The organism is Nostoc sphaeroides, assembly GCF_003443655.1.
Taxonomy (GTDB): domain Bacteria; phylum Cyanobacteriota; class Cyanobacteriia; order Cyanobacteriales; family Nostocaceae; genus Nostoc; species Nostoc sphaeroides.
The window spans coordinates 2,479,699-2,537,369 of the sequence record NZ_CP031941.1 but is presented as its reverse complement, the minus strand read 5'-3'; the positions used below and the strand labels follow the sequence as shown (position 1 = coordinate 2,537,369).

Here is a 57,671-nt window from a genome sequence, read left to right as displayed (position 1 = left end):
ATCAAGAAGTAAAAGCACGGCGGAAAACAGATGATTTCTGTGCAGTCTTAAGCCGCTACGATTTAGGCGAAATGGCAGAGGCTGGCCCTAGTGGTTGCGATTCTGATAAGTGTATGTTTCCCGATCAGCAACCAAGCTCATAAGGCGAAATGACTATCAATTTAGAGTAGGGCTATTTCGTTCTAAACATAAACCGCCCAGAACTAAAGTTCAGAGGCTTTTAGCTTAAGTCCACGCTTAGTGGACTAAAAGCCTTTCCTTAGTCGTCTTTAGACGAATGAGTGCTATTAGCCTCAGAATAAATTCTGAGGCGGGCTAGATGAGAATGAAATAGCCCTGTATATAATCTTTGGCAAAAGGATTTCGCCAATGAAAGCTTACGAAATTCAAAGCAACGCCGGGATTGATGCCCTCGCATTAGTCGATCGCTCTGAACCAAAACCGACTGCGGGACAAGTTCTCATTCAAGTCAAAGCAACATCCCTAAATTACCGCGATCTGCTTGTCATTGAAGGTTCTTACGGTTCTGGACAGAAATATCCCTTAATTCCCCTGTCTGACGGTGCGGGGGAAGTCGTAGCGGTAGGGGAAGGTGTGACACGGGTTAAAATAGGCGATCGCGTCGCTGGTATTTTCTTTCAAGACTGGATTTATGGCTCTTTAACCAAAGAGAAAATGAAATTCGATCTCGGAGGTGGTATTGATGGAATGCTGGCTGAGTATGTCCTATTACACCAAGATGGTTTAGTAATATTACCTGACCACCTATCCTATATTGAAGGCGCAACTCTACCTTGTGCAGCAGTCACAGCTTGGCATGGACTGGTAACAAAAGGCAATATTGGCGCAGGTGATAGTGTTTTATTACTCGGTACTGGAGGAGTTTCAATTTTTGCTCTCCAGTTTGCTAAAATACATGGTGCGAGAGTGATTATTACTTCCAGCAGTGATGAGAAATTGGCACTAGCTAAACAGCTTGGTGCTGACGAAACAATCAACTATAAAACAACACCAGATTGGGAAAAGCAAGCTTACCAATTGACTAATCGCACAGGTGTAGATCATGTAGTTGAGGTAGGCGGTGCAGGCACTCTGCCAAAATCACTGCAAGCACTCCGCATTGGAGGACGTATTAGCTTGATTGGCGTATTGTCAAGTAGAGGAAGTGAGATTGACCCCATGCCAATACTCTTTAAGAGTTTAACAGTTCAGGGTATTTATGTTGGCAGTCGGGAAATGTTTGAGGCGATGAATCAGGCGATGCAACAACATAAAATCAAACCGATTATTGATCGAGTTTTCCCCTTTACTAAAGCACGAGAAGCTTATCACTATCTCAAAAGTGCGGCTCACTTCGGTAAAGTCGTAATTCGTAATTCGTAATTTTAATAAGTATATCAAAGCCCTATTTATACGTTGATTGAAGACATATAGGCAGCGTTGAAAACCCTTGTAGAGACTGGGTTATAAATTTACGGACAAGTCTACTGGGCTTCATGCCCAGTAATCGAGCCAGAAAATTTTTTTGAGTTATGTGTGCGAAGTTGAGCCGTCCTAAATTCAGATCCCCATTCAGGTTATGTGGAAAAGTTAACGATTTACCTAATCCCCTAACCTCCTTCCCGATGCTCTAAGCGGGAAATTCAAAGTCTCTCGGGCTATGAGACTCGGAATTTATTCCGAGGCGGGATAGAAACGTAGTGCGAGATTTATTAATTAAAGATATGGCTGCGACAAAACTTGTGTGTACACCGTAGCTCCGACTCAAAGAGGGATAGCGTTAAACTTTAGTTCAAGGCAGGGAGAGATCAAACTCACGTTAATTTTATTTTTTCTTAATTGTGCTACCAGCAAAAACCTTTTGAAAACGGAGGGATATAAAATATACTAAGAGTAAATACAGAGAAAACTGAAATAGTTCTCTGTATTTACTCATTTTTTTCATATATTGGGGTGTATTATGGAATATCTTGCTTATTCTCAGATGTTTATTGCTCAAGAAGAGGCATCTCGAAACACCAAATATAATCCGTCTAAATCTCAATTAGATACCAAAAAACCTCTTACATCTTCTCATATAGTTATTACGAAAGAAGAGACATCTGGAATCACCAAAGCTAAATTCAATTGGAAAAAACTTCTTAAATCTTCAGCTTGGTTAGCTTTAGCTGGTGTTGGTGTATTACTTATTGCCGCTGCTCAAATCCAAATAAGTTCAGCTGCATTTGTCAAGACTAACGGCAGTTGTTTGCGTATCCGTACAGGCCCAAGCACTAACTATTCATATATAGATTGCGTACCAAATGGAACAACACTTCCAGCCATTGAAAGGTATGAAAACGGTTTTGCTAGACTTTCTACGGGTAGATACGTTTTTGCTCGATGGGTTGGTGATAGACCTAACAATCCTCCTGTAACTAGACCTGGTGGTGTTGGCGGTTCGGTGATTCTTACCCCTGGTTCTAGAGGTCAGCTTGTAAGAGATGTTCAGACAGCTTTAGGTAATCTCAGAGTCGATGGAATTTACGGTCAAGAAACTGTTAGCCGAGTCCGAAGTTTTCAGGCAAGTAAAGGTTTACTTGTAGATGGTACGGTGGGGCCAGAAACACGAGCAGCTTTAGGTATTTAACCAGAAGTCGCCCTTTTAAAATCTCGTTTCTAGTTTCTACTATAGGACTTACACCAATTCACGAAAATCCTGATAATATAGATTTCTCGTAGGGGCAAGGCGCAATGCCCATTGGTGTCAACTTAACGTGAAAAGTAGCTTAACTGTTGGCTTGACTCACCCGCCTTGAACTAAAGTTCAAGGCTAATAGCTAAAGTCTACTGAAGTAGACTAAAGATTATTGGGTATATTTCAGTCATCTTTAGATGACTTGAGCTATTAGCAAGGAGCTTCAGTTCCTTGTGGGACACGGCTTTTACGTTAAGTTAACGCCTATGGGCATTGCGCCATGCCCCAAAAGAGCGTATTTGTATCATTATTAAAGTGAAATGGTATTACACAAAATTAGACGCTGTAGGGGCAATTCATGAATTGCCCTTACCTGCGTTGTTTGCGTAATTCCTGTACTATTTTCTTGTGGGATGCAGAGAAATCTAAGCTAAAGAAGTCTTAGAGGATGTTTGAAAAGTCCTTCAGCGTGTGTTTCACTACCCTGGCTACCGAGAAACTGCTACGAGAGAATAGGAGTTTTGGGATTTGAGATCCCACCCCTGAGTCGCACTTGAGGCTCAAGCCGACCCTTTTCAAACATCCTCTTAGATTCAAAAAAAAGAAAAATCGGCAGAAAAGCCGATTTTATGCACCTTAAAAAACAGAAATTTTGCATTTTGTTTAATCTAAATTCCTAAGTTGATGTTTCTGATGAAACACCCAGGTAATTTTGTACAATCTGCAAAATGCGCTCTGCTGCATGACCATCCCCAAAGGGATTAATTGCATTTGCCATTGCTTCATAAGCATCTGGATCACTGAGTAACTCAGCAGCATTTGCAAAAATATTCTCACTCGTAGTGCCTACAAGTTTGGCTGTACCGGCTGCAACAGCCTCTGGTCTTTCTGTGGTATCTCTTAAAACTAGTACTGGTTTTCCCAAGCTGGGGGCTTCTTCTTGCAAGCCACCAGAGTCAGTTAGCAAAAGATGCGATCGCCCAATTGCACCCACCAATTCCCCATAATCTAGAGGATCTGTCAAGAAAATTCGGGGATGATTGCCTAAAAGTTCTTGTAACGGAACTCGCACTGTGGGATTGCGGTGTAATGGTAATAGCAAAGCTGTATCAGGAAACTTGTCTAAGATTTGTAAAAAGCCTTGAGCGATCGCTAACAGAGGTTCTCCCCAATTCTCCCGACGATGAACTGTTGCTAACAGAACGCGGTATGAATCCCAGTCTAAACCTGGTACATTACAAACTGCTTGGGTTGCAGCTACATTCAACAATGCATCAATTACCGTGTTACCCGTCATGTGAATTTCACCCAAAACACCAGAACGGTGCAAATTTTCCACAGCCCAAGGAGTCGGCGCAAAGTGCAACTGAGTAATTTGAGAAATCAACCGCCGATTAGCTTCTTCTGGGTAAGGATTTAAGATATCATCAGTTCTTAAACCTGCTTCTACATGACCGATAGGAATTTTTTGATAAAAAGCTGCCAAAGCTGCGGCAAAAGCCGTGGTAGTGTCTCCCTGCACCACCACTAAATCTGGTTTTTTCTCCTTAAATAATGCTTCTAACCCTTGTAAACTACGGCAGGTAATATCATTTAGAGATTGCTGAACCTGCATAATTTCCAAGTCATAATTTGCCTTAATGTTGAACAGTTGCATAACTTGCTCAACCATCTCTCTATGCTGTCCAGTTAGAATTACTTGCGACTCAAAACTTGAAGACTTTTGGAAAACCTGAATCACAGGAGCTAGTTTAATCGCTTCTGGACGAGTACCCAAAATAATGCAAACACGTTTTTGATTAGTCATTAGTCATTAGTCATCTGTCATTTGCCAATGGTTATAGTCAATGCTCTATGGTCAATAGTCAATAGTTAGCAGTCAATCATCACATAAACCATAAATATAAAAGCATAAATCACACAATAAGCATAAAAAAACCCGGCTTAATCGGGAAGATGCACTGTTTATCGAATTTATCTTAGGACTTACGCAAAATATCTCTCAAACTCTCATTTCTCTGTGCCCGGTTATTGAGCGAAGTCGAAATACTGCGCCTGGAGCGGTTCGTTATTCCGTAACTCATGCGTAAGTCCTATATCTGTAATGACTATATCTTGATATCATAAGTTAAATCACAAACAGCATGAAAAAACCCGGCTTAACCGGGCAGACGCACTGTTTGTCATATTCACCTGTAATGACTAGATTTTAATCTCACAAGTTAAAGGGCAAGCAGCGTAAACAGTAGTCTGCATTTGGTCTGCCTCTCCATGCAGCCAGCTTAACCATTTAACTTCACTGGGATGAACTCCTTTAACAGTTAGTACACCCGCAGCCAATACAACTGCCATGACATTAAACATTATTAAAGCGCCTGCTACAAGCAAAACAGCACTAACAGGCATCACAGATTGTAAGATGATCGACAACAGACATCCGACCGTAGCCATCAAGACAACTAGTGGAAAACCGACAACCAACAAACATACTGCTAATGTAAAAGTCCATATTAAAAAGCTTTTAATCATCAACAAGGAGTAGGTCTTTCCTTGATTAGAGCTTTGAGCAGAAACCATGACTTTTCCTCCCAAAAATACACAACGAATTTTAATTTTCAGTCCTATCTCGCTTTTGGCGAGTGAACTAATTTTGTTTCTCAGTGAAATTCAGTATATAAAAACTAATTGGGAAAATGAGCATTTATTTACTAAACTTTACAGTTAATTTTTTATAATTATGAATTAGAAATCAACGTTTATATCTATGTCAAACAACTTGTTTTCTGCATCTGCCTTCAGATATATAAGCTAAAAGGTATAAGCTTTTAACCTTGATCCCCAAGATATTAATCCTATTCTACTTAACATTTCTTATAAAAATCAGTATTGGTTCTCATAATTCATAGATGGGCTGAACAAATGATCTGCTAGTGTTTGTGCTGTTAATTGCTGGCAATTCGTGTCCATGCGTGAGATAAATTTCTCATCTAAGGACTGAGAATATTTATGTTTTGCTTTAAGTATTATAAATTACTGAATAATCTCTGTATTTTCTCTGAAGGAGTTTGAGTCATTATCTGTGTTAAACCAGTGTAGATAGGTTAAATACTTTATCTAAATAATCTGACTAGTGGAATTTCAGGAAAAAAAGATACAAATTGATGTGGATAAAGTGGATTGAACATGGTTCTAAAGTTTCAATCGCCTCCCATCACCACTAAAGCTGGCACTCAAGCACTCTCCAAAAGTCATCAAAGTAAGTGACTTGACTTCTCGTTAATTCAACTTTTTAACTGCCAAATGTGAAGATATATGACACAATCACAGTCTCCATCAAATTCTAACTCTGCTGCTCCCCGTAACCTGCCACCAATGCCACCGCCACCACCCCCAACCTCTAGTACGCCCCGGCAGATGACACAAACACTGGATATGTCAATGGATAGGACTACCAACGTTTCTGTTGCAGGTCATCGTCCGGTTAGTCCACCGCCAATACCTACTTCAGTTCTCCCTAAAAACAGCAGTGCGGGGCCTACTTTAGAGAAGTTAATCAGGCAAGCTTACGATGAGGGATATTCTGACTTGCACTTAGGTGTAGGTGAAGTACCGCGCTTCCGCACCCGAGGAGAAATTCAATCATGGGATTATCCAGAAACAGATAAACAAGCTTTTATGAATTGGTTGCGGGAGGTGATGAGTGAGGCGGAAATTCAGCGCTTTGAAGAACACTTAGAATTTGACGGAGCAACTCAATATGACTTTGCTCGCGTGCGGATTAATGTTTTTGGCACTCTTAGAGGGCCTGCGATGGTGTTGCGCTTGATTCCTCTGAAAATCTTAACTATGGAACAGTTGAGATTACCCCCAGTTTTTCGGGATATTTGCCATCATCACAAAGGTTTAATTTTAGTGACAGGGCCCACTGGTTCTGGTAAGTCCACCACAATGGCGGCGATGGTTGACTACATCAATAAGGAGATGGCCAAGCATATCATCACCATTGAAGACCCGATAGAATTTATCCATCAAAGCCGCAAGTCTTTAGTCAAACAACGAGAAGTGGGAATGCATACCCGGAAATTTGACAACGCTTTGAAAGCAGCTTTGCGGGAAGATCCAGATTTGATTCTGGTGGGGGAAATGCGGGATAAGGAAACAGTTAACACCGCCCTAAAAGCCGCTCAGACTGGTCACTTAGTTATGGGAACCCTGCACACCAATAGCGCTGTCAAAACCATTGAGCGGATTCTCAATCTCTACTCTGGTGATGAACAGGATGCAATGCGGGTGGCAATTTCTGAGTCTTTGGTGGCAGTAATTGCTCAAGGTTTGTGCCGCACAACTGACGGGAAGCGGGCTGCTTTCCACGATGTGCTGATAAATACTGAAGCGATTAAAGAATGGATCAAAGACGGTAAGTATGATGAAATTGGCGAGTTGATGAAACAAGCTAGCTTTGACGGCATGGTTACGATGAATCAGTCGTTGCTCAATCTCTATCAAGACGGTCGCATCACTGAAGAAACTGCTTTGGAAATGTCGCCAACTCCTAACGAAATGGCACAGTTTCTCAGAGGTCGAGTTTAAGATTGGGCATGGGGCATTGGGCATGGAGAAGAGACTTGTTCAATATTCCCCCTTATCCCCCTCATCTCCCGGTTGGTGAGCGAAGTCGAACCACATCTCCCTCATCCCCCTCATCCCCCAATACCGTTCAGTTAAGCCCAAAAATCTTGGTAAAGACGCGAAATTTCGCGTCTCTACAGGTTTAAAATCAGTACCAAAAATCCTTAACTGAACTGTATTGCCTCATCCCCACTCCCAAATATCTTTGTCATCCTGGTTGAGGTTATAGGTAAGGTAAAAGGTAAAAGAGAGAATTTTTTACTTTTAGCTTCTTAACCTCTGTGAATAATTTGACGACAAACAAACTATCTACACCCCAGTTGTTTAAAGGTATTGCCCTATTTACACCTGGAGGAGATTTAATTTACTGCATCGACCCTAGCAAGCAAGGTCGATGGCATTTGCATTTGTGTTCAGCTTTGCAAGAAATCTTAGATTTACCAGAGCCACCGCACTTTTTAGTGCCTTGTTATACTGCAACTATTGACCACTGGTTAGATCCACGCACTCAACAAGTGCGTACTTTTGCTGAAGCTTATCCGGCTGTCATTAGACATCAAGCTTTGCTTAATGCCATTTTTGGCACAGGGGAGTTAGTATGGCAAGCTGCTCCTTGGCAAGAGGGGTTGTGCGATCGCATGGTCTTAACAACTTATCGTTCCTCATTCCCGCAGCTTTGGGAAGATCACGATTTAATTGTCCGTCTAGACCTTTCTGAACCTGTGCCAAAATACCACCAACCAGTAATAGTACAAAAAAAGGAAGCTATTACACAAGGCTATGTTCTGCGATTGTTTGTTGCTGGACATAGCAGTACCACCGAACGCATTCTGCAAAATTTACACGAATTGTTAGAGCGATCGCTGGGACATCCTTATACTCTGAAAGTGATTGATGTTTTAACTCATCCAGAACAAGCAGAACTCAATCAGGTTTCTGCAACTCCTACCCTTGTCAAAGTTTGGCCGCACCCAATTCGGCGAATCGTTGGAGAGTTGGATCATGTAGAAAAGATTTTACAAATGTTAGCTGCTAAGGAAAAATTTTAAGTTTTATAACGAATTGAGGCTTAAAAGTGAAATGCAGAGGTTTCATAGGTAGCTAAAATTATCCAAAGTGAGTTCTTTGGTTCTTTGGAGAGCTAGAGGCATAAACTGAACTTTTGCGATCGCATCACAATTGCTCATGGCTACAGCAATATACAGATAATTATGGACTGACTTAGCAAATTGATCAACTCAAGCGATCGCTTGCAGTACATTCACATATTTGATGGTAACTTTATGGCGATTTTGTTAAATTATCAAATCGGTCAGAACGCATCTGAGTGCCATTTCGCCAAACTTCCACTTTTTCAGGGCTGACTAAATAATAAAAACTACCATTATCTGCTCGATATCTGCCTTTGGCAATATTTAAAGCTGCTATTTTTATAGGCTTGCTAGGGTCTTGTTTCAACTGGCCAATATAAAATAACTGACCATTTTCTTCACAGACTTTTACACGAATACTTGCAGTCTCACCCTCAATCATGGTAACTCCATTGCATTTAATATCAGTGCTAACAGGTGCAAAACCTATTGAAATTGGCTGTGGTGAAACTTGCTTTGCTTCTGGGGGTGCTGGGACTGGATGCTTCTGGTTATCCACTTGGTGAATTCTAGAAGGAGAATTAACACTTGCAGTTAAGGATGTTAACACCCGAAGGGGATCAACTGCTATTCGACCATTTGGATGAACTTCAAAGTGTAGATGAGGCGCTGTACTATTGCCTGTAGATCCCATCTGGGCAATAATTTGACCTTGAATAACCTGTTGACCCTTGTTCACCAACAAACGGCGATTGTGACCATAAACAGTAGTACTGCCATCAAGATGTTTAATAGTTATAGCATTGCCTAATCCCCAATTATCCCAACCTGCTTTGATGACTGTACCAGATGCAGCAGTAACAATAGGAGTTCCAGATGCCCCTGCAATATCAATTCCTTCATGTTGATATTTGCGGAAGCCTTGAGAAATAAACCCTTGAGTCGGCCAGATTAAGTTAGAAGCAGGGATAGGATGCCCAATTGGAGAATCGTCTGCCAACTGTGTTAGGGCAGATGTAGTTGTACTTAATACGGCGGTTAAGGATATTAACGCAATTAGTCCATAAGTGCGATATCGATAAAGGGTAACTTTTTTCATAAATTGAAAGTTTATTCAAACAATAATTCAGATAGTTTCTGATTATTTGCTGTTTCAAGCTGACTCAATAAATATCAGGAAATTTAGCAGATATAACACCTTAGCGCTACAAGTGTAATCTTTTCTCCGTATGCCAGCCACCGACGCATCGAACGGTGGCATACGTTATTGTGATTCTTCCCTTCTGGCTCAGGACTTAGTGTAATTATCAATTACTTTGGCTAAGTCTGGCACTGCTTCTTCTACGTGCTTTTTGGCTGAACCGCGAAGTTTTTCATAGGTTCCTCGCACTATTTGGCGCTTGGCGTTCTTGACTCTAGCATCGGTGACACCGAGGAGCGCGTCTGCCGTCTGAGAGCGATTTGCATTCAGGTATTCAATTGGATCGCCTTTTTGTAAGCCTTGACTCCAGATGGGATCAAGTGCTGTGAAGCACTGTGGTAAAATCTGCTCAACAACATAAGGGATATACCCTGGCTTAACCCCTTTCAGGGCAGCGAAGGCAGTTTTCAAAGCGATGCCACTCATGCCTGACTTGGATGCAAGCTGTCCTTCTATCATGTTGCAACAGTCATCTATGACCATAGCCTTTTTGGTCGGGTTCAAAAGTCCTTCACTCAGTCCCATTTCACTTTTCCTTATCTAAGTACTTAATTTCTATTCGACTAATTTTTTTAGCAAGCAGGAAATTACAGAAAATCGTATCAGAGTTAGAGGATGTTATGGACATCAGGAATATAACTGAATGGTACTAAGTTAAGATACAGCCCTTGCCCTTCTTGACCAGAGGCGGAGCCTCTCTCCTGGGATGCTAAGGTGTACACACAAGTCCGCAGCCATATCTTTATTAATAAATCTCACACTGCGTTTCTATCCCGCCTCGGAATGAATTCCGAGTCTCATAGCCCAAGTCCACTAAGCGTGGACTCAATTCAATGATTAGACCTCTTGCAAAAGTCCCTAACACCCCAATACTGCTCGGATAAGCAGGGGAGGCAGGGGAAGCTCTTGAGGCAGGGGAGGCAAAAACTCAACGCCAGCCTCCATTTCTCCCCCAGCTATTGAACAGCTTGCCTCAACCAAGAAATTCCTTAACCGAGCAGTATTGCCTAACACCCCAGGTCAATATTTAGTCTAAATCAACTGAAAAAGGCGGTAATGAGTCTAAATTTCTAATTAGTTTTGCCATTACTCTGAAAATTTAACGATTGCTCATCATTGACCCAAATAGCTTGCTGAGGCACAGAAATGGAAATTCCGGCCTGGTCTAGGGAAACTTTCAGGCGGCGGCGAAACTCTCGTGCGACATCCCATTGTTTGAGGGGCTGTGTTTTAATCCAGACACGAATAATCAAACCGCGATCGCCAAATTGATCTATTCCCAAAACTTGTGGTGTTTCCAGAATTTGACGCTCCCATTGCGGATCTTTATCCATCTCAAAGCCAATACTTTCAATCAACTTCAAAGCCTTTTCAATATCGGCTTGGTAGGCGATGGGGATCGTTAAATCGGCTCGTGACCAACGGCTAGAAAGATTGGCAACAACTTTAATTTCACTATTGGGAATCGTAATCAAGCGTCCTTCGGAATCCCGCAGTTGGGTCATCCGCAGATTCAGATTTTCTACTAAGCCTCCCACGTCTCCCACAGTAATAACATCGCCTAAAGCGTACTGGTCTTCTAAAATGATCAAGAAACCATTAATCGCATCTTTAATTAAGTTTTGCGAAGCCAGAGACACTGCAACACCAACTAAACTCGCACCCGCTAGCAAAGGAACGATATCTATCCCCAATGACACCAGCGCTAGCAAGAAGCCTACTCCTACGCAGATACCAGTAGCGATGCTTTTAGTCACGCCGGAAAATGTAGAAACTCGCAGTTGCAGCCGTTCAGAACTTTCTGGAGTCAATAAAGCACCACTGCTAATCAGAGTAGTGGTGAAGCGGTCAATTAGGGCATAGATGAGACGGATTGCTACATAAGTTCCCAGGAAGACAACACCTAATCGCAAAGGAAATTGGGCAGCTGTGATAATCCCTACCTGAAATGGTCGTGTGTAGGGAAATAGACCCAAAATAAAGAAACTTCCACCTCCCCAAATTCCGGCTTGAGTTAGCTGAAACAATCGTCTTTTGACTTCTTGAATATGTCGATGTTGCTGTTGATTGAGTTGGGTTGTAATTGGTTGGGCTGCTGAAATTGGGGAGTTTAGGGGGCCTCTGGGGGGTTGGGAGGCAAAGGAGTATAATGCATGGTTTTTGGAACGCCTTTGCCAGCTATATACCCCGCAACTCATCACAATCATTGTCAGTCCAATACCCGCAGCAATTTTGCCTTGGTCGATTAAAAATTGAGCTTGTCTTTCTTGCTTTGCTTGTTGCAAGTCTTCTTGTAAGGATTCTTTGACTTGATTTGCCGATGTCGATATATCTACCTCTCGCAATCCAGCATCCTCAGAAGTGACGGTCATTAGGTATTGGTCGTTGACATAAATTACTGGTAATTGGTTTACTTCCCGAATATCTACCTTGACTGGTGTTTTTGCTGGTGCTTGAAAGTAATTTTGGGCAATTTTCTCCAACTTCTTTTGGATATCTTCTGAACGCTCAGGAAAGTTGCTTCTTGATGCGGCTATCTGAAATAACCGACGACCATCTAAATAAATCCAGCCTGTAACAAGCCGATTATTTGCTTCATTACTCACACTGCTGGGAGATGGTAGCAGCTGCGGTAACAAAGGAATCTGGGCTGTGGCTTTTGGCACAGATACAACAGCTATGGCTATTGAACTAGCGATGCCTACGGCGGTCACTGAGCGCAGCCGAAGTGCGGGCAAAGCCAACGCCAAAAATTGAAAGCGCACTCAAACACCTCCTTGAGTAAAATCTATATAATCACTACTTCAACTATCCTGCGTAATTACTTTGGGTAGATGTACCTATCTAAAGTTGAAGTTTTGCTTTAAGATGATGAAATTTTGATGTTTTTTTGTTATCGTTCTATCTCTAGACAGATGACGACCTACTTAAAATCAGCAAGTAAAGGTTAAAAGGTTTTACTTTTTCCAAAGATAAAACAAAAAGGAAGAACCTGGGGATGAAGTTGACATTATACTGATGAAACGTCAAGCTAGTTTTGAGGACTATTGACTAGTGATTTGCTTTCATAATAAGCAAAAATCAGCAGTGGTAGAATAACCTAGTAGAGTGCGTAAATTTTACGTAACTTTTTTTTTATTTTTTGAGGAAACTTTTGATGACCGCAACTTCTCCCCGATTAAAGCACGAGGTTAAAGACCTCGGCCTAGCTGCCTTGGGTAGACAGCGCATTGAATGGGCTGGACGCGAAATGCCAGTTTTGCGGCAGATCCGCGATCGCTTTGCTATCGAGAAACCCTTCGCTGGTTTACGCCTTGTAGCTTGCGCCCACATTACAACAGAAACAGCACACTTGGCGATCGCTCTGAAAGCCGGTGGTGCAGATGCGCTTTTAATTGCTAGCAATCCCTTATCAACGCAAGATGACGTAGCCGCTAGCCTCGTCTTGGATCATGAAATTCCCGTCTTTGCTCAAAAAGGCGAAGATAACGAAACTTATAACCGCCACGTTCAAATAGCTTTAGATCATCGCCCCAACATCATTGTTGATGACGGTAGCGATGTGGTTGCAACTTTGGTACAACAACGCCAACACCAAATCGCTGATTTGATTGGTAGCACCGAAGAAACCACCACTGGGATTGTGCGGTTACGCGCCATGTTTAGAGAAGGCGTACTCACCTTCCCCGCAGTCAACGTCAACGACGCTGATACCAAGCACTTCTTTGATAATCGCTATGGTACTGGGCAATCAACCCTAGATGGCATTATCCGCGCCACCAATATTTTGTTGGCTGGTAAAAACATTGTCGTCGTCGGTTATGGCTGGTGTGGTAAAGGTACAGCCCTCCGCGCCCGTGGGATGGGTGCTAACGTCATCGTCACCGAAATCGACCCCATCAAGGCAATTGAAGCCGTAATGGATGGCTTCCGCGTCCTGCCAATGGCAGAAGCTGCACCTCAAGGTGATATATTTATCACTGTCACTGGTAATAAGCACGTCGTTCGTGGTGAACACTTCGATGTCATGAAAGACGGTGCGATCGTTTGTAACTCCGGTCACTTTGATTTAGAACTTGATTTGAAATACTTGGCTGGACAAGCTAAGGAAATCAAAGAAGTTCGTCCTTTCACCGAAGAATACAAGTTGAAAAATGGTAAATCAGTAGTCGTTCTCGGACAAGGACGCTTGATTAACCTAGCTGCGGCTGAAGGACACCCCAGCGCAGTTATGGATATGAGTTTTGCCAACCAAGCTTTGGCTTGTGAATTCCTGGTGAAGAATAAAGGTAAGTTAGCTCCTGGTTTGCATTCAATTCCTGTTGAAGTCGATCAAGAAATTGCTCGTTTGAAGTTGCAAGCTATTGGTATCACGATTGATAGCCTAACACCCGATCAAATTGAGTACATCAATTCTTGGACAAGTGGAACTTAATACATTGATTAATTGATTTTTTGGGGGGATAAGCAAAAAGCTTATCCCTTTTTTTGTGTTTCTCTCGCAGAGATGCAGAGGCAGAGAGAGAGCATATAATAGGATAGAGGGCAATACAGTTCAGATAAAACCAAAACACTTGTAGAGACGGCGATTTATCGCGTCTTTTATTCAAAGTGTATTAGAACGGTATGCAATCAAATTATTTGTTTTTCATGTTCAGAAACAGGAGATAGTATTATAGCGTTTCCCGGCAAGCGTGACGTACACTCGTAGGGGCACGGCAGTGCCGTGCCCCTACACCTTGCGATATAATTTTGTACCTCATTTGGGAGCATCCCAATTTTGTCAAAAGCTACAGGACTGACACAAAAACCCTGTACAAACCTCTTTCCTTGGCGCTCTTGGCGTCCTTGGCGGTTCGTTATTTCATTATTGTTCTAAGCCAAAATCCCGTATAAAAATAAACTTGCACATTTGGGATGCTCCCCCTCATTTGAATGGGAACCGCTATAACTACTTTTACCAAGGACTACCAATCATTGTAAACGGAGCCCAATAAAACGGATGGGATAGATTACCAACGACATTCTTCTGCAAATAGTCAGCTATTTCAGGAGAAAGCTCAATATTATTATTGGTAGCAATTAATTTGTTATTCTCTATTTTAACTTTGCCTTGAATCATTGCTATTTGTGCCTGTCGCAATGCTTCTGCTTTAATTGGTACTATTTTTAATTGACTGTAAAAATCTGTCATTAACCCCAAAGTTCCAGCATCAGAAACATACCACAAACTAGCAACAGCAGATTTCACACCAGTTTGTATAGCTAACCCAGCAAAACCTAATTCCGCATTTTCATCTCCAAAAGCTGACTTACAAGCACTTAACACTAACAATTCTACAGGTGGCTGACTCCAGCCTAATTCACGCACTTGATTTAAACGTAATTTCTGATCATACAACTGAATATAGGATTGATTATCTGTGCCAGAAACAAAATCTACGTGAGTCGCCAAATGTATTATGCTAAAAGGATTTTGCTGACGTTTGCTTTTGAGATTATTTAAGGTAAAATTCTTTTCTAAGAGAGATGTACCCTGCCATATTTGGGCAATGGTAGCAACTTCTAAAGGCACAGCCAGTAATGGTTCTTGTTTTTGTTCTTGAGTGAACTTGCTGGCTCCCATTGCCAAAACTCGTGATTTTTTCAAAGAAGCGTAGCTAGTATCAGTCAAACTAAAACTAGGTAACACCGCCAAACTATATTTTTCAATCAAAAACTGTTTCCCATCATGTAGTGCCGCCATCGGGATTGAGCGTAAACCTTCATCCAGAATAAATGCAATATTTGTAATTCCTTGCTTTTGTAGCTCTGCTTCTTGAGGAGCAATTAACCATTTGTATAATTGCTGTGCAGAGGTTAAATAATTGCTAGTACCAGCTTGATTAACATCAGAAATTGTATCGTAAAATTGTTGTGCTACCTGCCTCACTTTAGCTCTAGTTACACCAGTAATTGGTTCAAGAATGGCTTTGCCTTCACCAGTTAAAATCACTAAATCAAGTGTATCTTTATCTCTTGTTGAGCTATCATTACTAGGACTAAATTTAACATAGAAAACAGCTGTTTTGGTATCTGTTTGTTTCTGAATTTGATTGAGTGTGGCTTGTACTTCAGCCACACTCTTAATAGAAGTTGAATTTTCTTGTCCCAGATATTGCTCAAACTTGCGTGTAAGCTGTTCATCTCTAGCTGCAATGATGTTATCTAATGGTACTTGAGGCGTATTATTAATATTGACTATTACTGGATTAGGCTGTGGTACGCTTTTGGAGGTATCAGTATCAGCATCAGGTAATTGTTCGTTAGTGATGATTTGAATATCTTCTTGCCTGTAACTATCTGGTAGAGAAAGATCAGGCGAAATTCTGTTAAAAGGGTTACTAGTAATTGCGCCTGCTGTACCGTTTATAAAAGGATTGCCGACTACAAAACTTCTGATATTGTTGCCACCATGACTAATCCTGATATTCCCAGAACCAAAGCCGCCTGATGTAGAGATGCTGGGAAAAGTGCCGTTTTGATCGAAAAATACACCAGTAGCTCTAAAAAAGTTTTTTGTGCTTACATTTACATCACCACCAAAAGAGCCGCCTTGGGCATTAATATAACTAACTTCGATATCATTATCAGAACTGAGGCTGACTGAACCACCCTCGCCAGCAAAAGAACTGGTATTCACACCTCCTAGCACTAATATCCCTCCAGGAGCTGCTACCGTGATATCCCCACCTTTATCAGAATCAGAGAAATTCGAGTCTAAAGTACCTGTGATAATTACACCATTTGTACTGTTGAGGTTAATCGCTCCCCCTTGAGTGAAAATTTCATTCGTCAAAATATCGCCACCTGCTTGTAAGTTGATAGAAGCATTATCACGGCCTTCAATTGGGCCGAACGCATCAATTCTTCCTTGATCAGCATTAGCTTGAATAGTGACAGGATCAGAGAAAATAAGTGGACTAAAAGTTGTAGTTAACCCACTACCATCTGTGCGACCGATGGTGATGGAATTAAAACCATCAGCTAAAGCGCCAATATCAGATATTGTCAGGTCTAAAGTATCTACTCCACTATCATCGGAGTTGTTAATTGTAATGTTTTGGCTGGGAGTTTTTGGTTGTAATGCTAAATTACCTGTACCAGTCACAGAATCAAACACTGTTCTTCGTCGTAAATCAATTTCATCTGCAATTAAATTTAGATTATTACTACCAGTTGCCAAACTACCGTTAATCTCAATAGTTGCAGTGCCAGCATCTAAAGTAGTGTTACCTAGAAGTTCTGTATTGCCATTCAGGTTGATATCATTATTGTTCGTGCTGATATCTGTAATATTGATCTGGTTGGCTGAGAGAGTAATTGAGGCATTATCTGTGCCTGTAAGTGTGCCAGATATAATAGAACCGTTCAAAGATAGAATTTCCATTGGATCTTTGAAGGAGACACCAGCAGCAATATTTACTGTACCAGTACCATCATTACGTCCAATGGTAATTAAACTAAAGCCATCTTGTAAGGCTGTCAGTTCACTGGTAGTCAAGTCAAAAGTGCTTATGTCACTATCGCTAGTTTGTCCCAGATTAATGTTACGGCTAGGTGTCGATGGTTGTAGTACTAATTCGCCGCTACCTGTGACGGAATTATTACCACCATTAAAGTCTATTTCATTTGCTGTCAGCGTTAGGTTGTTTGCGCCTGCTGCCAAGGTATTATTAACAGCGATCGCACCTGTATTTGCAGTGAAGGTTTTGCTACTATCACCTGTTAAGGTGACGGGACTATTAAATTGAATATTGCCTGTGGTGGTAATGTTATTAGCAACGTTGGTGTTGGCGGCAGTGGCGGTTAAGCTAGTTAATGCGGTTGTGCCACCCACAACACCACCCAAGGTAATATTGCCTGTACCAGCGTTGACGTTTAAGTTACTTGCACCATCAACTGTACTCGTTAAGTCAATATTATTATTATTGGAGTTGAAGGTTTTCGTGTCATCACCTGTTAAGGTGACGGGACTATCAAATTGAATATTGCCTGTGGTGGTAATGTTATTAGCAACGTTGGTGTTGGCGGCAGTGGCGGTTAAGCCAGTTAATGCGGTTGTGCCACCCACAGCACCACCCAAGGTAATGTCATTAGCACTGAGAGTTAAATTCCTGGCTCCATTTATGGTGGAAATAGGTACAAAATTAATGCTGCCACTGCCTGCGTTGATACTGGTGTCAGCAGACAGGTTGACGTTGCCGTTAAGGGTGATGTTGTTATTGTTGCTACTAATTGTGCCTTGGGTATTGAGTTGACCATTGGGTGATTGAATCGTGATTGGATCTAAGAAGCTCAAGCCAGGAGCGAAATTAACACTTCCACTCCCATCATTACGTCCAATGGTAATTAAACTAAAGCCATCTTGTAAGGCTGTCAATTCACTGGTGGTCAAGTCAAAAGTGCTTGTATCACTATCGCTAGCTTGCCCCAGATTAATGTTACGACTAGCTGTCGATGGTTGTAATACTAATTCGCCGCTACCTGTGACGGAGTTATTACCACCATTAAAGTCTATTTCATTTGCTGTCAGCGTTAGGTTGTTAGCGCCTGCTGCCAAGGTATTATTAACAGCGATCGCACCTGTATTTGCATTGAAGATTTTCGTGTCAGCACCTGTTAAGGTGACGGGACTATTAAATTGAATATTGCCTGTGGTAGTAATGTTATTAGCAATGTTGGTGTTGGCGGCAGTGGTGGTTAAGCTAGTTAATGCGGTTGTGCCACCCACAGCACCACTCAAAGTAATATTGCCTGTACCAGCGTTGACGTTTAAGTTACTTGCACCATCAACTGTACTCGTTAAGTCAATATTATTATTATTGGAGTTGAAGATTTTCGTGTCAGCACCTGTTAAGGTGATGGGACTATCAAATTGAATATTGCCTGTGGTAGTAATGTTATTAGCAACGTTAGTGTTGTCGGCAGTGGCGGTTAAGCCAGTTAATGGGGTTGTGCCACCCACAGCACCACCCAAGGTAATGTCACTAGCACTGAGAGTTAAATTACTGGCTCCATTTATGGTGTAAATAGGTACACTAATGCTGCCACTGCCTGCGTTGATAGTGGTGTCAGCAGTCAGGTTGATATTACCGTTGAGGGTAATATTACCACTGCTAGCACTACCAGAAGAATTGATACTGCTACCAGTGTTAATACTGCCGCCTGTTGTGGTGAGGGTAATTGCACCTCCACTATTGCTGTCCGTGGCTGAAGAATTTAGATTACCTGTATTGATGTTACCTGGAGCTTCTAAAGTAATTGGGCCGGACTGGCCTGCTACTGTTGATGAAGTATTGATATTACCAACTGTAATACTTCCAGTTGGTAAGGGACTTGCTGGCAGTGTGAAAGCAGTTGTCTCTTGAGTTGAAGGAAAATTAACAGTAGTAACTCCAGACAAACCAGCCCGTAAAATCACAGCGTTACTCGTTGTCAGGGCTGTGAAATCTGGATCACCAGATAGAATACTACCGCTAATATCTGGCGAAGTGATTGTGATGTTTCCACCTTGAATACCTCCTGTTGTCTCTACCTTCAGTGCTGCACCAGTGTAATCACCAAACTCAACATCTCCATTGGCTCTAATAATCGGATCGTAATAACTAACAAAAGTCCCTGCGCCACCTGACAAGTTGAGAATCTTAAACTGTCCCCCACTAGCAAAGTGAGCATCGCCAGAAATAACACCATCACTGACTAAACTCAGATTGCCACCACTAACAAAGGGTGTCTGTGGATGATTCAGCGCTAGAATATCAATGCTCTGATTTCCCTGAATGTAGAGATTGCCGCCTGCTTGCACCCCAACGCGATTTGTGACGCTATCGCGCACTCGCACTGTATCTCTAGCTAATAGATTTAAATCCCCGGTTGTTGTCAATTGACTCTCTGGCAAGGTCAAGTTATTCGCAGCAGAGAGGGTGGCTGTTTGTGATGTTATTCTTTTTACTACCACATCACCAGAATTGATGGGGATATTAGATGCAGTAAGTTGTACCTGTCCGTTACTGTTGACTGTCAATTCGCTAGTATTATCCAAACCACTACCAGTTAATAGTTGGGGTAAACTAGCAACTGTAATATTACCGGATGTAGCTCCGTTGGTGGGAATCTCTAAACTGATTAAGTTTCCTGTTTGACTGATGCGGAGGAACTTACCACCTTCTACGCTAGCAATCGTCAGGTTGCCATTTGGTGCTGATACTTGACCTGTACTGACAACAGTTCCAGCTACTAAACTCAGGTTTTGATTTGGGTTGGATAATTCTAAGTTGGCTAAATTAATAATGCTACCTGGTTGTTGATTAGCAAAATTAAAGCCTATTGGATTGCCATCTAGGATTGAATAGTTGTTATTACTTAAAGAGTTATAACTTCCATTATTAAAACTAATACCTGTAGCGGTGGTGGCAGTAAAGCTGGCAGGGACGTTTAACATTGCATTAGCACCAAAAACGATACCTGCCGGATTCATTAAAAATAGATTGGCGTTGCTACCTGTAACTTGAATAAGTCCATTAATTAGAGAAAGATCGCCACCAACTACGCGACCTAAAATATTTTGAATGGTGGGATTTGAGAGGAAGTTTGCCGTTTGATTGGCATCTAAATTAAATTTTTGGAAACTGTGAAATAAGTTTGCTCCATTTCCAGAAACAGCGCCGCCACCAATATCAATTAAATTACCATTGGTGTTGACTATGGTTCCTGTGTCGTTATTGTTGGCTGGTGTGATGTTTTGTGCTGTCGTTGGGAGGATCTGGTTGACACTGAATACAGCGATTGCATTTGCCAGTAGTAATAGATTATTTTTTATAGCTTGAGAAGTCATGATAGATGCCTGTATATAAATTTTCTATTTAAACTATTACCACGAAAGTATGAATAATAAGCTGTTCCACAAATAACCTTGCATAATTAGGGCGCTCATGTTGCCCACCCCACAAGAGTTATATTAATTTTGAATATGGAAACTAAGTAAGCGGGGTTGTAAAGACGCGAAATTTCGCGTCTCTACAGGTTTTTGGTAACAAACTAATCAATCAGAACTTATGAGACAGACCACTAGATTAAGTAATGTACAAAATCTTAAGATTAGTTTGTACTGTTCGCGCAGCGTCTCGTAGTGAGGACTTTATTCCTTATAAGAGGACTAAAGTCCTCACTACAAACCTTGAATTATTCACATCGCTCTACTTAGATGTGGTTTAGCTTATTAGGAGTATAAGTCTTGAAAATGCTTAAAGTCTAGTTAAATTTACTAAGAATTTTTGAAAAAAATTACGTGACAAAATTCTTCACTTTGTCAGGATATACAAATATAGGGATATCAGAGTTTTTACCTCATATCCCCAATATATCTATAGGACTTACGGACTTTACAAATGCATCGTGATGTGAGTTACCTATCTTGAGGAAGTTTTCAGCCTTTTCTTAATTATCCTGCGATGCCTACGGCGGTAAACTACGCAAATAGACCATGCTGTAGGGACACAGCATTGCTGTGCCCTTACGAAAGACATGGTTTTAACCTAATATCATATTTAGTATTTCTTGTCAATGCCTAAGTCCTAATCTATTTGACAAGTAGGGGTTTTTAAGATTACCAAAGCTTACCACCCGCAGGAGTGGAAGTATTATTGGGTTTAGGTCTAGGCTGGGTGGAAGTCGGACGGGATGGGGATACTTGAGTGTTTGGGGTGCGTTTCGGTTTTGACTCCGACACAACTTCGATAGCTGATTCGTCTTCTTCTTCTTGAATATTGGTGTTAGGTGGAACTGTTGCAGATGTCCTATTGCCACCTCTTAAGGCAATGGTGTTATTGAAGATCCCCGGTTCAGATTTATCAATACTTATGCCCAGTTTACTCACGGCATTCGGCACTATTCGCAGAAAAGTGCTGATGGGAATACCCAAATTAAAACCTGTTTTACCGGCAACGGTTTGAGAACCACTTTCTTGACTTCTTTCTGAAGTTACTTTGCTTGCGCGAGAGGTTTCTTCTCTATCACCTCTACCATGAATACCTACTAATCGCCCGGACACATCAAATACAGGGCCACCGCTCATACCTGCTCTGGTAACGCTGGTATAAACCAGAGCATATCCTTTATCAACAGCTTGTTCTTTCTCGTCCTCTGCTACTTCTCCATCTAGACGACTAGAAATTAGAGAAGAGGTGAACTGGAAGACACGCCGTTTAATCGCTTCACCAGGGTTAGGAAATCCAGCAATGTACACCCCAGCACCTTCGGTTGTAAAGTCAGAATTACCCACAGTCGCTACATTAAAGTTGCGATCGCTCCGAAATCTAACAATTGCCAAATCTAAACCAGGTAATTTCTGAATATCTTTCTGGGTAGAAATCGCAATTTTTAGCCGCTTTTTCCCTTCTTTGGGTACAGGTGTAACTACTTTATATTCATCATCACTATGCTGGACAACGTGTCCTGCCGTCAGTACAACGTAAACGTTTTTGCCTCGCTCTTGATAGCGCCCAATAATTACCCCTGAACCGGCAGAATTGATGGACGGCTCAATGCGTACCACAGTTGATTTGGCAATATTGGCAACATTAGTTGGCAGTAATGCTTGTTTGGCAAAGGCAGGACTAGCAACAGTCACAATTACGGCCCCAATAAAGCAACTTGGTAAACAATATCGATTAAACATATTCTTTCTCCTTAAACATTAAGTTGATAATTTCACTTGTTAAAAAAGGAACAGAGTGTAATGAAAAAGGGATCTTTGACTCCCATTGGGAACAGTAAATAGAAAAGACTGTTAAAAGTTCTCTATTTGCTGCTTCCCTTTTTTTTTAATGGTGATTACCAAACCCGGCGATAACGAGTTAAGTTATTTGCAGGAATTGGGGTGTCATTTACAGGAGTTGGGGGTTGGGGAGAAACTGGGAAAATTGGGTCAGGTAACTCTGCTCTTGGGTAAACTGCTCCTTGAGCAAATTCAGGGATGCGGCGGAGAAACCTCTCTATGGGAACAGCCCAACTTGATTGCTCAAATTTGGCGCGAATTTTGGCTATTGGAGTAGAACCATCTAGAAAAATGAAGGGATTTCCCCATAGAGGATGTTTGTGTCGGCCATTGATGGCTACTAATTCCCCACGGCGGTTGAGTATGGGGCCGCCACTCATCCCTTTGAAGATGTCGTTACTGTAACCGATTTGATAGCCGCCTTGGAAAGATTGGGGTAGTAAATTTTCGACCTTGCCGATGGTGAATAACCAGCGATTTGAGTCATTGGGAAAACCAGATGCAAAAGTTTCGTCACCAATTTTTAAAGGTGATTGGGCAATTGAGGCGATCGCATAATTCCTCCTACTTTGAAAATTAATAGTTGCTAAATCGTCATCATTAAAATTGTCATTTCTGCTGAGTCGCCCAGAATATGTTCTCCCATCGGGAGTCTGGATGCGATAATTATCACCTATCCTTAAAACATGAGCATTTGTCAGGACAGTGTAAAGCTGTCCTCGACCCTCAATAATAATTCCTGAACCCCAAGTTTCCCCAGCCATAATTTTCACGGTAATTGCCCGACTTTTCGCACGTAAATCGTTAATTGACAATTCCCCTGAAGACTGACTAATCTCTGGAGCAGCAGCGATTCTTTCCTGAACTGTGGAGTACACAGCCTCTGCTGATGAAACAAAACATAGACAGCTGATCGCACTAATTACACTGAATTTAGAAAAACCCATGTTAACCCAGTCAAAATAGTTAAATAACTCCTTTCCATAACATTTACGGTTAGGGAAAGGAGATTCCGTCTATGTTAATAAAAATTATTCTTTTTACCAACTGCCACTTGCAGGTTGTGAGGCAGGCTGACTTCCTGATTTGGGTTGTCTCTCAGAATTTGTCTGAGTATTTGCTGCTTCCTCACCGATTAATTTCTTGACATCAATATAAACACGCTCAGAAGATTCGTTAATTACTGCACCAGATGCACCAGCACGGTTATCAAATAATGTTTGCAAAATAGCAGCTACATTTTGCTTGTTACGACGATTCAAGGTAAATAAAACATTGGATCTGTTGCAAGAACCGCCACTGGTAGTAGCACACACTACGGGTTGTCCATTCACGTAACCAGCAGTGATAAAATCCAACTGACCTGAACTGTAGAAAGAGTTAAATCGCTCTGAAACTTCCAGACATCTCTGCAAAGGACTATAACCTGCCTCGGAAAATTGATTTGTTCTCCAACGCATGATTACTGATCTTCCTTCACCCACAACTGTTGTCAGATTATTGGTGTCGCAGCTAAATGGGCCTGGAGAAGCATAACTAGGTGTACTGAAAACTGCACCTAAACCACTGATAACCGCAATTCCACCCAAAATACTCAAAGATTTACGTAACATAGCTTTTACCTCCAAAAAGGACTAGATTTGAGTTATTTCACATTAAGATTCTTATGAAGAACACAGAACGTATGGTATATTTACGACCGTATTTTCTCCCATAGTTTTATATACTAAACGGATTTGATGAATTTCGGAAAATTTTTAGAAAATCTTCCAAAAAGGTATTTTTTTGTCGGTTTCTCAACTTAAGCGCGTGCAAGTAGCATTGAAACCAAAATGTCCGCTCACGACTAATTACTGTGATAGCGATAAAATTCCTACCTTCTTTAACGCTCAGGGTTAGCGCATCTAAAACCCTATTGAAACGGTAGTTTTGGGGTTCGCCCAAAGCACAAATCAGTTCATAATTACTACACTGAGCCAATTGGTGGGATTGACATGGTTGTTTTCATGTGGTAGTAAATATAAAAAGAAAGCGATTTGACCCATGTTTTTTCAATCATTTATGACGGTTCGTCCTATGTTTGAATGAAAAATTGATATTCAGATAAAGCTTGAAGCTTTTTGTCTGTATCAATAATCTGCAAAATTAGATGCGCTTACCCTGCTTCAACGCCTCATTCTCACCAATTATTTAGGCAATGAGTGCATTTTTCATGTGATAAAAATTGTGATCACAAGAAGAGACATATTTTAGGGCGACGACTCAAACTAAAATAGAGTAAGCATTTTGGACTTAGGCATCATGTAAAAATAAGTTGTACAAAATTCATTTGGAATAGCTTGCTAAATCTAGCTTTCACACAAGTCCTTAGCGTACATTCCTGTTCCATTACTACTCGTGCGCGTTAGTTAAATGACATAAATCTGGAAATTATTTTTATTTATAAGGATTAAAAAATATATTATTTAAGTTCGTAGTGGTTTATTCTGAGAATGTAGTAACTTTGTACGAAAGTTGACAAACTTATAGAAAATTAACTGACTAATAATATATCAATAGACACATTAATATAGAGAGTAATTATTGTATGCCCTGGCCTTTGGAATCAAGAACGTGGTATCTATTTGTGGTTGCTTGCGGGTTTTCTCTGGCAGTTCCATCGCCTAGTTACGCAGATTCATCTACTACATCTGCGTTGTTAGAATCTTCCGCCCAGACGCTGGCGCAAGGAACAAATCCAGCAGGCGATCGCAATCAAGAAAGGTTTCCCCAAGCTGCTCCCAGCCCAGAACCTCTACCACCACAGACCCAACCAGAATTACAACCAACACCAGCCCCAGAAACTACACCACCACCAGAATCTGCAACTATTCAAGTAGAAAAAATCGAAGTTACGGGGAGTACACTATTTAAACCAGAACAATTCAATCCGATTACTCAACCGCTTGTGGGACGTAGTGTAACCCTCGAAGAACTCCAACAAGCATCTGATGCAATTACGCAACTGTATTTAGAGAAAGGTTACATTAACTCTAGAGCAATTTTGGTCAATCCTACCAATCCTGGGAGTGTAGTAGAAATTCGCGTCATTGAAGGTGGAATTGAGCAAATCCAAGTGCAAGGGACAAAACGCCTCAATGCTGATTATGTGCGATCGCGTGTGGCTTTGGGCATTAGTAAACCTTTTTCTACAGCTAAATTAGAAGAGCAATTAAGATTGTTACGAACTGACCCTCTGCTGTCGAATGTCGAAGCCAGTTTGCGACCGGGTACTGGCACGGGTCAAAGTATTGTCGTAGTTAGAGTTACAGAAACTGAACCCTTCAATGCTGCTTTTACAATTGATAATTATTCTCCGCCTGCCGTTGGTTCAGAACGCTTAGGCATCAATGCGAGTTATCGTAATCTCACGGGTATAGGTGATGAATTACTTGCAAGTTATTACCGCACAACTCGTGGAGGGGCAAATCTTTATGATTTCAGCTATCGAGTACCACTCAATCCGATGAATGGGACTTTACAGATAAGAACAGCAATTAATGATAACAAAGTTATTCAAGAACCCTTTGATATTTTTGATATTCAGGGAGAGTCTCAGTTATATGAACTAAGTTATCGCCAGCCGCTAGTGCGAACTCTGAGACATGAATTTGCTTTATCATTAGGTTTTACAATCCAGAATGGTCAAACCTTTACCTTTGCTGGGCCTACACCCTTTGGCTTTGGCCCTGATCAAGATGGTAACAGTCGCACTCGTGTGATTAAATTTGCACAAGATTATCTCCGTCGTGATGCTCAAGGTGCTTGGTTGTTCCGCTCTTTATTTAGCTTGGGAATTGACGCATTAGATGCGACTAAAAATGTTGACCCCATCCCTGATGGTCAATTTTTTAGTTGGTTAGGACAAGTGCAACGAGTCCAACGGTTGAGTAGCAACAACCTTTTAATTGCTCAAGGTGAAATTCAACTGACACCAGATGGTTTATTACCTGCACAGCAATTTGTTATCGGTGGCGGTCAGTCAGTACGTGGTTATCGGCAAAATGTCCGTGCTGGTGATAACGGAGTCAGATTTGCTATAGAAAGCCAGATAACACTTGAAAAAAATGCTAGTGGTAATCCAACTTTACAATTGGCACCATTTTTTAACTTAGGATATGTTTGGAATATACCTGATAACCCTAACAACATCCCCAGGCAAAAATTTTTAGCTGGTATAGGCGTAGGGGTTTTATGGGAACTAATACCACGTCTTAATTTACGTTTAGATTATGGTTTGCCTTTAGTTGAATTAGATGATAGGGGAAACAACGCTCAGGATGATGGCTTTTATTTCAATTTAGGATATCAGCTTTGATACTGATAATATTATTATCCCTATTTGTAAATATTTCATTAATCTCTAAAGAAGCTATTGAAACCGTATTTTCATCGGTATCTGTATCTAAAATACTTAATTGAATTAGCTGTGGTTCTTACCTTTTGTAGCCTTTTTTTTAGAGACTGACGTTTCTTACTAGCTTGAAAATCAGCAAAACATCCGAATTACTGTTTTGACTCCTATCTATAAATTTATAGCGGTTCCCATTCAGATGCGGTACAACATTACATCACGAGGTGTAGGGGCACGGCAGTGCCCATTGGTGTCAACTTAACGTGAAAGCTAGCCTGGAACTAGCTTTTAGATTGTCTCGTTCCCAGTCTCCGACTGGGAATGCCCATCCTTGAGGCTCCGCCTCCCGAACTCGCGGCAGAGCCGCTAAGAGCAGCATTTCCAGCCAGAGGCTGGAAACGAGACTTGAAAAGGGTTTTAGCTTAAGTTGACACGTATGGGCAGTGCCGTGCCCCTACGGGTGTACCTCACGTAAACGAGAACTGCTATAGCAATAAATAATTGATAAAAATCTGGTTTCTTACTAGCTGATGTTCCTAAATATACAACTTGATCATTTTCACATTATCAACGATAAAATCTGGATTCAAAGAGACGGTACAGAATACGGTATAGCCAACGAACTTGTTAACGCTGGTATTCCTAAAAATCAAATTGTTCTCGCTTTTCAACCAGCCGATATCAGATAGTAAGTAGAGCGGCGTGAATAATGAAGAGGTTTGTAGTGAGGACTTTAGTCCTCTTATAAAAACTAAAGTCCTCTCTACGAGACGCTGCGCGTAGCTTGCTTCCCCGCAGGGGTACACTACGAACTAATTTCAAGGTTATTTACATTACTTAATCTAGTTTGTACCAATTCATTTACAAAATAGCATTCGTGATAAACATAGGCTTTTTTCAACATTAAATAATTAGCACTCACTCGCAGCTATGCCTGCGGCGGGCTACGCCTACGCAAACTACACCCTGTAGCAATACTGCTCGGTTAAGAAAATTTGTAGGTTGGATTGAACTTTAGTGTTACCCAACAAAGCCTCGATAATGTTGGGTTTCGTTCCTCAACCCAACCTACATTGGAGTTATTTTTTAGGCTTAACCGAACAGTATTGCACCCTGTAGGGGCAATTCATAAACTGCCCCTACCTGAAAATTAGGGTTTCGGCTATTGTTTGCGTAAGTCCTGTTCACTTTTCGCTGTCCGGCTGAAGACTCGATAGTATAGTGACGTGCTAGTTTCTTTTAAGGGAAACAGCAGATAGGTGAGAGGATTTATTGCCACAATAATATTTCGGAAGTCTCGTCGAGCGAAAAATAAGATAGCACCAGCAACTTGCTGTGCAGACATCACTCCATAAGGATTAAGTTGACTCTTAAACGGGCCAAGAATTAACTTACGAATTACACAATCCCCATCCAAACGCTTGAGGGTAACAATATCTCCTAGCGCTCTTTTGCTGAGTTCATAAAGCGGACTCAGTGCTGGAGAAACCTCAGCCTCAGAAGTATTTACCCAGATTTCCTTGGTTGCTTTTGCTTGTGGCCCTGTTACAGTTGTCAAAAATATATCCATCAACCGCAATGCTGAAAAGGTATTCACCTCATAAGAAGAGTTGATAGCCTCCGATGTGCGGCTGGCGTAGACATTGATTCCGTGGTTAATAATTAAAATATCTACTTTTTCTAAACTATTTCTCAGTTCGGCTTCATTACCCAACTGCCAGGGAACCACTTTCACACCAACTTGCTCTACTAATTTTTCTGGATTAGTGGTTAATGCGACAACTTTTGCATTATTCTTCACAAGTTCAGCCGCTAATGCTTGTCCCAACGCTCCTGATGCTCCGGTTAAAGCGATGGTTTTACCTTTGAGAGACAGTCCTGTACCAAGAATTTTATCCACTAGGGGAAAGACACCACTGTAGTAAGCGTTGACATCATCAAAATGATGCCGCCAATGGTAAGACCGATTCACCCACCAAATGGATGGTATTGTCTCTAAAGGGCCGGGTAGGTGGTTGTAATCTGTATCAATTTTTCCCTGAAAATATCGCACAGACGCACCATACAAGAAGGTGCAACCATAAGCTACTCCCAGCCATAACCCCAGTTGCTGGACAATTAAGGCAATGGCTATCAAGACCACTAGCAGTAGACTCGACTCTAAAATGTCGTGATAAAGCTGGGATTCTTGATAAATTTTCAGCGAAACTATCGATAAATCGCGGCGATAAGCGCTATGGTGTTTGTTGTGCCATTTAGCAAGCCAATTCACTTGGTGACACAAAGCATGGTAACTGTCTCTCAACACCTCAGCGAGTAAAAGTGAGAAGAGTGCCCAACTAGCAAATTGTAAGCTGGCATTTAGCCAAACCCAATTAATTTGTAATGTCTCAATTCCCATCAAGTTTTCAGCTAGCATTTTTATCATATTTGTCTATACTCGTTTTTCTTAATCATTCTTCATGATCTGATAAAAGCGCGTTAAGGTCGAGTCTAGAGCAAATAAAAATCAAAGGGAATAGGGAATGAAGGAGAAATCAATTCAAAATTCAAGAACTTCTACCTTCTTCAAATAGCTCTTTGCCGCAGATGTTGCCCATTAAGCCCTTGCTTAATCCAACTCAGGCATTCATATTCGGATTGGAATAATTTTGGAGCTGCAATATTATTCAATAACTCTGGTGAATAATGGTCATAAAAATATTTGTCTCTTTCTTGGAAAATGATTATCAAATTGTTTCGGTAAATGTAGCGAGACTTAAAACTATCTCTTTGACTAAGAAACTCTAAATTTTGATTAATATGTTCTTTAGCAATATCAATGATATTACTAACACTATTTCCATAGATTGTTGCTGGATTTTCTGCTTTATGAAATTGGCTTGTGTGTCCAACCTCCGATAGCAATTTATACGAATAAATTTCGTAATTATCAAGCTTCCCAAAAATAAATGGAATGATGAGATATCCTTTGTATGAGACTGAATTTTCATAAATAAGACGATTCATCTCAACCTCCTTTGGTGTAACTGCTATCAAAAAATTTGCTGATGTCAAGTAAAAAGGAATATCAAGCTTTAACAAAAAAGTATCTTAACACTAATTATCGCTCTTTTTGTAATTATTAAACATTAGATATTTTGTAAAAGTTAAAAAATTAGAAATTTCATTCTATGGGATTACACCCCCTATTCTTTGCGTTCTGCCTTTCAAGACCATAGACTGAGTTGATTGGGGGGATGCTCAAGGTTATTCCAAGGTAGGGGTGGAACTGGTGTATTACTGTGTTCCAATAGCTGTTGGAAGTGACGGGCTGTGTTGGGCGATCGCGCTTCTATTGGACAATGGACAAAGAAATAAATTCGCACTCCCATTTGCAACCATTGCTGAATCTGCTTTACCCACTCTTCCATAAACGGCTGATTCACTGATAAATTTGGATGAGAAATAAACCGAATCAGAGTAAAAGGTGCTGTGACACTCAATTGCAATGGTAATTTGGGTTTACGCCGTTGCGATCGCAACTGGGGGTCATCATCTCCAGTATAAATGGGGCGCGAGTCTAACAGTACCCGTCCCACACCTAGCTTTTCTAAAAGCGCTGTCAAATTACTTGCATGGGGTTCTCTGAACCAGTCGGGATGCCTAACTTCTAACGCTAGGGGTGCTTCTGTACGCGGCCAAGCTTCCAGAAAGTTGGTCAAATCGTCAAGTAATGCAGGTGCATAACTGGGTGGTAACTGGGCAAATATTGGGCCAAGACGTTTACCTAAAAGGCGCATCCCTTCCAGAAATTTTAATGCAGCCGGAATATAAGGTTTCAGTAATCCTTGATGGGTAATATCTCGCGGTAATTTCAAACAAAATTCAAAACCTGCTGGTGTTTCGGTAGCCCAACGGGTTACAGTTTCTTGGTTAGGTACGGCATAAAAGGTGGTGTTACCTTCTACAGTGGTGAAGCGACGACTGTAGAGATGGAGAAAATCGGCAGTGCGAGTGCCTTGGGGATAGAGTTCGCCCGTCCAACCTTTATATGCCCAAACAGCACAACCAATAAAAAAGTTCACAGTGCCTAAAAGTTTTGAGGTATTATACTCAATTTTACAGGCAGTTTGTAAGGATTGATGAAGCTAGTAGTCTGTCTCATTAATTCTGAAGGGTTATAAAAGTTCGTAGTAAGGACTTAAGTCCTTGATTTGAGCGATAAATCGCTCACTACAAACCCTTCACACTAGTGGTCTGTCAGCTTTAAATTGAGAGGTAAACAAGTTCGTAGTAAGGACTTAAGTCCTTGATTTCTAAGCACGCTTTGTGCTTACTACAAACCCTCAATTTCTACATGATATGAAACAAAGAAATGCAAAAATTGGGAAAAGGGTGGGCTGCTTGCCCACCCTAAACCATTATTTAATTGGTACTACTTTACGGGTGCTTCAGTAGCACTCTTACCAACTAGCATTGCGGTATTTTCGTCGCTTTCGAGGATACCGAATTCAATCAACAACTCTTCTAACTCTTCCATCTCAATGGGGGTGGGGACAGTGAGATTCCTGTTGTCGATAATCTTGGTAGCCAATGTCCGATATTCGTTACTTTGATTGCTGTCAGGTGCATACTCGTTAACAGTCATCCGGCGCAATTCTGCGTGTTGTACAATGTTGTCACGAGGTACGTAGTGAATCATTTGGGTGTTCAAACGTTTTGCCAAGGTTTCGATTAAGTCGATTTCCCGGTCAACGTTACGGCTGTTACAAATCAGACCACCCAAGCGCACGCCGCCAGTGTGAGCATATTTGAGAACACCACGAGCGATGTTGTTAGCTGCATACATCGCCATCATTTCACCAGAGGTAACGATGTAGATTTCTTGTGCCTTACCTTCACGGATAGGCATAGCAAAACCACCGCACACAACGTCACCCAAAACGTCGTAACTTACAAAATCAACGTCTTTGTAAGCACCGTTTTCTTCTAAGAAGTTGATGGCGGTGATAATACCACGACCAGCGCAACCTACACCAGGCTCAGGGCCACCAGATTCTACACAACGTACATCGCGGAAACCGGTCAGCATTACTTCTTCGAGTTCAATATCTTCTACAGCGCCGCGTTCAGCAGCCAATTGAAGAACGCTTGTTTGAGCTTTACTGTGGAGCATCAAACGGGTAGAGTCAGCTTTAGGATCGCAACCAACAATCAGGATGCGTTGACCCATTTCAGCCATTGCTGCTAAGGTGTTTTGGGAAGTGGTAGATTTACCAATACCGCCTTTACCATAGAAAGCTATTTGTCTAATCTTTTGCTCAGTCATGGTTGTGTTTCCTACAATGATTTAGTTGATGAGTCGTAAGCTTGATGTAGTTGTTTTCTCTTGGTGTCGTAGGGAAGTAGAGTCTGTTGTCGTTAAACATTGCATCCTGACAAAAGCAGTTAAAATCAGAACATATTTACTCACGAAGGGATAGAGAAATCTCTATTTTTTAATAACGAAGCCTTTAAAACTTTGACTTCAGCATTGTCAGTTGTTGTAACAGAATCCCAAATGGTTGCTCAAGCCTGAAGAGTGGTTGCAGCAGGAATTAAAATGAACGCAGATTTGTTCCCTGAACCACACAACCAACCAAATTGCAATCCACTCTAAATGGTCGCTGTAACTTCTCTGATTTTGCTAATATCAAGTCGCTAAGAACTTCTATAGCGCTTCTCGTTTCGTGATTGATGCAGCAGGATGAATTTCAGCCCAAAACTGACAGTTACAGGTGCAATTAATGCTTGCACAGGCAACCTCTAACACTCTGGTTGAGATAATATCTGATGAGTTTTGACAATATGGTTAAATTCCTAAAAATTGTGGAACAACACCATATTGCTTGAAGTTTTCCTTCCAAAAGTCAGTAACTGCTTCGACTTAGTTCGCGGTTGAAAATGTTTCTTTCCGCAAAATTAAGTTTGTAAATATTCTGTATTTCTATGGATTTGTCAGGCTGTACTAAGAGTCTTTCTTCCCAGACTCCAAGAGTAATCGCCTTTTGTGGGTAATGCTCTAGCTAGGTTAGCCAACTCTTATTGGCTCATACCCAGATAAATTTCGATTGACTTCAAGTTGTTACAAAGGCTACTATCCTACTCAATCTAGTTTTAGATTTTAGTTACAAAAAGATGTAGCGAAGTGAAGTGGACTTACCAGAGCAAAAAAACTTTCTTGAGCTTGCCTCAAAGTTTCTTGAAGTCTTTTGTGCTTTTACTTTTTTGATTCCTATAAAAACCATAACATACATCTCACTAATTTATTTGTCGAATTTCAATTTATTTATCTATTTGTTAGAAGAATATCCTTAGGATCTTTATTAGCCATAAGTTACGCGTTAATAGGTTACAAGTTAGTGAAATTATTTATCATAGTTAATTTGTGCAGTTAGATACTATTGGGGATTTTATAAAAGTAATTCAAGCTAATGTTCGACAACAAAAACAAATCTTTCTTATTTTTGCGGTCAAAAATTTCGTAATCAAAGTAGAAGAACTCTCAATACGGTTCGGTTAGGCAAGAGACGCGATAAATCGCCGTCTTTACAATTAGCGGCGTGTCATCAAAAAACCTTATCTGAACCGTATTGGAATAACTCTTGCGATCGCACCAAGGATCTAACCCAAGCGATCGCAATCATATTAAAAATTAACTTCTGCTTTCACATTTAGGTGTTTTGTGCAGTCTGTAGCAGCTTCCGCTTTAAGAGTAGGAACTTCTGCTTTGACGTTTCGGTGTTTCGCGCAGTCTGTAGCAGCTTCCGCTTTAAGAGTAGGAACTTCTGCTTTAACGTTTCGGTGTTTCGCGCAGTCTGTAGCAGCTTCCGCTTTAAGAGTAGGAACTTCTGCTTTGACGTTTCGGTGTTTCGCGCAGTCTGTAGCAGCTTCCGCCTTAAAGATAGCTACGAGTATCAGATGGCTAGAGGTATTCGTAAAAGCGATCGCTGTTTGTCTTTTAGCCAAAATAAATATTTTGACTCAAACATTTAATAAAAGCGATGCCTACAACGGTAAACTACGCCCTTAACTAAAATTTAAGCTGCACAAAAAATTGGGGCAGGTTTGGAACCCGCCCCGATCGCTTCTGATATACTGCGCCCAACGGCTGTTGCTACAGGCTTTAAACTATCAACTAAATGCACCATATTTTCTAAAGAAAGTGCTTGACGGGCATCAGAAACAGATTTTTCTGGTTCTGGGTGACATTCAATAATTAATCCATCAGCACCGCAAGCGATCGCAGCCCTAGCCACAGGTGCAACCAACTCCCGTTTCCCAACGGCATGGGAAGGATCTACAATCACAGGCAGATGAGTTATTTGTTTGAGTGCTGCCACTGCTGCTAAATCTAGAACGTTGCGGGTGTAATCATCGAAACTGCGGATACCTCTTTCGCACAACACCACATCAGGATTCCCGTGGCTAAGAATATATTCAGCAGCCATAACGAATTCTTCAATTGTCGCTGCTAACCCACGCTTGAGCAGTATTGGTTTACCAGCTTGTCCCAAAGCTTTGAGCAAGTCGAAGTTTTGCATATTGCGACTACCAACTTGAAGCATATCAGCGTGGGCGGCAACTACTTCAATTTGAGAAATTGACATAACTTCGGTGACAACCGGCATATTGTAATGCGATCGCACCCTTGCCAAAATTTCCAATCCTTCTTCTCCCATACCCTGGAAAGCGTAGGGAGATGTGCGGGGTTTGTAGACACCGCCACGCAACCCCTGTACTGATGTAGTAGATAGCTTTTGGGCGACTATCTCCATTTGTTCTAAGCTTTCAACAGTGCAGGGGCCGCCGATAATTACCAGTTCTTCGCCCCCGAAAGCGACTTTTTCGGAAATTTTAACGATTGTCTGGTGGTTTGGATGAGATTGTGCGGCAAGTTTGGCGTTAATCATGGTTTCGTTCTCCTAAAAATTGAGTATTGGATTTTGCGGATAATAAAAAAGCCCGAAACCTTTGAAGAGTTCCGGGCGCGTTCTGATTCATTGGCATGACGCTATTTACCCGGAATTTAGTCTGGGCCAAAAATAAAAGCCATAAAACCAGCTATTCAAATAAGTCATGACAATGAAATTCTCCTTAAAACAACAAAAACCGCAGAGTTCGCTCTGCGGTTCACCGGGCGGTTTCCATTAGGAAACTCGATTCACTCCCGGTGAACCACCCTATACCAAAAATAAAAGTAGGAATTTGTGTTAAGCATTTGCGGCACTTTTACTGGAAAACTTAATAAATATACCTATTTCAACTAACATTAACAGGAAGAGTAAGCGGTGTCAAGACCCCACAAACCATAAAAAAGCGATAGACTCAGTAAAAATGTGGGAGTGAATCAGAGGCAAGGGAGTAGGGAGCAGAGGGGAAAGAGGTAATTTTTGATCGTAAGTTCAAGGGTTTAAGACCCCTACCTCTACATACTCTACATAATATAGATATAGCACCAGTTTCAGTTGGGATTTAAATCCCCGTCTCAAATGTCTAAAATGTTTGAATTTTGAATGCGTGAATTGTTAATCTCCCCCTGCCCCCTGCCCCCTGCCCCCCTGCTTCTTTATCTTAGGATCATTCAGTTTGATTATGCCTAGTTCCAAAATCTTAGCCCAATCTTTCGACTATTATGGAGTTTACCCCTGCCCAGTCTGTCGGATAGGTAAGATTTCTCACATGCCAATGATGGAAGCTATGGCTTGTGACTTTTGTCAAGAGATTTTTACAGTCAACTTAGAACTAGAGCAAATCAAAATGCCTTCTAGACAACCACCCTTAATTTGGCGTTGGAATGGGTTTAGTTGGACAGAAGGCCAGTTGGAAGGTGTGGAATTAGGTTGGGGTTATGGACTAGCAGCAGCAGTTTTTGTAATTCTTCCCACTTCTTTAATTGGCATAGTAGCTTACTATTTTCCTGCTAATCTCAAAGAACCCATTACCTGGACGCCATATATTTGGACGATATTAACTTTCTTGTCACATTTATCAATTATTGTTTGGATTGTGATTGAAATTTATCAGATTCCAGTTGCAGCATATTTGAGAGCGATCGCTCGATGGAGAAATGGGGAGATGGGGAGATGAGCAGGAGAAGAAGCAGGGGAGCAGGGGGCAGGGTGCAGAGGAGAGAATAAAAAATTACCTCTTTCCCCTCTGCCCCCCGCACCCCGCCCCTCTGCCTCTTTTCAATGCCCAATGCCCAATGATTAATAACAAATGATGCAGCGAATAGATTGCTCCATCACTCATAATTAAGTTGATTGTCCACCAAAATATCGTATGAGCGATCTGGAGCACTACTATAGAGTTTTGGAATTAGAGCCTGGGGCAACACTTGAGGAAGTGAACCAGGCTTACAAAGATTTAGTCTTTGTTTGGCATCCCGATCGCATTCCCAAAGACAATCTCCGTTTACAGCAGAAAGCACAAGACAAGCTGAAAGCCATAAATGAAGCTCGTGAAAAATTGCGTTCTCTAAAAACCAAACATCAAACCACACATCACTCACCACCACCTCAACAGGAAAAACCATCTCAAACAACCCAAAAACCATACTCACCGCCACCTCAACAGGAAAAACCATCTCAAACAACCCAAAAACCACCAAAGCAAAACTCAGACTTGAGTGGCAAAGATTACAGTCGGGCAAATTTGAGCAATAAAGACTTATCTGGCAGAAATCTGAGTTATGCCAATTTGAGCGGCGCTAATCTCAGCGATACTTTTATGCACAAAGTCAACCTCAGAGGAGCGAATTTATCTGAAGCAAATTTATTTCGGGCAAACCTACTTTTAGCGGATCTTAGAGAGGCGAATTTACGCGCTGCTAATTTGATTGGAGCGGATCTCAGTGGAGCCGACTTGCGAGGAGCCGACTTAACGGGAGCGCGGATTCGTTCTGGTGAGCGCCTTCTGGTTAAACTAGTTGGTACTAACTTAGCAGGGGCAATTATGCCTGATGGTTCAATTTTTCAATAGCTGAGGCTGCGCTATGACACAGAGTTTACTAATCAAGCTGAAGCTGAGATTTATGATTTGTTACTAAGGGCTGGCCCCTTACGCGGCGGAGAAATTCACCAAACTTTACACATGGGCTAATGGCACTAAGAAAAGGCGAAAGGCTTGTTTCCTAAAAGCTTTTTCTAGACTGGTTTTTACGTTAAGTTGACACGTAGGGGCAGTGCCGTGCCCCTACGAGTGTACTGTAAGAATTATGAATTACGGATTTTTAAAGAGCGGTGTTTGTAACGGACTATGCATAGTAGAACAACTAGCAATAAAAGCGCTTTGATCATTGATGGCTCCACTACCCTCTTCACTTCCGTAGGGGTTTTAGGAGTAACATTACACGGAATCTCAATAATCTGTGTGTGATCAGAACCATTACCACTAGGAGTCAGATCGCATTCGCCTGTGTTAGTGAGAGACAAAGGTGGATTTCCTGAAGGAACAGATGAAACAGATGCTTGAGCTGAAGAACTATCGCCATTTAGTAGTAGAAGCAGAATTAAAGCAAGACCCCCAATTCCGAATATTGGCCAGAGTGGAAAGGAATCAGGACTGTCTTGTACTAAAACATCTCCTGCAGAGGCAGGGGAAGTATCGAGGGCCATTACTTCTCCATCCAACGCTAGGGGATTATCACTCAGCAATATATCTCCTGGGATATCTTCTCCCAATATCTGACTAAATTCCTGTGGAATCGCGTTAATGGGACGTCCGAGTTCCCCACCATTTTCAGAGTATGGAAAGGATAGTACTTCAAAAATCCTCTGTTGGAGTTGGTTTGGATTTCCAGAATTCAACGCATTCAAGCCTGTAGAGATTTTATTGAAATAGAAATTCGTCATCTCTGGCGACAGACCTAAAGACTGAATCTGCTCCTTAATATTGGGAATTTTTGAGGCTTCCTCAAAGAGTAGTCGTCCGTATGACAACTTCAAGTCTAGTAATCCATTACGGAGACTAACCGAGTTATTGGTTCCTGAGTATGGTGACCAGTAGAACTGCTTGGTTACAAGTCCGAGTCCTTCTACTGGATTGCGACCAACAGGTTGTCCAAGAAGGTATTGAGAACTATCCATGATTGCGGGGGATTGGTTTCTCCAAAATGAGGCGTAAGGCACTTCAGAGAGATTGGGATTGTTACCGTAAAAGTTAGCAAAATTCTGGAAGTTTTCTTCCCCACCAGCTGCTCGGATTAAGAGGTTTTGATAGCTAGTCCCCTCCTTTGAATCTAGTAATCGCTGGATTACCGATCCAGTTTTATTGCAGGTCAGACCAAATCCCACATCACATCCAGGAATGACTCGCATCTGGCTCAGGTTCTGGTTATTAATTTGGTACTGGAGATACTCATACTCCAGTCCTGGTTGAATACCATAGCGTCCAATATTGAGCTGTGCAAAACTAGACTGACACGTAGTGAGTACTACTGCAACAGATGAGAATAGGATGGTCGCAAACCGAACGCCTTTCTCTACGAAACGCTCCGCGTAGCGTCCCGCTCTTAAGTGGTACGGCATTGCAATTCTTTGAACGATTGATTTAGGCAAGATGCACCTCCACTAAATGACAGCAATTTCATTGGTTGTTCACGTCCCTCTTTCAGTCCGTGGGGTTGATATTAATAGCTCTATAAATCGAATGGCACTAAGTTGAATAGCACTAAATTAAGATACAGCCCTTGCCCTGACTGGTTCCTCTTTCTTGACGAGAGGCAGCAGCCCATTCTGAATAGAATGGCACGCTTGTAAAGCCCAAAGGCTTGTTTAGCCTCGTTCCCAGCCTCCAGGCTGGGAATGTATTCTCATAGGCTCTGCCTCTGGTCAAGCTACTGGAGGCGGAGCCTAAGAGAATGGGTTCCCAGCCTGGAGGCTCTTAACCAGTCAGGGTAAGGGCTGTATCTTTTCTTAGTGCCATTCCATTCTGAATACATTCCCAGTCTTAAGACTCTTAACGAGACTACACAAGCCTTTGGGCTTTACAAGCGTGCCATTCCTCTATAAATCCAATAGGTCGCAGCAATACCGCAGACTCACCGAGTCTGCAAACAGCATTCCTATCCTTGGTAGCTACGATTAGGGATTGGGAGAAAATTTCTTTACGAGTTGAGTGAGGTTTGAATCCCCATCTATACCCATTTCACTCCCCACTCCCTAATTCATTCAACTCTTAGGTAGAGAAATATTGATCGTGATTCCGGTACCTTTGAGATTTCCTGATGAGAGGGTGTGATATAAGACCAATCCCCGGTTTGGTTGGTCGAAAAGAAACCCACGACGTGTGGGTTTGATCTTGCCTTCTTTTACTAAGGAGACAAAGGCTTCTAAATATCTATGTATACCTTGACGGTTCTCTGGACTAGTATTCGTATGACGCTTAATCAGAATCATAAAGAAGTCCAAACTACGATTTTCCTGTCCCTGAATCAGACTGCCCTCATCTAGGAAAGAACTTGCTATGAGCCTGTCATCAACTTGTTTAACCTTAAATAGGGTAAAGTAACGCCCTTCTTTTTTAGGATCGTTCGCATAACAGATCCAAGAACCCTCTTGATTTTGTATAAAACCCTGTTCAGCAAGGTAAGAAAGCAAAGAATTACTTGCCTTGGTTTGTACGGGAGGTAATAAATTATCAATAGGATCTATTGAGCAAATCTTCTGCGTTGTTTTCCGTAGAGAAGCAGCCAGAGTCTCCTGAGTATAGACTTGCAGGGGCTTGTCATTAGCCATTGCCATAGTAGACATCGCAGCGATCGCAGATATTTGGAGAGCGATCGCTCCAAACAAACTAACAATGATATTCATGTTTTTCCTGTTACTGTTGCTGATGTTGGTAATAATCGAGTCGTTACTAAATCAAGATTGATCTAGCAGTCCTAAATCATTTGTTAAATTTAAGTGTTTGCCTCATTTGGTCGAGGTTGCTTAAGTTTTCAGCGATGAAATAGGGCTTTTATATAGGTAAATAACCACAAAGAGAAATCAATATCTAAATAAAACACACAATACTAATGTCTCATTGACAATACAAATTTGGCTTTTCGATATTTTTACATATACGAAAAACAACTGACTTATTGTCAAAAACTTTCTATTTACTCTTGTCTAATTTTTTGCCTATTTAAGAGAGTTTTAGACCTTTTTAGTAGCTTTAATGATTTCTAAAAGAGGACTTTATGAGTTATTAAGTACCTTGTATAAGCAGAATTTCAAAAGCTCTGTGCTTTGCACGGTGGCGCTTTTGCGGATTTACTTTGTGGGTTGAATAATTTTTGTTTTTTGGAGGTAGCACACCTAACTAGCTGTTCCAGCATATTTGCAAATTGATGTATAAAATAATATCTCCTAACAGTAAAATAATATTACCATGAGCTTGAGACGTGCAACACTATTGTGGACAGTTGTCAAAGTTGTACACTGTGATTTGTAACTACCTCTTGATTAAATTTCATGGCAAATAGCTAATAATCAAAATCAATTTACTTATACATCACTAGCACTGCAAGGCGGAAGTCACGCATTCACGCATTCACGCATAATTTTATTCCGAGCTTCTTGCGCCATAAGAAAATGGTATGTTTATTTCTGCCGTGCTGTACTATATTTGAAAATATAGTAGTTTTGCTCTTAAGTTAGCAAAGACATGTTCTAAATATAACTATTTTATCAATAAAAATACGTAATAAATATATCTGAATTATCGCCGGATAAGCCTGATTTTCTGGACTTTAAGCTACAAGCGATCGCATCAAAGAAAGTTCAATTAGATTACTAAGTATAAAATTTCCTATTTAGCAAGTTGTTGTTGCTATAGACCTTAGGGAACTCCAAAAAATAAATTATTCCACATTCAAGTCGTTGACTGTTGACTGTTGACTGTTGACTGTTGACTGAAAACTCGTGAACCGTCAACGGTCAACGGTCAACAGTGAACAATAGCAATGGAATATTTTTTTACTTGGAAGTCCCTTATAAGCGTCTAAGGCTCAGATTTCCAAATTGGAAAATTAAGTAGACCTATATATATATTGTTCTCACAACGAAAGAGTATCTCTTTAAATTTGCCCTGTAGATAGAGGAATATGCTGATAAAACTTGGTATATTTAGACGTTTTAGCGGTAACAAGCTTTGACTACAATTAAGATATTAACTTGGTATTTTTACAACCCTTGGCAGCATGAATGTGGAATTTTTTAACAGGATTCCTTTGATGCCTTTAATATTACTATGGCTGGCTTACACTCTCCTGGGATGGTATCTTGCTGCTAATCATATTATTTGGTTAGTAGGAGCTTTTGTCGCTGCTATGGTTATAGCTGTAGTGCGAAAGAGCATTTCTTGGTTAGAGCGTTTAGTTGAATTTGGCTCTCAAACCTTAGTTGTTATATTATTTTTAAGTATATCAATTGCTTTAGTAGCAACTTGGTCACTATTATTAAGGCTTTTTCTCATACCCCTAGCAACTACGCTTTTAGCTGATTTGGAAATGCGCTTTTCTAGCTTCAATAAGCATGATTCATTTTGGGTTTTAACAGTCATAGCAATATTAGGTTTGGTAATGGGCGAATTGATAGATATTTTACTTTTTCCCAGTACCAGATACTAAAAGAGTAAGGGTAAAAAAATATTTTTGTTATTTATTACATAAGGGCGCCCATCTGTGCGACATTAGTTAATCTGAAGTTTTAAGCGATCGCTGTCATTAGCTATTTGATAAAATAAAGCACGATTAGCTACTATTAGTCAATCATTCTCTAGGTTACTATAAAATCTCACTCACGGAAGACGTTTTATTGAGTCAGATTTTCTAGCCTATTAACAGAATTAAGACAAGCTAACAATGTAAATACTTCTGAAAAAAATCGGAGGTAGGTGGGGGGATTTGGGCCTTAACAGGGAACTGCGACATAGTTCCTTGTTTCACATTAATTTGCCATTATTTTGAGAAGCATAGATGTTGTCTAACACGAGAAATGGAAGCGATCGCTGTAGGGAGATTGCTCTGAATGTGGCAAGATGGATATTACCGTTTGAAAGCATATCACTGATGATTGTCATTTTTGAGTCACATTTATTTTGAACCATAGAGATATAGCTAAAACAGTGCAAAAGAAAGATGAAACAAAGCGGCGATCTCCCACTCAAAACTAATAAGGAGTAATGTGAGTAGACGTAAAGACTACAATTTGCTTCAGCAGTCAGAAACAACAGAAGTAGCAGCACCTAAGCCATCCTTAAGATTACCAGACGCAGTGGCTCTGATTGTCGGTATTGTTATTGGGGCAGGGATTTTTGAAACCCCGGCTCTAGTTGCAAGTCAAGCAGGTAGTAATATTGCTGTACTACTTCTTTGGTTAATTGGTGGTTTGGTATCTCTGGTAGGAGCGCTGTGCTATGCAGAGTTAGCCACTGTCTATCCCGATGTTGGTGGTGCTTACTATTATTTGAAACGTGCATTCGGGCACAGAGTCGCCTTTTTATTTGCCTGGGCGCGGATGACAGTGATTCAAACTGGTTCTATTGCTTTGTTGGCATTTGTTTTTGGCGATTATGTTTCTCAGATATGGCGGCTAGGAACGTTTTCGTCTTCTATCTATGCAGCCATAGCGATCGCACTTTTAACTGCTTTGAACATCATCGGTTTGCAGCAGGGTAAGTGGACACAAAACTTGCTCAGTGCTGCGAAAGTTCTGGGTTTATTACTGGTAGTAATTCTTGGGCTTACCGCCATTCCTAATTCTGCTGTTGCCGCCCCTGTGGAAGCTGCATCATCAGGAACGTGGGGATTGGCGATGGTGTTTGTGCTGCTCTCTTACGGCGGTTGGAATGAAGCGGCTTACATCTCGGCAGAAATTCAGGATGGACGACGTAATATTGTGCGATCGCTAATGTGGAGTATTGGCATCATCACTGCTATTTACTTACTCATCAATCTGGCTTACCTGCGGGGATTGGGATTAGCAAACATGGCCCAGTCGGAAGCAGTAGCCGCAGATTTAATGCGCTCTCTTTGGGGCGAACCGGGAGCCTTGTTTATCAGTGTATTGATTGCGATCGCTACTTTAGGAGCAACCAACGCCACAATTTTTACCGGAGCGCGTACCAATTTCGCACTGGGACAGGATTTTTCGCTATTTGGTTTTATGGGGCGCTGGCAACAACGTCCTAGTAGTCCTACCCATGCCTTATTAATGCAAGCTGCGATCGCCTTAGCACTGGTTTTTTTAGGCACGCTCACTCGCAAAGGCTTTCAAACAATGGTGGATTACACCGCCCCGATATTTTGGTTGTTCTTCTTGCTTTCCGGGATATCACTGCTAGTATTGCGAATCCGTGAACCCAACATAGTGCGCCCATTCCGTGTACCATTTTATCCTTTCACACCATTACTCTTTTGTGCCGTTTGCGCTTACTTGCTTTATTCCAGCTTGGTTTATACAGGTGTGGGAGCAATTGCAGGTGTTTTAGTTGTGGCAGCAGGTATCCCCCTGTTGTTCTGGAATAACTATCGCCAAGGTCGGACTTAATACAATTTTGGACTTCGACTTCGCTCAGTCGAGCGATTTTGGATTGTGCAACCTAAACCTCAGACTATAAGCAATTCAAAATTCTATGACTATCAGTTGTTTTACTAACTACTGACCACAAGCTACTCAATCAAGGAGAAAATTGATGAACTTCAAAAAAATTCTGTTTTTATTGGTTACAGGCGTTAGTATTACCAGCTTGGGAATTGCTGGATGTGCGCCGCAACAGCAAGATTTGGAAGCCGGGACACAACCTTCTACTTTAACAGGTCAGACCGAAACCGAAACACCAGTTACGACAACAACTCAAACACAAGAACGCCCCGGCGATGTTCCTTATGTACCTACACCACAGCCAGTGGTAGATGCAATGTTGAAAGTGGCAAAAGTGGGTAAGACTGATATGCTTTACGACCTTGGTAGCGGTGATGGCAGAATTGTTAATACTGCGGCACAAAAGTTTGGTACGCAGGGTGTCGGCATAGATATTGACCCCCAACGCGTCAAAGAAGCTAATGAGAATGCCCAGAAGGCAGGAGTAACCGATCGCGTGAAGTTTGTCCAACAAGACTTGTTCAACACTGACTTTAGTAAAGCAACAGTAGTTACACTTTACTTGCTGCCTGAAATCAACCTCAAACTTCGCCCCAAGCTATTGAGTGAACTCAAACCTGGTACTCGCATTGTCTCCCATGCCTTCGATATGGGCGACTGGAAACCAGATCAGACGCTGACTGTAGAGGGCAAAACTATTTACTATTGGGTAGTTCCTGAAAAAGTGCCAGCGAATTTGCGCTAGGGACTAATACCGAATGGCACTAAGATAAGTCCAAAGTCTTGTGTTGCCTCGTTCCCAGGCTCCAGCCTGGGAACCCATTCTGGGAGGCTCCGCCTCTCGTCAAGAAAGAGGAGGCAGAGCAGCCCATTTGGAATACATTCCCAGTCTTCAGACTTTTTAAATTCCCTCTATTGGGGGTTGACAATAGCAACTTTAATACTCAAAAGAATAATCTAAAATCCAAAATTTTTTGACTGTTGCAAATTCAAGTAAGGGCAGAAAATATGATAGGGTTAAAAGGAAAGAATGCTTTAATTACAGGTGCAACTTCAGGTATTGGTCAAGCGATCGCTATCAGACTCGCCGAAGAAGGGTGCAACATCGCCATCAATTACCGCAAAAGCCCTGAAGGCGCGGCAGACACGGAAGAGATGGCACTACAAAAAGCCTGCGGAAATATCGAAAATTGTGGTGTGAAGTCGCTACTGGTTCAAGGAGATGTCTCCCAAGAATCAGACATTGTTGAGATGGTCAACACCGTAGTAAAGGAATTTGGCAGTTTAGATATTCTAGTTAACAATGCTGGCATTCAAATAGAAAGTCCGTCTCACGAAGTTACCACAGCAGACTTTGACCGAGTAATTGCAGTTAACCTCCGGGGTGCGTATCTCTGCGCTCGTGAAACTATTAAACACCTCCTGTCTGCTAATCGTCCGGGGGTGATTATTAATATTTCCAGCGTTCACGAAATTATTCCGCGACCGATGTATATCAGTTATTCCATTAGCAAAGGCGGTATGGAAAACCTGACCAAAACTTTAGCATTGGAATATGCAAGCCTTGGTATTCGTGTCAACGCTATTGCCCCCGGAGCAACAGTCACGCCAATAAATCAAGCCTGGATAGACGATCCTGAAAAAAAGGCGATCGTGGAAAGTCACATCCCAATGGGGCGTGCTGGCTCCTCGGAGGAGATGGCAGCCGCAGTAGCTTTTTTAGCTTCGGATGAAGCCGCCTATATCACCGGACAAACCCTATTCATAGATGGTGGATTGACTCTGTATGCTGACTTCCGAGAAAGCTGGTCAGCTTGAAAAAGAGGCAAGGCTTGCGTACTTTCCACAATTAAGCCGATACATACCATTAGTGGAATTAAACGCCCATGACTAGCGCCATTGATCAAAACAGTCTCCTGGAAGCAGAAGCCTGGGAATTGTTGGAAGAGTCGATAATTTATTACCAGGGAAAACCCATTGGTACTGTAGCCGCCAGAGATGCGGAGGCGGATGCACTCAATTATGACCAGTGTTTCCTCCGCGATTTTGTCCCTTCTGCCTTGGTGTTTCTCATGCACGGCAAAGCAGAGATTGTGCGTAATTTCTTAGTAGAAACACTGAAATTACAAAGTCATGAAAAGCAGATAGATTGCTTTGAACCAGGAGCGGGATTAATGCCTGCAAGTTTCAAAGTACATTCTAATGGGAATGAGGAATTTTTGGTCGCTGATTTTGGTGAACTGGCGATCGCTCGTGTTCCCCCAATTGATTCTTGTATGTGGTGGATTCTCTTGCTACGCGCTTATGAAAAAACTACAGGCGATTTGACTCTAGCGCGTCAGCCAGATTTTCAAGCAGGAATCAAGTTAATTTTGGATCTTTGCTTGGTACATCGCTTTTCTATGTACCCAACAATGTTAGTTCCCGATGGCGCGTTTATGATTGACCGTCGTATGGGAGTCTACGAACATCCTCTAGAAATTCAGGTGTTATTCTATGCATCCCTCAGGGCTGCTACTGAATTGCTTTTACCAGATGGGGATGGCGATAGCTACATTGGCAAAGTCAATAGGCGATTGGGATCTTTGAAATATCATATCCGCAACTATTATTGGCTAGACCTGAAGCGATTGGGGGAAATCTATCGTTACAAAGATAACGAATTTGGTAAAGAAATTGTTAATAAATTCAACATCAACTCAGAATCAATCCCCAGTTGGTTGACCGAGTGGTTGCCCGAAACTGGAGGATATTTAGCCGGAAATCTGGGGCCTGGACGGATAGATTTTCGCTTTTTTACTCTGGGAAATCTGATGGCAATCTTAACTTCCTTAGCAAGCGAAAAAGAATCTCAAAGCATTATGAATTTATTTGCCCAACGTTGGCAAGACTTGATCGGCTATATGCCTGTTAAAATTTGTTTTCCAGCAATGGATGGTTTAGAGTGGAGAATTGTTACAGGATGTGATTCTAAGAACAGGGCTTGGTCTTATCACAACGGCGGTAACTGGCCCGTTTTGCTGTGGTTATTTACCGCAGCAGCATTGAAAGCAGGTAGAACAGAACTTGCCCAAGCAGCTGTAGCCATTGCCGAAAGGCGTTTATTTAAAGATAAATTCCCTGAATACTACGATGGCAACAATGGCCGTTTGATTGGCAAAGAAGCTAGAATTTATCAAACTTGGAGCATTGCCGGCTTGCTAGCAGCCAAAAAGTTCGTAGAAAATCCAGAGTACTTGGAATTAATCAGCTTTGCAGAAGGACTTGAAGTCCCAGGCTGTAGCCTGTAGGTACTGATTGCCCCGCAAGGCTCTAAAGAAAATATGTGATTTAGCTGTGTGATTATATAGGGTGTCTCTGGGTAAAATCCTGATCAACAGATCGAGCGATCGCACAGCCTCTTTTCTACCAAAGCCTGAGCAATGAGCTACCCTCTGTCTAAATCCCCTTCTCAAATACCCGATAACTGATACACTATATAGTAAGAGGTATCTGAAGTGTCATACTTAGTAATATCACCAGATAGTCTTTGCATAATTAACACGTTTTAACGTGTATGAACCATGAAAAATACTTCAGATTTAATTTCAGAATTTGAACAACTATTCAGACAAAAATTGCAACTAAATAATTGTAAACTTAGAAAGAAAAGACAAGAGAATAATTATGAAATTATTACTCCAGCTAAAGACATTTTTTTGATGTATTGGTCGGAATTCCCAGACGTTAACTTAATATATCAAGCTGTAGGGGTACGCACTCAGCAGACTAGTGTTTATGAACGAGCTATCCGCTCTCACATTAGTTCTAGTCTGAGTAGTATTCAGGAGAATCCTAGCTCTGAATCACCATTATTGGTGAACTAACTAATACTCAGATAACATACAGAATATTTACTAAGCTCTCGCCAGTTTTTATCATATAACTGACGAGAGTTGATCACCGAAAATCTGTTGATCAAGAGATAAAAATGCAATCCGAAAAAAATCAAGATCAGCTAGATTATAAAACCTTGTTAGCCAATGCCAAGCAAGCCTTAAAACTTGAATACCATAAATCAGCCGCTTTAGCATCCCAACTGCAAGCCGTAAAAACTCAGTTACAGCAAGTTCAGGCTGAAAACAAAACTCTCAGGGAGAGTGCTTACGAAGATGTAGTTAAGCACTTTGAGGCGCGAACTCAAGCAGCAGAAGCACTAGCACTAAAAACAGAAGTACGGCAAAGATTCCTTGAAGCCAATGGTTGCAACGATGATCACAGCTTCAATACTCTATGGGATAGTATTAAAAATAAGATTCAGATCCAAGATGGTGAAGTGAGAATCGTTGCTCAAAATGGCACTCCTAAATTCACTTTAACAGGCAGCATGATGACTTTGAGGGATTTTATTCAATCCCTCAAACAAGACCCAATCTCTAGAAAGTTTTTCTCCAACTAAAGACCCAAATTCATGAAACTATGTCGCTAGAAGCTGGCTAAAGATTGTCCAAGAAAGCTATTCATCTTCATCTCCTGGCGGTCGTTCGCTCTCGCTTTGTTGGGCATCCCACTCCAAAATAATGCGTTCCAACATCTCAGACTGCGTACAGTTATTAACATCGGCGTACATTTTAATCAACTGCCTCACTTCAGGACTGATGTGGCGAATCTCTAGTTGGTTATTTTGTAGCATGTCCATTAACTTTTAGTGTCTATTACTTTATGTTGACCCATTAAACTATTTCTGTTGCAATAAATTTTGTTAATGGCGATGTCTTACGACAACCCGCTGCGCGTCTACGCTCACTGTCGCCTGCTATTTAAAAGGGAACAGGGAACAGGCAAGAGGGAACAGGGAAATCCCCATAATTAAAATTAGGAGATTTGTACAAGGACGTATTTTTTCTTGCGCTGCGCGTCCCCTTAAAAAATGTTTTTATTTTTTTTCATAAATAAATTTAGGGGCTTTAGACCCAAAATTCGGGCAGGTTTTCAAAGCTGTTCCCTGTTCCCTCTTAAGAGTTCCCTGCCCGAAGGGCTTGGTAACAATTTAGCCTTAAAATCGCTTAACCTGGCGGGGCTGCTTCTTCAAAGGGACGGATAATCGGCGGGGCTGGTGTAACCTCAGGTTTAAAAATTGCCTGCAATGCTTGTTCTAAGGTTTGTGCCATGACAATGCGGTTTTCGTAAGCCACAACTACCCGCACCAAAGTTGGTAAGCTATTCTGTGTGGCTTCTAAATAGATTGGCTCAACATACAGCAGCGATTGCTCAATGGGAATTACTAATAGATTGCCTTGAATAGCTCTCGATCCCTGACGATTCCACAGGGAAATTTGCTGAGAAATTACTGGGTCTTGGTTAATTCGCGCCTCGATTTGCTCTGGGCCGTAAACCAGCCTTTCTTTAGGAAAGGAATATAACAATAATTTACCATAGTTATCACCATCCGATCGCGCCGCTAACCAAGCGATTAAATTAGTCCGTTGTCTGGGAGTATAGGGTAGAAGCAGAATAAACTCTTCAAACGGTACAGTGGGTAAACTAGTAATCAAATAATACGGCTCTACCGGACGGGCTTCGCTGCCATAAATTTCGTTAGGAATCTGCCACTGATCTTCCCGGTTGTAAAATACCTGGGGATCGGTCATGTGGTAGGTCATCAACCGCTCAGATTGAATTTTGAAAAAGTCTACCGGATACCGCGTATGAGTGCGGAGATTGACTGGCATTGTACTGAGCGGTTTGAACATGTTGGGAAATATCGCTGACCAAGTGGCAATGATCGGATCGCTTGGATCGGCAATATAAAAGTTAACAGTACCGTGATAGGCATCAATCACGACCTTGATAGAATTACGAATGTAGTTGATCCCCTCGCTACCAGTGTCTGAGTAAGGATAGCGATCGCTCGTTGTGTAGGCATCAACAATCCAGTAAAGATAACTGGGATTACTTGGTAAATCAAGATTTGCATCAGCAGCTACTAAATAAGGGTCGCTGTCAAATTTCAAAAAAGGTGCGATCGCTTGAATACGTTGCTTCACATTTCGCCGGAACAACACCTTTGTCTCAGGCAAAAAGTCCCGTGTGAATAACATTTGCCAATCCTTCAAATACATGGCAAATAGCCAGCGTCGCCATGCTGAAGCAATTTCAACGCCACCCAGACCATCATAAGAGTTGTAAACATTGTCACTACCACTGGGATAGTCTAGCTCTCTAACTCTTGTGCCAGTCATCACGTAGGTATTAGCTATTTCACCGTAATAAATTCGGGGTTGCCCAATGGGAATACTGTCACGAATCGCTTCACTGGAAGTTGTCAGGGCAGTACTATTACCGCTAATATCTTTGACAAAATATTCTGGTAGCCCACCCGGCCCAACTGTATTAACTGGGCTAACAGTGAACCCAAAACCGTGGGTATAAATTAAATGGCGGTTAACCCATGTTTGAGCTTCCTGTGGTACTGCACTGTAGTTTAGTTCTCGTCCAGCAATCAGTACCTGCCGCCGTTCTGTTGGTTCATCTGCTTGCTGCTCAGGTTCTGGCGGTTTTTGGGGGGCTGATGGTCGGCGTGAAGTGACATCTGTTTTCAGAGTATACCGATCAATATCGGCATCGGGGAACCGATAATACGGCCGAATTTGTTGCAGTTGACGGTTAGTTTGTAACAGTGGCCGCTGATCCCAAAGGCGAATATTCCGAATTGTCAAGTCATTATTTTGAATATCAGCTTCAGTTAGTGTTCCTTGGGGGTTGAAGGTTCTGGTATCGATCGCCTCTAAATCGAATGCTTGGCGAGTTAAGGCAATAGTCCGCTCAATGTAGGGTTGCTCTCGTTGCAACTCATTAGGTAGGACAATTAAAGATTGCACCACCGTAGGTAGAATAAGGTCAGCAGCTACAACTAGTACTAGATAAAGCCCTAATCCGTAAAACATCAAGTGACGATACTGAGATTTGGGTTTCCAGAAAAAGGTTTGCCAAAGTAGGTAAGTTGCGATCGCAACTGCCACGATGCACAAGACGGTGTAGGCTGGCAACTGGACTGTCACATCGGTATAGCTGGCACCATAACTTACTCCACGCGTAGAATACACCAGTTCATAGCGACTCAGCCAATAACTAAAAGCCACTACCAGCATCAACAAGCCACCCATACCGGATAAATGACGCTGCTGCTGGGGTGAAAAACCAGGGAAAATCCCCTGACTCAAACTGTCAGCCGATAAGAGATAAGTGAGAGTAACAGCGACAAAGCCATACAAACATAATCCCATCAGCCAGAGTTCTAGCAGTTCCCAAACGGGTAAGGAAAATACGTAAAAGCTGATATCTCGACCAAATAAAGGCTCAGTGCTGTTGAAAAGAGTAGGGTGTAAATATTGCAGCACCTTTGCCCAGTTTTGGAATAGGATGAAGGCAAAAATGGGACTGAAGAGAACTGCGATCGCAGTTAGTAAGAATTGGGGATAGATTAAGATGGCGATCGCTATTCCCACAATTAAACCGAAATACCATACTTGAGAGAAAATCTGCCTCAAGAGTTGCCAGATTGTCTCTGGTCGAAATAGGGCAATAATGGGTTGACTAGCTTTATTAACTGGAGGATGCCAGTAAGAAAGAGCAATTTGACCATAGTGAGCCAGCATTAACCCGATCAACAAGCTCAGTACGAAAGCTAGGGGTAATAACCAGCGCAATCTGAATGGTTTAAGGCGTTGCGGTGTAAGTGTCCGGGTTTCGTTGCGTGTTTGATAATGAGGACTGAGAAAATTCTTTAATTCACTGCTCAGTTCTGCTTCCTCACGCCTCACTTCTTCAATCTTCAGCGACTGGGGATATTTTAACCGTTGTGCGAGAGCCAGGTTTAGCAGTAGATAAGCAGCAGTTATCCCAGCCACGATTACCCACAAGACACCACGAGTTACCACCCTCAACAGAAATACTTGGAGGTAGCCGACTTCCTGAAACCAAAAAATCTCTGCTCCCATGCGGGAACCCAGATCGAGGAGTAGCCACAGCCCGAAGAATACAATTAATAGTCTAAAGCCCCATTTCCAATACATTTGATTCACCATCATTGATCCTTAGAACTCGGTTGTTGAAGTTCAAAGCACAAGTTCCGAGTTCCCAGCCTCAAGCTTGCTGATTAAAAGTCTATTTTTTCTGTTCTAGCGTCCTTACTTGCTACTTGCTACCTCCCTAAAAAGCTTTGGGAATTCCAGCTTGTTTCAAAACTCCGTTAGCGGTATGGCGTGACTTGATGATTCCGTCTACAACAAACCAACGATCTGTAATTGGACTGTACCAGATTTCATGATCTCCTTTGCCTTGCCGTTCAAAGTAGCACCCAACTGCTGAAAGCATCTTTTTCAACTCAGGAGTAAACGACGCACCCATCTATGAAGCCACCTTAATCAACTCTTGTCGATGGCTAGTTAACTCAAAGGTGATAGAACCCACATAGTCAGGAGGGACAATTTTGTTGATAACGATCAGTTCTGGAATTATTTCTCGCAGTTTTTGCGTCAGAACCTCAATCGTAGAAGCTTCTGTTACTAATCCAGGTACGTCATCACTAGTTGCTACCCAAACTTCTGCGTCTGAATCCCAAAATGCTTCAACCTTAAATGTGATTTGTGCCATCATTGAGTGCTTACAACGTAGTTTCAGTTTAGAACATCTGAGTTCTCAGAGTAAGCCCAGACGCACGATTAGGCGACAAGCGATGTTTATGACGGGACGGGCTACGCCAAGACATTTTTGCTCTAAGTTCGTAGATAAACTAAAGTAAAGTTATCGTGAGCTAAAAAAGCATGATGTCTTCGCTTCCCGTCAACGAGGCTCAAAATAATTTACAAGAACTGATAGACCAAGTTGCAGAGCAGGGTAAGCCTGTGATTATTCAGGGCGATCGCGGTAATGCGATTCTGCTGGCGGAAAAAGACTGGTCTGCAATTCAGGAGACTCTTTACTTGTTATCTGTACCTGGAATGGGAGAATCTATCAAAGAAGGGCTAGCAACTCCGATCCAAGAATGCGATGAAGAGTTGGATTGGTGAGTCAGCGCAGTAATTTTGAATTTTGAATTGTTTTGACGCATTCTACATATTGATTATGAGGGCACGGCAATGCCGTGCCCCTACAATGTGTTGCGTCTCAGTGCGAATTGATGTTTATAACCAAACACATGATTTTTGATTAAAAAGGGATATCGAAAATGTAATCTAGAGCGTCAGAATTAGATGTTGTGTTTTCTGGATCGTCTGCCCAACGCTGGGGATTATTGACAATATATTCTCGGATGTTATCTATAGATTTTTCTTCTCTGCCAATGTGTTCATAAAAATTGCGTTGCCAGATTGATTGTCCTTTAGTCTGCCAAATTATATTAATGCGTTTGCTGACAACGCTTTTATAACTACCAATAACTGTAGATATAGAACCGCGTACAGGTTTACCGAATTTTTCTGTGTTGCGTTCGGGATGTTGATTAAGGGCAAGGCAATGCCTTGCCCCTACAGGGTTGTCGGTTATGATTAAGATGCCGTGTATATGGTTAGGCATAACCACAAAGGTATCTAATTCAATGTGGGAAAAATGAGCGGGTATTGTTTGCCAGCAATTTAAGGCAATATTACCTAAAGAATTTAATTGCATTTCGCCGTTAACCACATTACCAAATAAACATTGCCGTCCTCTAGTGCAGATGGTGATGAAATATGCACCATGTTGGGTGTAATCGTGTCCTTTTAAGCGGATAGAATGCCGATGATGTTTTTGTGGATTATAAGGCATAATTTTCTATATTTATTTATGATAATTTTTTATTTATTTTAATGTTGATTTTTACCTTCACCCCATAAAAATAACGTAGGGGCAAGGCAATGCCTTGCCCTCCAAGAAATTTCGCATCTCAACGATAAATAATATTTTTCCATCCAGCACCTATTACATTTAAATAATGCTAATTCCTCTATAAAAAATTACAAATAAATTCTTGGCGGTGGTGAACATTTCTATGAGGGCACGGCATTGCCGTGCCCCTACGTTAGATATTTGTGGTGGCTTGATTTTTTAGGTTTATCAAGAGAGAATATTAAGGAAAAAATTCGCCTTTTATTCACCATCATTTACGTTTGGATCTCGGATGTTGCTGTTCAAAGGACGAGCGATCGCCTTCCACTCACCATCATTCACCTTTGGATCTCGGATGTTGCTGTTGTAAGCATGAAGTTCCGAGTTCAGAACTCGGAACGCCGAGCAATTTACTCCAACATCCGAGTTCTGAACCTCAACATTGCACCTTAGAAGTGCAATCACCGAGCTATTTTCTACAACGCTGCGGCTTGAGGCTTGACTTTCCGAGATTTACGGGCGAACCGTTGCCCCATTTCCTCAACTACTCCATCTAAACCAGCGCCTTGTCCACTAGCTTTGGCATAGTTATACACCTGCAACGCGGCTGCATAAGCTTCACTACCCACTGCTAGAGATGTATCATCCACCAACTCTTGTAATTGTGACAAAGACAGCAATACTGGATACAAAGCTTCAAATAATTGTACGTCTTTCCGCATCTCATCGAGGTCAAACGATCGCGGCAAAAACTCTGGGTTCTGTGTCGCCACCTCCAATGCTTTACTTACAAAGGCGCGGCTTTTATCTCCCATCTTGGGTAAAGCTTTCCGCTCCTCGTTAGTTAAATCAATCAAAAATGGTAGCTTTTCTTTAATGGTAGCGATCGCTTGCAATACAGCATCTCTCTCTAATGGCGCTAGTGTTGCACTAATTGGGGCTGTGGACATAGAAATTAGTCTCCAGTATGTTGCTTAATTTTAGAGTGCCCACATATACAACAAAATTACCAAATAAGGGCATGGCAATGCCGTGCCCTTAGATCGTTGTGCCCCTTGAGAAAAATCGCACATCGCGCTAGTCTTCATTGACGTAACCGCACGCTGTAACATTAGGCGATGACAAATCAACTCTCTCCCAAAATTCCTTCTTGCACTTGGAGCCGTCCCATCGGCTTAGGCTGGGACAAACCTTATACCGTCCGCTACGCAAGTAATATCGATGATGGCCCTTGGCATGGTATGCCTTTAGGTGGCTTTGGTGCAGGTTGCATCGGTCGTTCTTCACGGGGAGATTTTAACCTGTGGCACATCGATGGCGGTGAACATACCTTCAAAAACATTCCCGCTTGCCAATTCAGTGTGTTTGAATCCAATAGCACATCTTCCCAAGCCTACGCTTTATCTACCCAAGCGCCCGATGATGGCACTCTCAAAGCTTGGCAATGGTATCCGACACTTCCCGCCACACAAGGGACGGGTAATTATCACGCACTATATCCACGTAGCTGGTTTGTGTATGAAAATATATTTCAAGCACAGTTGACTTGTGAACAGTTTTCCCCAATCTGGGCAGGTAATTATCAAGAAACTAGCTACCCTGTGGCAATATTCCTCTGGAATGCCCACAACCCCACAGATGCGCCCATTACTCTTAGCATTATGCTGACTTGGCAAAATATGGTGGGCTGGTTTACAAATGCTCTAAAATCCCCTCAAGTGCGGGTGCGCGATGATGGTAGTCCGGTTTACGAATACCAACCGCGCTGGGGCGAAAGTCAAGGAAACTATAACCAAATAGTTGAAAATACACAACAGTTTGGCTGTGTTTTAGGTCGGGTTGGTAGTGATGCTTTGCAAGAAGGTGACGGAACTTGGTGTATTGCTACAGTTAAGCATCCCCAGGTGGAAGTATTTCATCACAGCCGATGGAATCCTGATGGTACGGGTGATGAGGTGTGGCAAAGCTTTGCAAAAGATGGTTCTTTGCCTAATTATATAGATGCAAATCCAGTTGCAGAAGGTGAACAATTAGGGGCTGCGATGGCTACGCCGGCCGCAGGCATCGCACTTCGTTTCACTCTCCAACCAGGCGAAACTCTCGAAATCCCCTTTGTTCTAGCTTGGGATTTGCCGATCACAGAATTTGCTGCTGGGGTTGATTATTACCGCAGATATACAGATTTTTTTGATAAGAGTGGTAACAATGCTTGGGCGATCGCATCGACTGCACTACAAGAATATCAAAGCTGGCGATCGCAAATTCAAGCTTGGCAAAAACCGATTCTCGACCGGGAAGATTTACCCAACTGGTTTAAAATGGCTCTATTTAATGAGCTTTATGACCTCACTAGCGGCGGTACTCTCTGGAGTGCAGCATCAGAACTTGACCCCATCGGTCAGTTTGCGGTGCTGGAATGCCTAGATTACCGTTGGTATGAAAGTCTAGATGTGCGATTATACGGCTCTTTTGCCCTACTGATGCTGTTTCCAGAACTAGAAAAGTCGGTAATGCGGGCATTTGCAAGGGCGATTCCTCAAAGTGATGATACACCCAGGATAATTGGCTATTATATGACAATTAAGGCAGAAAGCCCGATCGCAGTTCGTAAAGTCGTAGGTGCAACACCCCACGATTTAGGCGCACCAAATGAACACGTATGGGAGAAAACCAACTACACCAGCTATCAAGACTGCAACTTGTGGAAAGATTTGGGTAGTGATTTTGTCTTGCAAGTATACCGTGATTTTTTGCTCACAGGTGCTGATGATGTAGAATTCTTAGCAGATTGCTGGGATGCGATCGTTCAAACCCTCGACTACCTGAAAACTTTTGACCTTGATGGCGATGGGATTCCCGAAAATTCGGGTGCGCCAGATCAAACCTTTGATGATTGGCGGTTACAGGGTGTCAGCGCCTATTGTGGTGGGTTGTGGTTGGCGGCGCTAGAAAGTGCGATCGCAATTAGCGATATTTTATTAACTTACCAGACAGGTGACACAGCATTGGCGGCGCAAAAGTCCACTTATGAAACTTGGTTACAACAATCTCTACCTATCTACCAAGAAAAACTCTGGAATGGGCAATATTACAAACTTGATAGTGAAAGTGGTTCCGATGTAGTCATGGCAGATCAATTGTGCGGACAATTTTATGCTCGTCTGCTGGACTTACCAGATATTGTACCGAGCGATCGCACTCTCTCTGCCCTAAAAACTGTTTATGAAGCGTGCTTTTTGAAATTCTGCAATGGTGAGTTGGGTGCTGCTAATGGTGTTCGTCCTGACGGTTCACCAGAAAACCCTAAAGCTACTCATCCCCTAGAAGTCTGGACAGGGATAAACTTTGGGCTGGCGGCTTTTCTTGTGCAAATGGGAATGAAAGATGAAGCGTTTAAGTTGACGCAAGCTGTGGTGCAGCAAATTTATGACAATGGTCTGCAATTTCGCACCCCTGAAGCTATCACCGCAGCTGGTACTTTCCGCGCTAGCACTTACTTACGGGCAATGGCAATTTGGGGCATTTACTTAGTTATTAATTAATTTGCCATCAAAGCGGCTCTCGTTTTGCTGCGACACACGTAGGGGCGCACAGCTATCATTGCGTGTCAACTCAAGGTGAAAGCAAATCTAGAACAAGCTTTTAAGCTGTTGTGCCTTTAATTTGCACTAATATTCTTTTCAATATGATTGTGGGGTGGGCATCTTGCCCGCCCTGATAGTGCAAATTGTATACGTAACAGCTTATAACAATACGCTTAGATTAAGCATTTTCTCTGTGTCCTCTGCGCCTCTGCGGTTCGTTAAAAATAGGACTTACCCATAAGGCAATACAGTTCAGTTAAGGATTTGTGGTACTGATTTTAAACCTGTAGAGACGCGAAATTTCGCGTCTTTACCAAGGTTTTTGGGCTTAAATGAACGGTATTGACCCATAAGGTACGAAATGTAAAGGTAATTCATGAATTGCCCTTACAGTAAATCAAGGCTTTCACTGCCTTTTTGCGTAAGTCGTTAAAAAAATTGACTTTGACAAAAAGTTTTAACCTTAACCCAACCGTATTGGTCTTTATCTGAGAAAGCAGAGTTTAGATTTGTGATTTTATTTTCCGAGTGTTTCCGGAAGCGAAGGAAAATTTCAGTAATGGTAAGAGTTGAAGGATTGAGAATTCAAGACTACTCTATGCCGACTATATCTTTATTCTAGACCGAGATATTCTTGTTGAACAAGGCACTGATCACGAACTCATAATAATTGGTAGTTTTTACTAGCATTTAGCCTAACTGCCAGAGCATCCGTAATCTCAACTTTATAAACCTTTTCAAGATTAAGACACATAGAAGTTACTGCTGAATAAACTTAACAATATTATGTGTTAGTTAACTTAATCTATATTACTAAATA

The 57,671-nt window shown here is 41.7% G+C and carries 44 protein-coding genes and 1 pseudogene (1 of these 45 running past the window's edge); 19 read left to right on the top strand and 26 right to left on the bottom strand.

What is annotated here, in order from left to right:
• From nrdJ to D1367_RS11320, 3 genes are all read left to right on the top strand, one after another.
• Positions 1–143, top strand: partial view of a ribonucleoside-triphosphate reductase, adenosylcobalamin-dependent gene (gene nrdJ / locus D1367_RS11330; protein WP_118166550.1) — the 3' end only. 3,274 nt of this gene lie to the left of the window's left edge; 143 of the gene's 3,417 nt are visible here — the last part of the coding sequence; the start codon falls outside the window, past its left edge; its stop codon occupies positions 141–143.
• A 226-nt stretch (positions 144–369) separates the two neighbouring features.
• The gene (locus tag D1367_RS11325; protein ID WP_118166549.1) at positions 370–1,383 is read left to right on the top strand and encodes a zinc-dependent alcohol dehydrogenase family protein; all 1,014 of its coding nucleotides are present in this window, start codon (positions 370–372) and stop codon (positions 1,381–1,383) included.
• A 577-nt stretch (positions 1,384–1,960) separates the two neighbouring features.
• Positions 1,961–2,629 (top strand): peptidoglycan-binding protein, encoded by a 669-nt coding sequence (locus D1367_RS11320; protein WP_225892277.1) that lies wholly within the window; start codon positions 1,961–1,963, stop codon positions 2,627–2,629.
• A gap of 724 nt (positions 2,630–3,353) precedes the next feature.
• On the opposite strand, the gene wecB is transcribed toward D1367_RS11320, so the two are convergent.
• Together wecB and D1367_RS11310 are read right to left on the bottom strand one after the other, a co-directional pair.
• Positions 3,354–4,484: a non-hydrolyzing UDP-N-acetylglucosamine 2-epimerase gene (wecB, locus tag D1367_RS11315; protein WP_118166548.1), complete on the bottom strand. Its 1,131-nt coding sequence runs from the start codon at positions 4,482–4,484 to the stop codon at positions 3,354–3,356.
• Between the two features lie 395 nt (positions 4,485–4,879).
• The gene (locus tag D1367_RS11310; protein ID WP_118166547.1) at positions 4,880–5,254 is read right to left on the bottom strand and encodes a hypothetical protein; all 375 of its coding nucleotides are present in this window, start codon (positions 5,252–5,254) and stop codon (positions 4,880–4,882) included.
• A 735-nt stretch (positions 5,255–5,989) separates the two neighbouring features.
• Here D1367_RS11310 and D1367_RS11305 point away from each other — a divergent pair.
• Positions 5,990–7,267, top strand: coding sequence for a type IV pilus twitching motility protein PilT (locus D1367_RS11305; protein ID WP_118166546.1), 1,278 nt, complete (start codon positions 5,990–5,992; stop codon positions 7,265–7,267).
• Positions 7,268–7,587: 320 nt separating this feature from the next.
• Positions 7,588–8,355: a circadian clock KaiB family protein gene (locus D1367_RS11300; RefSeq protein WP_118166545.1), complete on the top strand. Its 768-nt coding sequence runs from the start codon at positions 7,588–7,590 to the stop codon at positions 8,353–8,355.
• A gap of 232 nt (positions 8,356–8,587) precedes the next feature.
• Here the strand turns inward: D1367_RS11300 and D1367_RS11295 are convergent, their stop codons facing one another.
• The 3 genes from D1367_RS11295 to D1367_RS11285 all read right to left on the bottom strand — a co-directional run bounded on the left by D1367_RS11295 (position 8,588) and on the right by D1367_RS11285 (position 12,363).
• Positions 8,588–9,496: a M23 family metallopeptidase gene (locus tag D1367_RS11295; protein WP_118166544.1), complete on the bottom strand. Its 909-nt coding sequence runs from the start codon at positions 9,494–9,496 to the stop codon at positions 8,588–8,590.
• A 189-nt stretch (positions 9,497–9,685) separates the two neighbouring features.
• On the bottom strand, positions 9,686–10,123 hold the full coding sequence (locus D1367_RS11290) for a DUF6918 family protein (protein ID WP_118166543.1): 438 nt from the start codon (positions 10,121–10,123) through the stop codon (positions 9,686–9,688).
• Positions 10,124–10,668: 545 nt separating this feature from the next.
• Positions 10,669–12,363, bottom strand: a complete 1,695-nt coding sequence (locus D1367_RS11285) for a mechanosensitive ion channel family protein (protein ID WP_118166542.1) — start codon at positions 12,361–12,363, stop codon at positions 10,669–10,671.
• Between the two features lie 392 nt (positions 12,364–12,755).
• Between D1367_RS11285 and ahcY the strand changes: the two genes are divergently transcribed.
• Positions 12,756–14,033 carry an adenosylhomocysteinase gene (gene ahcY, locus D1367_RS11280; RefSeq protein ID WP_118166541.1) on the top strand — a complete coding sequence of 426 codons (1,278 nt, stop codon included), beginning with the start codon at positions 12,756–12,758 and terminating at the stop codon, positions 14,031–14,033.
• A 522-nt stretch (positions 14,034–14,555) separates the two neighbouring features.
• Here ahcY and D1367_RS11275 read toward each other — a convergent pair.
• The 4 genes from D1367_RS11275 to D1367_RS11260 form a co-directional block, all read right to left on the bottom strand.
• On the bottom strand, positions 14,556–20,474 hold the full coding sequence (locus D1367_RS11275; protein ID WP_118166540.1) for a CHAT domain-containing protein: 5,919 nt from the start codon (positions 20,472–20,474) through the stop codon (positions 14,556–14,558).
• A gap of 771 nt (positions 20,475–21,245) precedes the next feature.
• Positions 21,246–22,316, bottom strand: a complete 1,071-nt coding sequence (locus D1367_RS11270) for a S1 family peptidase (protein WP_118166539.1) — start codon at positions 22,314–22,316, stop codon at positions 21,246–21,248.
• A 155-nt stretch (positions 22,317–22,471) separates the two neighbouring features.
• Complete coding sequence (locus D1367_RS11265) at positions 22,472–23,362, bottom strand: S1 family peptidase (protein ID WP_244944999.1); 891 nt, start codon at positions 23,360–23,362, stop codon at positions 22,472–22,474.
• Positions 23,363–23,455: 93 nt separating this feature from the next.
• A complete protein-coding gene (locus D1367_RS11260; protein ID WP_118166538.1) occupies positions 23,456–24,028 on the bottom strand; it encodes a COP23 domain-containing protein in 573 nt (190 codons plus the stop codon).
• A gap of 974 nt (positions 24,029–25,002) precedes the next feature.
• Here D1367_RS11260 and D1367_RS11255 point away from each other — a divergent pair.
• Both D1367_RS11255 and D1367_RS11250 read left to right on the top strand, forming a co-directional pair.
• Positions 25,003–26,772: a ShlB/FhaC/HecB family hemolysin secretion/activation protein gene (locus D1367_RS11255; protein WP_118166537.1), complete on the top strand. Its 1,770-nt coding sequence runs from the start codon at positions 25,003–25,005 to the stop codon at positions 26,770–26,772.
• A 584-nt stretch (positions 26,773–27,356) separates the two neighbouring features.
• A pseudogene (locus D1367_RS11250) lies at positions 27,357–27,497 on the top strand (element excision factor XisI family protein); the annotation flags it as partial.
• 473 nt (positions 27,498–27,970) lie between these two features.
• Here the strand turns inward: D1367_RS11250 and D1367_RS11245 are convergent.
• The 6 genes from D1367_RS11245 to aroF all read right to left on the bottom strand — a co-directional run bounded on the left by D1367_RS11245 (position 27,971) and on the right by aroF (position 34,742).
• Positions 27,971–29,236, bottom strand: a complete 1,266-nt coding sequence (locus tag D1367_RS11245) for a bifunctional sterol desaturase/short chain dehydrogenase (protein ID WP_118166536.1) — start codon at positions 29,234–29,236, stop codon at positions 27,971–27,973.
• Positions 29,237–29,376: 140 nt separating this feature from the next.
• Positions 29,377–29,817, bottom strand: a complete 441-nt coding sequence (locus tag D1367_RS11240; RefSeq protein WP_118166535.1) for a hypothetical protein — start codon at positions 29,815–29,817, stop codon at positions 29,377–29,379.
• A gap of 200 nt (positions 29,818–30,017) precedes the next feature.
• Entirely contained in the window at positions 30,018–30,875 is an 858-nt protein-coding gene (locus D1367_RS11235; protein WP_118166534.1) for a DUF72 domain-containing protein, read from the bottom strand.
• 350 nt (positions 30,876–31,225) lie between these two features.
• Positions 31,226–32,119: a nitrogenase iron protein gene (gene nifH, locus D1367_RS11230; RefSeq protein WP_118166533.1), complete on the bottom strand. Its 894-nt coding sequence runs from the start codon at positions 32,117–32,119 to the stop codon at positions 31,226–31,228.
• Positions 32,120–33,477: 1,358 nt separating this feature from the next.
• Complete coding sequence (locus D1367_RS11225; RefSeq protein WP_225892279.1) at positions 33,478–33,798, bottom strand: hypothetical protein; 321 nt, start codon at positions 33,796–33,798, stop codon at positions 33,478–33,480.
• Between the two features lie 71 nt (positions 33,799–33,869).
• Entirely contained in the window at positions 33,870–34,742 is an 873-nt protein-coding gene (gene aroF, locus D1367_RS11220) for a 3-deoxy-7-phosphoheptulonate synthase (protein WP_118166532.1), read from the bottom strand.
• A gap of 682 nt (positions 34,743–35,424) precedes the next feature.
• Here aroF and D1367_RS11215 point away from each other — a divergent pair.
• The gene (locus tag D1367_RS11215; protein WP_118166531.1) at positions 35,425–35,919 is read left to right on the top strand and encodes a hypothetical protein; all 495 of its coding nucleotides are present in this window, start codon (positions 35,425–35,427) and stop codon (positions 35,917–35,919) included.
• Between the two features lie 195 nt (positions 35,920–36,114).
• A complete protein-coding gene (locus D1367_RS11210) occupies positions 36,115–36,813 on the top strand; it encodes a pentapeptide repeat-containing protein (RefSeq protein ID WP_118166530.1) in 699 nt (232 codons plus the stop codon).
• Positions 36,814–37,046: 233 nt separating this feature from the next.
• Here D1367_RS11210 and D1367_RS11205 read toward each other — a convergent pair whose 3' ends face one another.
• The 3 genes from D1367_RS11205 to D1367_RS31770 form a co-directional block, all read right to left on the bottom strand.
• Positions 37,047–38,360 carry a hypothetical protein gene (locus D1367_RS11205; protein WP_228674549.1) on the bottom strand — a complete coding sequence of 438 codons (1,314 nt, stop codon included), beginning with the start codon at positions 38,358–38,360 and terminating at the stop codon, positions 37,047–37,049.
• 642 nt (positions 38,361–39,002) lie between these two features.
• On the bottom strand, positions 39,003–39,644 hold the full coding sequence (locus tag D1367_RS11200; protein ID WP_118166529.1) for a hypothetical protein: 642 nt from the start codon (positions 39,642–39,644) through the stop codon (positions 39,003–39,005).
• Between the two features lie 966 nt (positions 39,645–40,610).
• Positions 40,611–40,751: a hypothetical protein gene (locus tag D1367_RS31770; RefSeq protein WP_220451032.1), complete on the bottom strand. Its 141-nt coding sequence runs from the start codon at positions 40,749–40,751 to the stop codon at positions 40,611–40,613.
• A gap of 266 nt (positions 40,752–41,017) precedes the next feature.
• On the opposite strand from D1367_RS31770, the gene D1367_RS11195 reads away from it, so the two are divergent.
• Entirely contained in the window at positions 41,018–41,446 is a 429-nt protein-coding gene (locus D1367_RS11195; protein WP_118166528.1) for a hypothetical protein, read from the top strand.
• 314 nt (positions 41,447–41,760) lie between these two features.
• Here the strand turns inward: D1367_RS11195 and D1367_RS30715 are convergent, their stop codons facing one another.
• Positions 41,761–41,898: a hypothetical protein gene (locus D1367_RS30715; RefSeq protein WP_181985144.1), complete on the bottom strand. Its 138-nt coding sequence runs from the start codon at positions 41,896–41,898 to the stop codon at positions 41,761–41,763.
• Positions 41,899–42,002: 104 nt separating this feature from the next.
• Between D1367_RS30715 and D1367_RS11190 the strand changes: the two genes are divergently transcribed.
• The 6 genes from D1367_RS11190 (at position 42,003) to D1367_RS11165 (ending at position 47,859) form a co-directional block, all read left to right on the top strand.
• Positions 42,003–43,367, top strand: coding sequence for an APC family permease (locus tag D1367_RS11190; protein ID WP_118166527.1), 1,365 nt, complete (start codon positions 42,003–42,005; stop codon positions 43,365–43,367).
• Between the two features lie 145 nt (positions 43,368–43,512).
• Positions 43,513–44,166 carry a class I SAM-dependent methyltransferase gene (locus D1367_RS11185; protein ID WP_118166526.1) on the top strand — a complete coding sequence of 218 codons (654 nt, stop codon included), beginning with the start codon at positions 43,513–43,515 and terminating at the stop codon, positions 44,164–44,166.
• Between the two features lie 263 nt (positions 44,167–44,429).
• Positions 44,430–45,239 carry an SDR family oxidoreductase gene (locus D1367_RS11180; RefSeq protein ID WP_118166525.1) on the top strand — a complete coding sequence of 270 codons (810 nt, stop codon included), beginning with the start codon at positions 44,430–44,432 and terminating at the stop codon, positions 45,237–45,239.
• 68 nt (positions 45,240–45,307) lie between these two features.
• Positions 45,308–46,711, top strand: coding sequence for a glycoside hydrolase 100 family protein (locus D1367_RS11175; protein WP_181985143.1), 1,404 nt, complete (start codon positions 45,308–45,310; stop codon positions 46,709–46,711).
• Between the two features lie 273 nt (positions 46,712–46,984).
• Positions 46,985–47,287, top strand: a complete 303-nt coding sequence (locus tag D1367_RS11170) for a hypothetical protein (protein ID WP_100900794.1) — start codon at positions 46,985–46,987, stop codon at positions 47,285–47,287.
• Positions 47,288–47,391: 104 nt separating this feature from the next.
• The gene (locus D1367_RS11165; RefSeq protein ID WP_118166524.1) at positions 47,392–47,859 is read left to right on the top strand and encodes a hypothetical protein; all 468 of its coding nucleotides are present in this window, start codon (positions 47,392–47,394) and stop codon (positions 47,857–47,859) included.
• Positions 47,860–47,916: 57 nt separating this feature from the next.
• On the opposite strand, the gene D1367_RS11160 is transcribed toward D1367_RS11165, so the two are convergent.
• From D1367_RS11160 to D1367_RS11145, 4 genes are all read right to left on the bottom strand, one after another.
• Entirely contained in the window at positions 47,917–48,099 is a 183-nt protein-coding gene (locus D1367_RS11160; RefSeq protein ID WP_118166523.1) for a hypothetical protein, read from the bottom strand.
• Between the two features lie 367 nt (positions 48,100–48,466).
• The gene (locus D1367_RS11155; protein WP_118166522.1) at positions 48,467–51,475 is read right to left on the bottom strand and encodes a UPF0182 family protein; all 3,009 of its coding nucleotides are present in this window, start codon (positions 51,473–51,475) and stop codon (positions 48,467–48,469) included.
• Positions 51,476–51,611: 136 nt separating this feature from the next.
• Positions 51,612–51,809 (bottom strand): type II toxin-antitoxin system HicA family toxin, encoded by a 198-nt coding sequence (locus tag D1367_RS11150; RefSeq protein ID WP_118166521.1) that lies wholly within the window; start codon positions 51,807–51,809, stop codon positions 51,612–51,614.
• Positions 51,810–52,055: a DUF1902 domain-containing protein gene (locus D1367_RS11145; RefSeq protein ID WP_118166520.1), complete on the bottom strand. Its 246-nt coding sequence runs from the start codon at positions 52,053–52,055 to the stop codon at positions 51,810–51,812.
• A gap of 170 nt (positions 52,056–52,225) precedes the next feature.
• On the opposite strand from D1367_RS11145, the gene D1367_RS11140 reads away from it, so the two are divergent.
• On the top strand, positions 52,226–52,471 hold the full coding sequence (locus tag D1367_RS11140) for a type II toxin-antitoxin system Phd/YefM family antitoxin (protein ID WP_228674551.1): 246 nt from the start codon (positions 52,226–52,228) through the stop codon (positions 52,469–52,471).
• Positions 52,472–52,610: 139 nt separating this feature from the next.
• Here D1367_RS11140 and D1367_RS11135 read toward each other — a convergent pair whose 3' ends face one another.
• The 3 genes from D1367_RS11135 to D1367_RS11130 form a co-directional block, all read right to left on the bottom strand.
• Positions 52,611–53,207 carry a transposase gene (locus tag D1367_RS11135; RefSeq protein WP_118166518.1) on the bottom strand — a complete coding sequence of 199 codons (597 nt, stop codon included), beginning with the start codon at positions 53,205–53,207 and terminating at the stop codon, positions 52,611–52,613.
• A 321-nt stretch (positions 53,208–53,528) separates the two neighbouring features.
• Positions 53,529–53,732 (bottom strand): hypothetical protein, encoded by a 204-nt coding sequence (locus D1367_RS30100; protein ID WP_147337355.1) that lies wholly within the window; start codon positions 53,730–53,732, stop codon positions 53,529–53,531.
• 11 nt (positions 53,733–53,743) lie between these two features.
• Positions 53,744–54,217, bottom strand: coding sequence for a hypothetical protein (locus D1367_RS11130; protein WP_118166517.1), 474 nt, complete (start codon positions 54,215–54,217; stop codon positions 53,744–53,746).
• A gap of 168 nt (positions 54,218–54,385) precedes the next feature.
• Between D1367_RS11130 and D1367_RS11125 the strand changes: the two genes are divergently transcribed.
• On the top strand, positions 54,386–56,809 hold the full coding sequence (locus D1367_RS11125) for a GH116 family glycosyl hydrolase (RefSeq protein ID WP_118166516.1): 2,424 nt from the start codon (positions 54,386–54,388) through the stop codon (positions 56,807–56,809).
• Positions 56,810–57,671: the final 862 nt, after the last annotated feature.

Excerpts from the sequence above, each read along its gene's own strand:
- D1367_RS11270 (WP_118166539.1), bottom strand. The coding sequence starts at position 22,316 with ATGTTTAATCGATATTGTTTACCAAGTTGCTTTATTGGGGCCGTAATT.
- D1367_RS11295 (WP_118166544.1), bottom strand. The coding sequence starts at position 9,496 with ATGAAAAAAGTTACCCTTTATCGATATCGCACTTATGGACTAATTGCG.
- wecB (WP_118166548.1), bottom strand. The coding sequence starts at position 4,484 with ATGACTAATCAAAAACGTGTTTGCATTATTTTGGGTACTCGTCCAGAA.
- D1367_RS11175 (WP_181985143.1), top strand. The coding sequence starts at position 45,308 with ATGACTAGCGCCATTGATCAAAACAGTCTCCTGGAAGCAGAAGCCTGG.
- D1367_RS11165 (WP_118166524.1), top strand. The coding sequence starts at position 47,392 with ATGCAATCCGAAAAAAATCAAGATCAGCTAGATTATAAAACCTTGTTA.
- D1367_RS11170 (WP_100900794.1), top strand. The coding sequence starts at position 46,985 with ATGAAAAATACTTCAGATTTAATTTCAGAATTTGAACAACTATTCAGA.
- D1367_RS11290 (WP_118166543.1), bottom strand. The coding sequence starts at position 10,123 with ATGGGACTGAGTGAAGGACTTTTGAACCCGACCAAAAAGGCTATGGTC.
- D1367_RS11325 (WP_118166549.1), top strand. The coding sequence starts at position 370 with ATGAAAGCTTACGAAATTCAAAGCAACGCCGGGATTGATGCCCTCGCA.
- D1367_RS11150 (WP_118166521.1), bottom strand. The coding sequence starts at position 51,809 with ATGGGTGCGTCGTTTACTCCTGAGTTGAAAAAGATGCTTTCAGCAGTT.
- D1367_RS11320 (WP_225892277.1), top strand. The coding sequence starts at position 1,961 with ATGGAATATCTTGCTTATTCTCAGATGTTTATTGCTCAAGAAGAGGCA.
- D1367_RS11180 (WP_118166525.1), top strand. The coding sequence starts at position 44,430 with ATGATAGGGTTAAAAGGAAAGAATGCTTTAATTACAGGTGCAACTTCA.
- D1367_RS11185 (WP_118166526.1), top strand. The coding sequence starts at position 43,513 with ATGAACTTCAAAAAAATTCTGTTTTTATTGGTTACAGGCGTTAGTATT.
- D1367_RS11240 (WP_118166535.1), bottom strand. The coding sequence starts at position 29,817 with ATGAATCGTCTTATTTATGAAAATTCAGTCTCATACAAAGGATATCTC.
- D1367_RS11245 (WP_118166536.1), bottom strand. The coding sequence starts at position 29,236 with ATGATAAAAATGCTAGCTGAAAACTTGATGGGAATTGAGACATTACAA.
- D1367_RS11265 (WP_244944999.1), bottom strand. The coding sequence starts at position 23,362 with ATGGGTTTTTCTAAATTCAGTGTAATTAGTGCGATCAGCTGTCTATGT.
- nifH (WP_118166533.1), bottom strand. The coding sequence starts at position 32,119 with ATGACTGAGCAAAAGATTAGACAAATAGCTTTCTATGGTAAAGGCGGT.
- D1367_RS11310 (WP_118166547.1), bottom strand. The coding sequence starts at position 5,254 with ATGGTTTCTGCTCAAAGCTCTAATCAAGGAAAGACCTACTCCTTGTTG.
- D1367_RS11200 (WP_118166529.1), bottom strand. The coding sequence starts at position 39,644 with ATGAATATCATTGTTAGTTTGTTTGGAGCGATCGCTCTCCAAATATCT.
- D1367_RS30715 (WP_181985144.1), bottom strand. The coding sequence starts at position 41,898 with ATGACAATCATCAGTGATATGCTTTCAAACGGTAATATCCATCTTGCC.
- D1367_RS11135 (WP_118166518.1), bottom strand. The coding sequence starts at position 53,207 with ATGCCTTATAATCCACAAAAACATCATCGGCATTCTATCCGCTTAAAA.
- D1367_RS11145 (WP_118166520.1), bottom strand. The coding sequence starts at position 52,055 with ATGGCACAAATCACATTTAAGGTTGAAGCATTTTGGGATTCAGACGCA.
- aroF (WP_118166532.1), bottom strand. The coding sequence starts at position 34,742 with ATGATTAACGCCAAACTTGCCGCACAATCTCATCCAAACCACCAGACA.
- D1367_RS11125 (WP_118166516.1), top strand. The coding sequence starts at position 54,386 with ATGACAAATCAACTCTCTCCCAAAATTCCTTCTTGCACTTGGAGCCGT.
- ahcY (WP_118166541.1), top strand. The coding sequence starts at position 12,756 with ATGACCGCAACTTCTCCCCGATTAAAGCACGAGGTTAAAGACCTCGGC.
- D1367_RS11305 (WP_118166546.1), top strand. The coding sequence starts at position 5,990 with ATGACACAATCACAGTCTCCATCAAATTCTAACTCTGCTGCTCCCCGT.
- D1367_RS11205 (WP_228674549.1), bottom strand. The coding sequence starts at position 38,360 with ATGCCGTACCACTTAAGAGCGGGACGCTACGCGGAGCGTTTCGTAGAG.
- D1367_RS11155 (WP_118166522.1), bottom strand. The coding sequence starts at position 51,475 with ATGTATTGGAAATGGGGCTTTAGACTATTAATTGTATTCTTCGGGCTG.
- D1367_RS11215 (WP_118166531.1), top strand. The coding sequence starts at position 35,425 with ATGCCTAGTTCCAAAATCTTAGCCCAATCTTTCGACTATTATGGAGTT.
- D1367_RS11275 (WP_118166540.1), bottom strand. The coding sequence starts at position 20,474 with ATGACTTCTCAAGCTATAAAAAATAATCTATTACTACTGGCAAATGCA.
- D1367_RS11130 (WP_118166517.1), bottom strand. The coding sequence starts at position 54,217 with ATGTCCACAGCCCCAATTAGTGCAACACTAGCGCCATTAGAGAGAGAT.
- D1367_RS11255 (WP_118166537.1), top strand. The coding sequence starts at position 25,003 with ATGCCCTGGCCTTTGGAATCAAGAACGTGGTATCTATTTGTGGTTGCT.
- D1367_RS11260 (WP_118166538.1), bottom strand. The coding sequence starts at position 24,028 with ATGTTACGTAAATCTTTGAGTATTTTGGGTGGAATTGCGGTTATCAGT.
- D1367_RS11195 (WP_118166528.1), top strand. The coding sequence starts at position 41,018 with ATGAATGTGGAATTTTTTAACAGGATTCCTTTGATGCCTTTAATATTA.
- D1367_RS11210 (WP_118166530.1), top strand. The coding sequence starts at position 36,115 with ATGAGCGATCTGGAGCACTACTATAGAGTTTTGGAATTAGAGCCTGGG.
- D1367_RS11160 (WP_118166523.1), bottom strand. The coding sequence starts at position 48,099 with ATGGACATGCTACAAAATAACCAACTAGAGATTCGCCACATCAGTCCT.
- D1367_RS11140 (WP_228674551.1), top strand. The coding sequence starts at position 52,226 with ATGATGTCTTCGCTTCCCGTCAACGAGGCTCAAAATAATTTACAAGAA.